The following is a 57,671-nucleotide window of genomic DNA, read 5'->3' as shown; positions in this document are numbered from 1 at the left end:
ACGCCGATGGTGACGAGCACGAAGACCGGCTCGGTAGCCAGCTCGTTGCCGGCGACGCGCTCGGTATCCACAAACGGCGCCCAGCTGGTGGTGCCGCGCAGGATTTCCGCCAGGTTAAACCAGCGCGTGGTCACGCCGGCGGACTCGATGAACCCCGTAAAAGGCGGGGCATAGCGGCCTAGGATCAGGAGCGGGATAATCCACCACGCGGATACCGCAGCGCATCCAGCCAACCACACCAGGCCAGTTTTGCCCGCGCGCCGCCACAGCAGAATCAAGCCCGCCGGCAGGCAGGCAGCCAGCGTGGCCGTGGCGTTGACCGCGCCCATGCAGGCCACTGCGACGACCGAGGGCGCGGCATCCCGCCAGCACAGCCGGCCCGGCCGCAGGAAAGGAAGCAGCACCCAGGGTGCCAGCATGACCGGCCAGGTCTCCGAGGAAATCGCGCCCAGCGTGGTCAGCGTGCGCGGGGAGAGCGCATAGAGGAGGCTGCCCACCAGCGCGGCATAGCCCGGCGCGGCGGGAAGCACTGTGCGGGCCACGCGGAAGAAGCCCAGAAAGCCCACGGCCAGGACCAGGAACCACCAGGCGCGCTGCGCTATCCAATCCGGAAGCGGATCCGCCAGCAAGAAGAATAAGCCCTGCGGGAAGAGGTAGCCATAGGCCTGGTTCTGCAGCTGGCCCAGCGTGAAAGTATCGGTATAGGTATGCAGGGCGCCGGCCAAAAACCGAGCCGGGTTGGCCACCAGATCATGCTTGGTATCGGCCGCAGTCAGCCCCCACGGCTGCACCAGAACCACGAGGGCTAAAAAGAAAAGCCCCCCGATGCGTGCGCGCACGCTACTCGCGGGAGCCGTACTCCGGCCCGCCCATCACGGCGTCGGAGGCCTTGACGGAATTATCGTTTGGAACGGCATCTGCCTGCGAGAACTGGGCGATGCCCAGGATGGTCACGACCCCCAGCGCTACGCCAACGACCGCGCTGCCCAGGGCCGGGCCCAGGGTGCGCTTGTTGAGTGAATCGCTGTCGAATGCCATGGCGCCAGATTCTAGCAGCTAAAAGCTGCCTTTAGGAGTCGCTTTCTGCCGCGTCGTCCTCATCGTCGTTCTCCGGCGGCACGATGAACACCGGCAGACCCGCATTGCGCACGATGTACTCTGCGGTGGAGTTGTTCCACAAAGAGCGGAAGCCAGTGAGCGCGCGGGTACCGGTGACGATGACGTCGATGTCGAGTTCTTGGGCGGCGTCGACAATCGCGCTCTGAATCGTCGTTACGGATTCCACCAGGTGGGCATGGCCCCGCAGACCCAGGGTCTCCGCCTTGGCGATGCCCTGGCGGCAGATGGCGAGGGCTTCCTCGTAGGCCGGATCATCCTCCACGCTGTCCGGCGAGACCGTGGACTGGTGCAGCCCGGTGCGGCTGACGGCGCGGGCGGCCTGGCGCGCGGAGGGCTCCCAGGCGGTGAGGATTTCGACGTCGGTGGGGCGCAGGAGCCGCGCGGCGTACTCGAGGGCGCGGTCGGCGCGGTCGGAGCCGTCATAGGCAATGAGCATGGTCTCTCCGTTATTCATGTGGCTATCCTAACAACCGGTTGTTGCCCGTGCGGGTGCTTCAGGCACACTGGTGTGCATGAAAAAAGCAATGCCCGCCCTCCTGTTGAGTGCTATCTGTGCGCTAAGCGCGTGCAGTACGGAGCCTGAGCTTTCCGACGCCCCGCCTAGCGAAACCAGCGCCGCGGCGTCTAGCGATGCGGCACCACAGGATGCCGCGCCTGAAGACGTTCGTGCCCGCGCCGCCGCCAAGCTCATGCCGCCGGCGCTGAACTACGAGGATGCCCGCGCTAAGCTCGAGGCCGGCGTGGGCGGGCTCTTCATCCCCAGCTGGGCCGACCCGGAGCTGCTGAGCGATGGCCCGCGGGGAGTGAACGCTTTGCGTGAGGAGATGGGCCGCGACTTTGAGGTCTCCATCGACTTCGAGGGCGGGCGTGTGCAGCGCTTCTCCGAAATATTGGGAGACTACCCCTCCCCGCAGGCCATGGCGGAGGGCCATAGCCCGGAAGAGGTCGAGGCCCTGGCCACGGAGATCGGGCACAGCCTGCGCGCCCACGGCGTGACGGTGGACTTCGCCCCCGTGCTCGACGTGGATGGGGGAGACTTGGAGGTCGTCGGCGACCGCGCCTTCTCCACCGACCCGGCGGCCGCCGGTGAGTATGGCGCGGCCTTTGCCCGCGGGCTGCAGGCTGCCGGTGTGAAGGCCGTGTTCAAACACTTCCCGGGCCACGGCCGCGCCTCCGGGGATACGCACCTGGGTGAGGCCGTGACCCCGCCGTTAGAAGAGCTCTCTGGTCACGAGTTCGTGCCTTTCCACACGGCAATCCCGCAAGCCCCGGAAGCAGCGATCATGATGGGCCACCTCGTGGTTCCAGGCCTCGGCGAGGAGCCCGCCTCCCTCAACCCGCGGGCCTACCAGCTCGCCCGCGAGGAGCTGGACTTTGAGGGCACCATTTACACCGATGACCTGGGCGGAATGGCGTCCATCTCGGAGAACTTCAGCGTGCCGGAGGCCGTGGCCGCAGCCCTTGCCGCAGGTGCCGATATGCCGCTGTGGTCCACCGACGAGGACATTAACGCGGTCATTGATGCAGCTGCCGAAGTCGTGGCCCAACAGGAGCGCGACTAGTAAAAACTAGCTGGCAGACGTTAATCTCGTACACGTGAAAAAGGCAATCGGACATAGGCAGCAACGACGCAAGGGGCTCCATGTGACCCTTGGTGTGCTCGTCGGCCTCCTACTCATCGCCGGCATCGCCTACGCGTGGGACGTCATGGCCAACCAGCACAAGGTTCCGCGCGCGACGTCGGTCGGCGGCGTGGACATCTCCCGCATGGAGCGCACCGCTGCGGTGGAGAAGCTGGAGCAGGAACTCGGGGATGTCGCGGCCCAGCCCGTGGATATCCGCGCCGGGGAGAAAAGCTCGCAGCTTATCCCTCAAGATGCCGGCCTGAGCCTGAATTATCAGAAGGCCGTCGACGGCATTCCTGACGCCTCCCTGAACCCCTTCTCGCGCCTGTACAGCTTCATCAAGCCCACCCAGGAAATCCCTGTCGCCGTGGACGTCGATGAGGGCCAGCTCTCCGGGGAGCTCGAGCGCGTCGGCAACGAGCTGAAGGTCGAACCGGAGGATGGAAACCTGGAGCTTATCGACGGCTCCCTCAAAGAGACCAAACCCAAGCTCGGCCAGGCAGTCGAAGAGGGGGAGCTGCACGAGGGTGTGGTCAAGCACTGGCTCGACCCCGAGGGCGTCGAGGTTGAGCCAATGGTGGTGGAGCCGCAGATTAATGATGAAGCGATTGAGGCTATGCGCACCGGGGATGCCGCCCGCGCGCTGGATAACCCGCTGACCCTGAAGGGCGAGAACAACACCGCCGGCACCCTGCGCAAGCCGGAGATTTCCCAGTTTGTCTCCATCGCCGCCAAAGACGGCGAGCTGCGCCTCAAGGTGGATAAAGACCGCGCCCGCGAGCTCTTCCAGGAGCGCATGCAAGGCTCTGAGGTGCCCGGCACCAACGCCAAGATTTCCTTCAGCGGCAACGACAAGCAGATCACGCCCTCGGTGGATGGCTCCATTATCGACTGGGAGAAGACCTTCGAGGGCTTCGAGGATCGTGTAAGCAGCGAGGACGACCGCGAATGGGACGCCGATTACAAGCCGGACCCCGCGGACTTCACCACGGAGATGGCGGAGAAGGCCACCTTCGATGAGACCGTGTCCGAGTTCTCCACCGGCGGTTTCTCCGGGGCCTCCGGCACCAATATCCGGCTGGTGGCCCAGCAGGTCAACAGTGCCGTGGTCAACCCGGGTGAGACCTTCTCCCTCAACGGCTACACCGGCCCGCGCGGTACCGCGCAGGGCTACGTGGAATCCGGCATCATCATCGATGGCCACGCCGGTACCGCCGTGGGCGGCGGCATCTCTCAGTTCGCTACCACCTTGTACAACGCCGCGTACTTCGCCGGCATGGAGGACGTCGCGCACACCCCGCACTCTTATTACATTTCGCGCTACCCGGCCGGCCGTGAGGCCACCGTTTATGAAGGCGCGATTGACCTGCAGTTCAAGAACACCTCGAATCACCCGGTGCGCATTGAGACTGACTTCGGCAGCGATATCACCGTGCGCTTCAAGGGCGTGAAGACGGTGGAGGTCGAGTCCATCAACAACGGCCGCTGGGCCAAGACCGAGCCGCAGCGCAAGTCGGTGAGCGAGGATTGCTCGCCGTCGTCTGGCGCGCCGGGCTTTACGACGTCCGATACTCGCGTGATCAAGGACCTCTCCGGCAAGGAGATCTCCCGGGAGACCACCACCACGGTCTACGACCCGCAGCCTATCGTTACCTGCGGTTAAGCCATGACCCGGCCGATGCACACCGCGGTGAAGGACCCGGCGGACGTCGATCAGCTGGCCCAGCACCCGGTGAAGTTTGGTCGCGTCGCCGGCCTCTTCGCCCCGCACCGCGGCACGCTGCTGCTGGTGGTGACACTCATCATCGCCACCTCTGGGCTGACGGTGGTGCAGCCCTTCCTCGTACGCCGCACCGTGGATGAGGCCATTCCTGAACACGACACCGCGCTGCTGCTGTGGTTGGTCGGCGGCATGCTGGCCATCACCGTGGTCTCCCAGGCCATCGGCGTTATTCAGTCCTTCCTGTCGGCGCGGGTGGGGCACACCATCATGCATGAGCTGCGCACGCAGGTCTTTGCCAACCTGCAGCGCCAATCCCTGCAGTTCTTTACCAATAACCGCGGCGGGGAAATTCAATCGCGCCTGACCAATGACATCGCGGCGATGCGCGGCATGGTCACCACCACGGCGACGTCTGTGGCCAGCAACCTCACCATGACGGTGGCTACGTTGGTGGCGATGGTCGCGCTCTCCCCCACGCTGTCGCTTTTGTCCCTGGTGGTACTGCCGCCTGCAGTGTGGCTGACCCGCCGCGCCGCCGTGCTGCGCCGCAGCCTCATGGAGAAAAACAGCCGCGCGCAGGCAACGTTGCAGCAGACCATTTCGGAGAATCTCTCGGTTTCCGGCATGCGTCTGGCGGCCACGCTGGGCGCGCAGGAGCGCGTCTATGACGGGTTTGAGAAGACCTCGCGCTCCCTCATCCGCCTGGAGTTGGAATCGCAGCTGGCCGGGCGCTGGCGTATGGCGCTCACCCAGATTATTTTTGGTGTGATGCCGGCCCTGATTTACCTGGTGGCTGGCCTGCGCCCGGGGATTACGATTGGCACGCTCATCGCCTTTTCCACCCTGCAGACCCAGATTTTCCGCCCGATTACCGGCCTGCTCAACGTGGGCGCGCAGTGGGTGGCGTCGATGGCGCTGTTCAGCCGCATCTTCGAGTACCTGGACCTGGAGCCCGAACTCACCGAAGCCACTCAGCCCGCCCAGCTTGCCGACGCCTCCCTCACCCTCCACCACGTCTCCTACCGCTACCCCGGCACGGACACCGACGCGCTGAGCGACGTCTCCCTTTCCATCCCCGCCCACACCACCACCGCCTTGGTGGGGCATACCGGTTCCGGCAAGTCCACGGTGGCCGCCCTCCTGGCGCGCTTAGCTGACCCGACAGAAGGTTCCGTGCGCTTAGGTGGGGTTGACCTGCGCGATATTCCACCGGAGCAGCGCGCGGAGGTCATTGGCGTGGTTTCCCAGGAGACCTACCTCATCCACGGCACAGTGCGGGAGAACCTCCTCTTCGCGCAGCCCGATGCCAGCGAGGAACAGATGTGGGCGGCGCTTAACGCCGCTCGCGTGGACGAGGTCATCGCCGCGCTTCCTGATGGGCTGGATACGCTCGTGGGCTCGCGCGGCTACCGCTTCTCCGGCGGTGAGCAGCAGCGCCTCTCGCTTGCCCGCACGCTGCTGCGCCAACCCCAGGTACTCATCCTGGATGAGGCTACCTCGGCCCTCGATAACGAAACGGAGCGCGCCATCCAAGAAGCAGTGCTTGGTGCGGACGCCACCCGCCTGGTCATCGCGCACCGCTTGTCCACCATCCGCGATGCAGATCAGATCGTTGTCCTCGATGCCGGCCGCGTGGTCGAGCGCGGCACCCACGCCGAGCTGCTGGCCCGCGACGGTGCTTATGCGGCGCTTCTGCGTGCTGCCGACGAAGCGAGCTAGTCACCATTCGGCGGGCGCCAATGTGGGGCCATTGTGGTCTATATCTGGGACGTCATAGCCGAGCTCGCAGAGAACTTCGACGGCTAAGTGGGGGTTGGAACGAATGACGGCTCTTTTCTGTGATTCTCGGAACCTCTTCCGGCCCGTAATCACGTGCTGTTCCCAGCCTTCACGTGCTTCGATGCCGAATTCCCTAATCACAAGTTCAACTACATCCTCTAAACACACGCGGAAGCGGTGACCGCCCATAGGGGAATGGATGTCTTGCTGCTGGAACGCCTTGTCCTTTTGTCCCGTCGAAGCCAGCAGAAGTCCGAGGGCCACGGAGTCAGAATGGAAATGAAAGTGGGAAACTGGCTTATTTTGTGCGTCTCGTTCGTATTCAAACCGAACAATTGGAGGCTGCTTTTTTGATTGGCGGTAGCAAATCTTGAAGCTGCTCGCTGCCACAGCTAAATGCTTGCCTGAGCTGTTCTCGCACATTGCATAAGAAGCTTCCAGCAAGGCGGGTGCTGCATTCGATGTCTTAGACTTTAACTCTTTCGATAATTGAAAACTGAACCTTTTACGCTCTGAGTTGAAAGCCTCGCCTGCGACTATCGTTGGTCCAGGAAGGCAATCATCCAAGAGTTGCTTGGCATCATTGGCGAACTTGTTTGCCAAGTTGGCTAGATGATGTGCATCCATGGCGGAGGATTAATCTCCGATGACGTACGCGAGCGCTTCAAAACGGGTGAGAATTTCCTCGTCCGCAATGGAGATTTCATCAATTGCGCGCAATGCGCGAAGCTCATCGATGGTTCGCGGGCTAAGGTCCTGAAGGAGTTGTTCGCGTTCTTTTTGTAGCTCAGCGGTTGTTCGTGGAGTGAATATAGGCGCGGACACTGGGACTCCTTTCCGTATGCTTTGTAGCATAGATGCAACAGTGGACACGTGTATTGGAGTAAAAGTAAAACCCAGCCTGAGCTGGGTAAATGAATGGAGCCGACGACGGGAATCGAACCCGCGCCAGCAGCTTGGGAAGCTGCAGTTCTACCATTAAACTACGTCGGCGCAATGCAGATTGTGCATCGCTGTAAAGCTTAGCACCGCCGCCGTCCGAGGCCATAAAAGGCCCAGTGGGGAGGTAGACTATCAACCGTGCTTCTTTCTGATCGTGATATCCGTGCCGCCATCGCCGCTGATGCTCCCGAGCGTTTGAGCATCGAGCCTTTCGACGCCGAGATGGTCCAGCCATCATCTATCGATGTGCGCTTGGACAAGTTCTTCCGCGTGTTTAATAACTCGCGCTACACGCATATTGACCCCAAACAGGAAATGCCGGACCTCACCAGCGAGGTGGAGGTGGCTGAGGGCGATGCCTTCGTCCTGCACCCCGGCGAGTTCGTGCTGGGCGCCACGCTGGAAAAGTTCACCCTGCCGGCCAACCTGGCAGGCCGCTTGGAAGGCAAGTCCTCCCTAGGACGCCTGGGCTTGCTAACGCACTCCACGGCAGGCTTTATCGATCCGGGCTTCTCCGGACACATCACGCTCGAGCTGTCCAATACCGCTAACCTGCCCATTTCACTGTGGCCGGGGATGAAGGTGGGGCAGTTGGCCATCTTCAAGATGTCTTCGCCTGCCGAGGCGCCGTATGGCTCCGGTGTGTTGGGCTCGAAGTACCAGGGCCAGCGTGGGCCGACGCCGTCGAAGTCCTATCTGAACTTCCGCTAAACTTTTCGTTCTCGCCGCGCGCTTCAGGTCAACCGCGCCTAAAATTCCCGGTTATGCGTATGACTGTGATTGGTACCGGCTACCTGGGCGCGACGCACGCCGCTTGCATGGCGGAGCTCGACCACGAGGTGCTCGGCGTAGATGTGGATGAACACAAGATTGCAGCTCTCAAGAACGGCCGCGTGCCGTTCTACGAGCCCGGCCTCCCGGAAGTGCTCGAGCGCAACATCGAGTCCGGCCGCCTGGGCTTTTCCACCAGCTATGACGACGCCGCGGAATTCGCCAACCTGCACTTCCTCGGCGTAGGAACCCCGCAGGCACACGGCTCCTATGCAGCGGACCTAACCTACGTGAAGTCCGTCATCACGGAGCTCGTGCCGCGTCTCAAGGGCGAGCACATCATCTTCGGCAAGTCCACCGTCCCGGTAGGCACCGCGGCGCGGCTGCAGGAGATGGCCGATGAGCTTGCCCCCGAGGGTGCCAGCGTGGAGATTGCCTGGAACCCGGAGTTCCTGCGTGAGGGCTACGCCGTCAAGGACACCATCACCCCGGACCGCATCGTCCTCGGCGTCGGCGAACTCGCCGAAAGCAACGCCGAAGCGGTCGCCCGCGAAGTCTATGCCCAGCCACTGGCACAGAACACCCCGTTCATCGTGACCGACCTGCAGACCGCCGAGCTGGTCAAGGTCTCCGCCAACGCCTTCCTGGCCACCAAGATTTCCTTCATCAACGCCGTGTCTGAAATCTGCGAGATTGCTGGTGCGGACGTGGTCAAGCTTGCCGACGCCATCGGCTACGACGAGCGCATCGGCCGCAAGTTCCTCGGCGCTGGCCTGGGCTTCGGCGGTGGTTGCCTGCCCAAGGACATCCGTGCGTTCATGGCGCGCGCCGGTGAACTCGGCGCCGACCAAGCCCTGACCTTCCTGCGCGAGGTCGACGCCATCAACATGCGCCGCCGCGACCGCGTCGTGGACCTGGCCAAGCAGGCTTTCGACGGCTCCGTTTTGGGCCACCGCGTTACCGTGCTGGGCTGCGCTTTCAAGCCCAACTCCGATGACGTCCGCGATTCGCCAGCGCTCTCCGTGGCCGGTTCGCTCTCCCTGGCCGGTGCCGCCGTGACGGTCTATGACCCGCAAGGTATGGAGAACGCCAAGAAGGTGTTCCCGACGCTGAACTACGCGGCGTCGGCAAGCGCGGCACTTAAGGATTCCGAGCTAGTCATCCTCGCCACCGAGTGGCAGGAATTCCGCGACCTCGACCCGGCTGAGGCCGGTGCACTGGTGGCCCGCCGCCACATCATCGATGGCCGCAACGTGCTCAGCGTCGATGCTTGGCGCGAGGCCGGCTGGACCGTCGAGGCGCTTGGTCGCGTCCTTCCGGCACAGTAAACGCCGCAATCGCGGTGGTCAGGGGCACCGCGAGTGTCAAGGCCATCGCGCCCAGCAGGGAGCGCAGAACCTCTGTGGCGACGAGGTCACTGGAGAGGATCTGCAGGGCTGGGCGCTGCGCCGCCGTGATGAGCATGAGCAGCGGCAGGGCCGCGCCGGTATAGGTCAGCACGATGGTGTACACCATGGAGGCGATATGGTCGCGGCCCACTTTCATCGCTGAGGTAAAGAGCGTGCCGGGCCCCACCGTCGGATCGGCTGCATGCAGCTCGCGCACGGTGGAGGCCTGCGCCACCGCGATGTCGTTGAGGCTGCCGAGCGCACCGATGATGAACCCGCACAGCAGCACGCCCACCACGGAAACCCCTGGCATGTAGAGCAGTAACTTGAGGTTATCCTCCGAGCTCGATCCTGTCAGTGCCGTGCTGCTTATCGACGCCCACCCCAACGCCCCCGACAACGCCAGCGCCACCAAAGCGCCTCCCAGGGCGGAGGCGGATTTCCAGTTCACGCCGTGCACGAGAGGAACGGCGAGGAAAAGGATGGCCGCGCAGGTAACGAGCGCCAGCGGCAGCGCCGAATGGCCCTCGATGAGGGAGGGGATGAGGTAAAAGAACACAATGGCCAAACTGATACCTAGGCCCAGCAGCGCGCGCAGCCCATGCCAGGCGGCGAAGGCGATGATGATGACGGCGGCGATAATCGCCCATAAGCCAAGGTTGCCGGTGCGCTGGAAATCGGCGAAGGCATAGGTGCCGTCGCTGGATACTGTCAGAATTACCTCGTCACCGGGGTGGAGGGTCGGGTCACTGGCCACGCCATAGAATACGAGCTGCGTCTTGCGGCCTGCGTCTGCGCCGGAGGTCAGGTCAATGAGGGCGCGGGAGCAGGAGGTGTCGTCGCCCTCGGCGGGGATGAGCGGGGCCTCATCGAAGGCGCGGCCCGTGTGGGGGTCGGAGCACAGGTGGTTATCCACGGTCTCCACGGTGCCTTCGACCTGTGGATGGTTGAGGGCGTAGGTGGTGGAAAAGTCCGGGCTGGTGTGCTCAGTGAGCGCGCTGGTGGGGCGGAGGATGAACAGTCCCGCGAGGGTTGCGAGGGCCGTGATGGCAAGAAGTCCAAGGAGCCCCGTGCGCCACGGGCTGAGATTAGTCATGCCTACTATTGTGAATGAGTTTCATAATAAAGAAAAGTATTGCTGACGCGATCAACAAGTTATCCACAGGCTGGCAGCGGTGCCATTGTGTAGTGTGGGTGGGGCGTTTAGCGTGGCTGGTATGAACCTAGTGGAAGCGCATCTTCGCAGCCAGGCGGCGGGCATTGAGCTCGTCGCCGGCATTGCGGGGCTGAGCTTCGAGCAGCTGCGGGCGTGGGGTCCGGAGTCTGTGGCGCGTTCCTTGCTGGCGCTTTTCGACGTCTACTTTGCCCCCACCTCCTTCACCCGCAAACAGGCGCGTGCCGTTTCGGCCGCCCGCGCCAATGGGCACGACCTGCCCACGCTGCTGCTCATTGAACGCTTCGCAGGAAGGTTGAAGAAGCAGCGTGAGGCGTGGGATCTGCGCATTGAGTTGTGCGGCATCGCGGGGGATGAAAAGGCCGTGGCCCGCTATGCGCGCAAGCGCATTCGTGAGCTCAACCCGCCGCCCGCGCCGAAGCCGGGCGTGACAATTCGCCGTGGCAAGGAGCTGTCGAAGCTCACGCTCACAGCCCCGGCCGCGCTCATCGAGGACCTGCGCCCCAATATCGATGAGGAGGATCCGGTGGGTTCCTTTACCGCCGCGTTTCGTGAGGGCCGCCTCGCCCGCCCCGTGGCCCAGACCCTCGCCGTCATGGAGCTTCCCGAGTACGCCACAATCTTGGGCCGCTTGGGCGACCCGTCCACCCCGCGCCCCGACTCCGCCGCGCCCGCTGCTGACGGCACGCCTCCTACCCAGCCCGCCACCACATCTACCCTGCGCCCCGACTCCACGGGTGCCATGCCTCCCACCAAGTCCGCCGCCGCGTCTAGTGCTTCTGACGAGCCTGCCAGCGATGAGACATTCGGGCACGACATCAGCGACCCCGCGGCGCCGGACCTCGGGGATATCGTGATTCAGCTCTCCAACGGCGCGAAAATCACCGGCCAAGAGCTCATCGAGCGGGAGCTCGCCGAAGAAGGCCTCGTCATGCTTGTCGACCGCGTCAAAGGCCCCGTGGAACTCCACCGCACCCAGCGCGTTGCCTCGGAAAAGCAGCGCATCATGGCCAGCGGTGAGCAACCTACCTGTGCCTGGGACCGGTGCCTGTGCGGCGCCGATTACTCTCAGATACACCACATCACAGAATGGCGAAAAGGCGGCGAAACGAACCCCGAAAACCTCACCCCGCTGTGCAAGTACCACAACGCCATCAATGGCTTGCCGGGTCGGGGCCGCATCGTGCGCGAAGACGGCAAAATTAAATGGGTGCCGGCTGGGCCCCGCGATCCGCGGGAACCGGCGCATCCGCACCGCGCGCCGCGCGCCCAGCGCATCCGCGAAAACCGTCAAGAAACAGTAAGCACCGTTGCGAGCCCTAGCACAAGCCGTCGCGCCCAGACCGCAAAGCCGGCCGAATCACGGACATCCACACGTTCCGAGCCGGGAAGCCCCGCCCCGCCGGACTGATAACACCGGCCGGTGAGGGATTCTGCATGCACGTTTGTGTTGTGCTTTCTTTGCGCCGTGGGCCCTATCGCGCGAAGTTCAGGTATCGGCTGTGCTACTGGCGGTAGCTCACCAGGAAGTTGCCGAGTCGCTCAATCGCGTTCTCCAGCTGCGAGGCCCACGGCAGCGTGACCACGCGGAAATGATCCGGCGTGGGCCAGTTAAAGCCGGTGCCTTGCACCATGAGGATTTTCTCGGCGCGCAGGATGTCGAGCATGAGCTTCGAGTCATCGTGAATCTCATAGACCTCTGGGTCCAAGCGCGGGAAGCAGTACAGCGCGCCCATCGGTTTCACCACGGACACGCCGGGAATCTCGTTGAGCTTCTCGTAGGCAATGTTGCGCTGTTTGAGCAAGCGCCCGCCCTCACCGGTGAGTTCATAAATGGACTGTCTTCCGCCCAGCGCGACCTGAATCGCGTGCTGCGCCGGCACATTCGGGCACAGGCGCGTACCCGCCAGCAAGTCCAAGCCCTCGATGAAGCCACGTGCATGGGACTTCGGGCCCGTCAACACCATCCAGCCGGCGCGGTAGCCGGCCACGCGGTAGGCCTTCGACAGGCCATTAAACGTGATCGTCAGCAGATCCGGGGCCAGCGAGGCAATCGAAATGTGCTTCGCACCGTCATAAAGAATGCGGTCATAAATCTCATCCGCCAGAATCAGCAGGTTATATTCGCGCGCCACATCGACGATTTTCTGCAGCGTCTCACGCGAGTACACCGCACCCGTCGGGTTATTCGGATTAATGACCACAATTGCCTTGGTCTTCTCCGTTACTTTTGCGCGAATATCTTCAATGGACGGATTCCAATCATCCTCCTCATCGCACAAATAGTGCACGGGCGTGCCACCCGCCAGCGACGTCGCCGCCGTCCACAGGGGGTAGTCAGGGGCGGGGATGAGAACCTCATCGCCGTCGTCAAGCAGCGCCTGCGTGACCATAGAAATCAGTTCGGAGACGCCGTTGCCCAGGTACACGTCATTGACGTCGAAGCTGGGGAAATCCTCCAGCTCATAGCGGGTCACAATCGCGCGACGCGCTGGGATAATTCCCTTCGACGTGGAGTAGCCCTGGGAGGTCGGCAGCGCCGCAATCATGTCGCGCATGATGACATCCGGCGCATCGAAACCAAACACCGCCGGGTTGCCGGTGTTGAGCTTCAGAATGCTGTGCCCGTCGAGCTCCATGCGCTCGGCTTCCGTGGAAACCTCGCCGCGAATATCGTAGGCAACGCCCTGTAGTTTGGTGGATTGATCAAAAATCCGGTTGTGTGTCATGCCGGATATGTTACTTCTGGTTCCACTGCTCCAGCTTGCGTTTGGCCAGATTCATCGCATCGCCGGTGATTTCACTTGCTTGGCGACGCCTCTCCGCCCACTGCGCCTGCTCCAACGCCCGCATCTGCGCGCGTTCCTCCGCGCCCGCGGCCTTGAGCTCGCGCATGCGCTGGCGCTCGATCTGGCGAGGGGAGGGCTGATGCCAGGACTCCGGGCCCACCTTGGCCACGTAGAGCATGATCCACAACGCGGGGATAAGGAAAAGTAGGCCCGTTCCAGTCAGTGCGGCGGTGACGCCGGACAGGGCGCCGAAGGAGGCGATGGCGCCAAAAAGGAGGCCAAGGGAGCCCACCATGGCCGTGGCCAAGCGAGGCTTCCGTGTCGATTGGTAGGCGCGGGCCACCTCACCTTGGGAGTAGATCTTGAGTTCGCTGCTGGCCTTGGTGGGGATATCCATGAAAACTTCTGCCAGCTCGCGGCGGGTCGTTGCCTGCATCACCGCATCGGTGCGCTCTTCGAACTCATCCATGGTGAGGCGGCCTTCACCCAGTGCTTGGGCGAGGTCGTTGACGGCGTCGGTCCGTTCGGCGTCGGAAAGCCGCATGCTGAAAGGATTAGTCACATTAGCTATTTTAACAGCCTTATTCCTCTGCCTTTTCGCGCACGAGGCCGGAGAGGAACGGGAAGATTGCAACGGTGAGCGCGCCGCCGGCGATGAAGATCGAGGCGATCTCAGAATCGACGATGCCGGAATCCACGGCCAGCGTCATCACCGCCACGATGATGGGCAGGCCGGTCGCCGCGTAAAGAGCCACCTGGATGCGCTCGCGGGTGGTTTCGACGTCGGAGCCGGTTTGGTGGATGTTCTCTCGCAGGAACACCGGCAGGCCGCGGGTGACCAAGATGAGCAGCGGAATGCCGAGGACCTTGAGGGGTTCGTTCACGATGACTTTCCAGTCAATCGCCATGCCGGAGACCACGAAGAAGACGGGGATGAGCATGGAATAAAACACCACGTCGAGGCGGTTCTCCAAGCCCTTATGGAACTCATCGGGCACGATGCGGTTCAGGATGATACCCGCCGCGAAGGCACCCAGCACGATATCGAGCTCAAAGACCGCCGTGACCGCCATGAGGATGGCCAGAATCAAAATGATGAGGCGCATGATGGTTTGGTTAGTGGAGCCCGCCCCGGAGATGAATGCGTCCTTGAACCACGGCATGAGCGTCGTAATGGCAAAGGGCATGATGGCCACGGCGACCGCGATTGCGATGAAGGCTAGAAGAATCAACATCGTGGTCCACGTGGAGCGCGTTCCCAAAAGGAGCGCCATCGCGGTAATCGGCGCAACCTCACCGATGGCGCCGTGGATGACCACGGAATCGCCCACCCGCGTGCCAAGCAGCTTGTCCTGCTTGAGCATCGGCGTGATGGTGCCCAGTGCCGTCGACGTCAAAGCAATTGCCATGACGATGGCACCCGGGATGTCATCCATGAGGAAGTACGCGCCGACGCCACACACCACCATGCAGATGAGCCACGTGGACAGCCCCGTCGCGGCTTCCTTCGACTTCAGGCTGGCGAGGTCAATTTCAAAACCCGCAAGCAGGAACAGCGCGCCAACGCCAAGCTCCTTGAGCATTCCGATGCCGGGGTCTTCATGGGCCAGGCCCAACATCGATGGGCCGATGAGCATGCCGAAGAAAATGAGCAGCGCCACGGCCGGCATCTTCTTGCCTAGGGCATGGGATACCAACGGTGCCAACAGCGCCACCGCCATAATCCATGCGAAGGACACCAGCGAGTTGGTGTAGTTGGTCTCGCCCGAGGCGAGGACGTAGGTTACGTCAGTTTGCATGGGGTAGAGCGTACCTGTGGGGTATCAGGCACGCCTACCCCGTGCGTTGGTGGTGTGGCCGACGTCGCACTAGTCGCCCTTGCTTGCCGACGCCCCCGGAGCCTTCGGCGCCGCCGGGGCACTGGGTGCCGCTGGCGCGTCTGGCACAGATGGTGCCTGAGGTGCGCTGGGTGCGGCTGGAGCCTTTGGTGCCGCGGGTGCGCTGGGTGCGGCTGGAGCCTTTGGTGCCGCGGGTGCGCTGGGTGCGGCTGGAGCCTTTGGTGCCGCGGGTGCGCTGGGTGCAGTTAGAGGTTTCGGTGTCGAAGGAGCAGCCGGGGCACTAGGCGCTGCGGGTGCTTGCGGCGCGCTTGGCGCAGTCGGAGCTGCGGGAGCGGTGGGGGCTGCGGGTACCTGAGGTGTGCTGGGGGCCGCCGGTGCACTAGGGGTGGAAGGAACTGCTGGAGCAGTAGGCACGGTTGGCGCGGACGGAGCTTGGGGCGCAGTGGGTGCTGCAGGAGCGCTGGGGGCAGCCGGAGGCGTCGGCGCTGCAGGTGCCTGCGGCGCAGAGGCAGCGCTTGGTGCGGACGGCGCAGCGGTGGGGGCCTGTGGGGAGCTTGTCGGGGCAGATTGCGCAGCGGTCGCTTCCGGGGAAGGCACGTCGGAATCTTCCACGGGCAGGCGGCGAGGCGTGTCGAGGAAGGCCTTCTCGCGCGGGGCGGGGAGGTCGCCGGAGGGGGCGATGGCGCTGCGCAGCATGAGCGCCACATCGCTGACCTGAGTTTCCGGCGCGATGGACTTCACGCCGCCCGTGAGCATGACGTTGCAGAACGGGCAGCCCGTCGCGATCTGTTCCGCGCCCGTTGCCACGGCCTGCTCCGAGCGGAACTCGTTGATGCGCTTGCCCAGCTTTTCTTCTATGAACATGCGCGCGCCACCGGCGCCGCAGCAGAAGGCCTCGTCGCGGTTGTGGTCCATCTCCGCCAGCGACGCACCGGTCGCCTCCACGAGCTCACGCGGCGGGTCGAAGACCTTGTTGTGGCGGCCCAGGAAGCACGGGTCGTGGTAGGTCACCGGCTTGCGGTCCTCCGGGGAGCGCGGCACCGGGACCAGCAGCTTCTCCCGCACCAAACGGTTAAGCAGCTGCGTGTGGTGCAGCACGTCGAAGTGGCCGTCGAAATCCGGGTACTCGTTGCGAATCGTGTTGAAGCAGTGCGGACACGTCGTGATGATTTTGCGCTGGCCTTTGGGGACGCCGGCGAAGGCGTCGTTAAGCGTGGCGACGTTCTGCTCCGCCATCACCTGGAACAGGAACTCATTTCCGGCACGGCGCGCCGGGTCACCGGTACAGGTTTCGCCCGTAGCCAACACACCGAACTTCACGCCCGCCGTGTGCAGCATGTCCACCACGGCGCGCGTCGTGGCGCGGCCCTTGTCGTCGTAAGTACCCGCGCAACCGACCCAGAACAGATACTCCAGGTCCGAAAAGTCTTCCGCGTCCTCACCAATAATCGGCACCTCGATGCCATCGGCACGCGCCTCATCGATCCACGCGCGGCGCTCCGAGGCGTTGCGACCCCACGGGTTGCCCTTTGTCTCCATGTTCTTAAACAGCCCGGTCAGCTCCGACGGGAAGTCGGACTCCGCCAGCACCTTAAACCGGCGCAGGTCCGCCACGTGGTCGATGTGCTCGATGTCCACCGGGCACTGGTCCACGCACGCACCGCAGTTGGTGCAGGCCCACAGGACGTCATCATCAATCGTGCCCGCCATCGCCAGTACGTTGAGCCCCTCGTGCGGGTTGTAATTATCCAGCGCGCCTTGGCGCAGGTCCATCATGAGCTTCTTCGGGCTCAGCGGCTTCTCGGTGTTCCACGCGGGGCACAGGTCCTGGCAGCGGCCGCATTCGGTGCAGGAGGAGGCGTCGAGAAGCATCTTCCAGCTCCCCGGCTCGAGGTCCTCCAGGTCCGGCGTGGGTACAGCCCCCAGCGCCTTCTCACCGTCCGCGTTGCGCTGGAAGAAGATATTGAAGAAGGCCATGAAACGGTGCCACATCACGCCCCACTGGAAATAGCGCGCGATGCACGCGATGAACACCAGGCCCGTCAGCAGCTTCACCAGGGCAAAGAACTGCACCATGCTTGGCGACGCCTGCATAACCCCCGCCACACGCATGGTCAAGAAATCAGCCCACGGGGAGCCGCCGCCATACGTGGCGATGGCGGAGGCCTTGACGGCGAGCATGCCTAGGCCCTCGAGGAGAACGATGGCCTCCACCAGGCGTGCGGGGAAGACCTGCGAATTGTAGAAGCGGCTGCCGCGCTCGGTGTGGCCGAGTTTCAGGCGCACGCCAATGAGGAAGCAGATGCCCAGCACGGTGCCGATCGCGAGGACCTCTTCGATGAAGTGGTAGACCGGCCAGTCGCTGAGCCACGGCCAGCCTTTATCGGGCGCGAAGGTTTGGATATAGGCCTCGAACCACACGATGGCGCCGAAGAGGAAGCCCACCATGACGAGCCAGTGTGCGGCGTTGACTAGTGGCCGGCCCTTGAAGTGGGTGTGGCCGAAGACTTCGATAAGCACGCGCCCGAGGCGCGCCAGGGGGCGGTCGGTACGGTTTAGCTGCGTGGGGCCGCCGGAGCGGATGAACCGAAACAGCGCCGTGAGGCGGTAGAAAAAATACAGCCACACCGGGACCGATGCGGCGATGGCAACCCAGCCGAACATGCGCGCTCCTTTAATTGCTGCTGTGTGTGCCTCTTACCTTAAATCCTTAGCCCCGAAATCAGTGAGTCAGCATTCAGCTAGAGACTTGAGGAAAGGAGCCAGCAGCGCCTTAGTCTTCGCGGAACTGGGACTGGTGGAGGCCCCAGTAGGCGCCGTGGGCGTCGAGAAGCTCAGCGTGAGTGCCTTGTTCGACGATGCGGCCTTCTTCCATGACGATGATGAGGTCGGCGTCGCGAATCGTGGACAGCCGGTGCGCGATGATGAAGGACGTGCGGTCCGCGCGCAGCGCATTCATGGCCTGCTGAACGAGCACCTCGGTGCGGGTATCCACGGACGAGGTGGCCTCGTCGAGGATGAGCAGCGCCGGTTGCGCCAGGAAAGCGCGCGCGATGGTGATGAGCTGGCGCTCGCCGGCAGAAATCGCGCCGCCATCCTGGTCAATCTTGGTGTCATAGCCATCGGGGAGGGAGTGGACGAAGCGGTCCACGTAGGTGGCCTTCGCGGCGGCGATGACTTCCTCGTCGGTGGCGTCGAGGCGGCCGTAGCGGATGTTGTCCATGATGGTGCCCTCAAAGACCACGGCATCCTGCAACACCATGCCCACCTGGGAGCGCAGCTCGTGGCGCGAGATCTCCGCGGTATCGACGCCGTCGAGGCGGATGGTGCCGGAATCGATGTCGTAGAAGCGCATGATGAGGTTGACCAGCGTAGTCTTGCCAGCGCCCGTGGGGCCGACGATGGCTGCGGTCTGGCCCGGCTCCACGCGTAGGCTGAGGTCCTGGATGAGCGGCTTGTCGGGGTCATAAGAGAAGTCGACGTCCGTGAATTCCACGAGCCCTTTCGCGCGCCCACCCAAACGGGAGGTGGGCTCTTCGGCCGGCTCTTCTTCGGCGTCGAGGAATTCGAAAACGCGCTCGGCTGAGGCCACGCCCGACTGCACCTGCTGCATCATTCCGCCGAGCTGGCCCAGCGGCTGGTTGAATTCGCGCGAGTACTGGATGAAGGCCTGCGCGCCGCCCAGCGTGAGGTTGCCGGACGCCACCTTGAGCGCACCGAGTACCGCGATGACCACGTAGGACAGGTAGGAGATGAACTGCATGATTGGCATCATCATTCCGGCCAGGAACTGCGCCAGCGAGGCGGAGCGGAACAGCTCCTCGTTGCGCTTATCAAAATCCTCCGTCATGGACTCGATGCGCCCAAAGACGGTCGCCAGGTCGTGGCCGGAGAAGGCTTCCTCGACCTGCCCGTTGAGGTCACCGGTGGCCTTCCACTGCGCCTTGAACTGCTTCTGCGCGCGCGAGCCAATCACCGCGATGACCACCGCGGTCAACGGCAGCGCCAACAGCGCGACGAGGGCCAGCTGCCAGGACACGGTGAACATCATGACCGTGATGCCGATGACCATGAGCAGGTTATAAAACAGCTGCGAAATGGCCTGCTGCAGGGCGGACTGGATGTTGTCGGCGTCGTTGGTGGTGCGCGAAAGGAGATCGCCGCGCGACTGCGTATCGAAGTAATTGAGTGGCAAACGGTTGAGCTTGGCCTCGATGCTCTCGCGTAGGTCGAAGACTACCTTCATCACCAGCGAGTTGAGCAAGAATCCCTGCCACCACTGGAAGAGTGAGGACACCACGTACATCGCAATCACGATGCCAATAATCGTGCCCAGCTTGGAAAAATCAATGCCGAAGCCGGGGTTCAAGTCCATGGCTGAGGCCATATCGGCGAACTTATCCTGCCCGCCCGCGCGCAGAGCCGCGATGGCCTGTTCCTTGGTCATGCCGGCGGGCAGCTGGCGGGAGATGACGCCGGAGAAAATAACGTCGGTGGCCATACCCATGACCTTCGGCGCGGCCACGGCGAGGAACACGCAGATGATATTCATCGCCGCAATTGCCCAGAGCTGCGCCTTGAACGGCGCGAGGAGACCAAAGAGGCGCTTGGCGGAGGGCCAGAAGTTCTTGGCTTTGCGCGGGGCGTTCTCGCCGGTCTTCTCCTCGATCTCGGCAGTGGTGTCTTCACTCAACGTAGCGTTGTCCTGCTCAGTCATTTATGCCACCTCCGAGGTCTTCTGGGATTCCACAATTTCGCGGTACGTCTCGGAGGACTCGAGCAGTTCCTCGTGCCTGCCGCGGGCGACGACGCGCCCGGCGTCCATGACCAGAATCTGATCTGCATCCACAATCGAGCTCACGCGTTGGGCCACGATGATGGTTGTGGCTTCGGCGGTGTACTCGCGCATTCCGGAGCGCACCGCAGCATCCGTGAGCACGTCCAGCGCGGAGAAGGAATCATCAAAGAGGTACACCAGAGGCCGCGCCACAAGCATGCGCGCGATGGACAAGCGCTGGCGCTGCCCACCGGAGACGTTGGTGCCGCCCTGGGAGATGTGCATGTCGAGGTCCTCAACAAAGTCCGCTTGGGCCACGCGCAGCGCGTTCCACAGCTTCTCGTCGGTAGCCTCCGGTGCGCCCAGGCGCAGGTTGGAGGCCACGGTGCCGCTGAACAGGTAGGGCTTCTGGGGCACGAGGCCCACACGCTTGACGACGTCCCCTCGTGCCATATCGGCGATATCGGTGCCGTCGAGAAGCACGCGTCCCTTCGTCGGAAGGTAAAGGCGCGGGATGAGGGAGAGCGCGGTGGTTTTACCGGAACCGGTCGCGCCGATAAGCGCGGTGGTGGTGCCGGGGGTGGCGGTGAAGGAGACGTCGTGAAGCACGGGCGCTTCCGCACCGGCGTATTGGAAGGAGACGTTGTCGAACTCGACCACGCCCTCGGAGCGCTCCGGGGTGAGCGGGTTAGCGGGCTCGACGATGGAGGGATCGTGCTCGAGGACGTCAGTGATGCGGCGCGCGCAAATGATGGCGCGGGGCAGCATCATCGCCATGAAGGTGCCCATCATGACGGCCGCGAGGATCTGCAGCAGGTACTGCAGGAAGGCGGTCAGGGAGCCGACTTCCACGAGGCCCTCATCCACACGGTGACCGCCGAACCACAGAACCGCGCCCGTGGCCACATTGAGGATGACGGTGATGATGGGGAACATGAGGATGAACAGCTGGCCTACCTTGAGGGAGAGGTTGGTCAGGTCGCGGTTGGCGGTGCGGAAGCGTTCGGACTCGTGTTCCTCGCGGGTGAAGGCGCGGACGACGCGGATGCCGGCGATTTGCTCGCGCAGGGTGCCGTTCATGACGTCGAGCTTGCCCTGCCAGGCGCGGAAGAGCGGCATGAGGCGGACGATGATGGCGGAGATGGCGGCCAGCAGCACGATGACGGAAACCGCGACGAGCCAGGACATTCCGGCGTCTTCGCGGATGGCCATGATGATGCCGCCGATGGACATAATCGGTGCGGCAACCATGAAGTTGAGCATCATCATGTAGACCATCTGGACCTGCTGGACGTCGTTGGTGCCGCGGGTGATGAGGGTGGCGGTGCCGAAGTTGCTCATGTCTTCGGCGGAGTAGCGGGTGACGCGGCGGAAGACTTCGGAGCGCAGGTCGCGGCCGAGGCCCATGGCGGTGCGGGAGCCGAACCAGATGGCGGCGATGGCGGCGAGAACCTGTACGAAGGCCACGATGAGCATGATGCCGCCGGTGCGCCAGATGCAGTCGATGTCTACTTGGGCAACACCCTTGTCGATGATCTGCGCGTTGAGCGAAGGAAGGTAAAGCGTTGCCGCGGTGGATAGCGCCTGGAGGAGCAGCACCGCGATGACGTAGCCGGTATACGGCTTCGAGCGGGATAAAAGGATGCGAACGAGTTCCATGTGCCAGCGTTTCGTGCGTGTTGGCGGCCGCGCCGTTTCTGCGTCGTGCCGCTGAAGGGAATTGACCGCGCAAGTTTATCCGTTTCCCCGCGCGAGCGTCTAGCTCGCGCGTCTAGCGAGTGCGGTGGTGCGAGGACTGGCAGCAGGCTTCCTTATGGCTGCGCGAGCGTTTAGCTCGCGCGCCCGCGCGCTCGCGCGCGCTAGAAGCAGACCGGCGCGCGCTGCGCCTGTGCCGTCACGGCGGCCCAGTCCTCGACGTCGTCGGTGGGCTGGCACAGGCCCTCCCACGTGGTGATGGCCACGCCGCGGGCCATGAGCTCCAGCAACACGAGGTGGCGGTCGCCGGAGGCGGAGAGCTGGTTGAGGTCCGAGTGGTTGATATCCGCGTCTGGGCCATAGCCCACGCGCACGTTGCCGATGAGCCGCAGGCGCGGCGTTGTCCCCTGCGGGCACGGAGCAGGGGCGGATTCCGCGCCGGAGAGCCCGGCGAAGCGGCGCAGCAAACCGAAGGGCGCGGGGCGCTCGCAGTAGAGGTCCACGCACAGCCCGGCCCTGATGAGCCGTTCGGCGGTGGAGAGCGCGGCGGGGCTGTCCCCGACAATTGCGACACGCTGCATGAGAACCCCTTCAGTTCGGTAGAAATAGACTGTCTAGTCTGTAAATCTAGTCCGCTCGGTTCATTCTGGCTAATTTTTATTCTTCCTAGCACCCAAGCTCACAGCCCCCGCGCCCTACTGTGGGGCTGCACACAAGCTCGGCTCCCTTTAATGTGAGGTGTCATGACCGAACCGATTAACCTGCTGGACCGTGGCGACTACCGCGATCCCAGCATTAGCCCCGAAGGCACCCGCGACACCGCGCCGCTCGAGCCTGCCGTGGCCCAGCGCAACCAGGAACTCGTCGAGGAGTGGGCCGATAAGCTTTATGACGCCTCCGCCGAGACCATCACCGAATGGGCCGCCGAGCACGCGCCCGGCCGCCTCGCCGTCACGATGTCCATGGAAAACACCGTGCTGGCCGAGCTCGCGCACCGCGCCCACTTAGACGCCGACCTGCTCTTTATCGATACCGGCTGGCACTTTCCGGAGACGTTGGAGGTGGCGGGGGACGTCGCCAAGCGCTATGCAGATCTACCGCTGGTGACCGTGCTCCCGCTGCTGAGCCCAGAGGAACAGGACAAGATTTATGGCCCGCGCCTCTATGCGCGCGACGTTGCGGCCTATAACCGCATGCGCAAGGTGGAGCCGCTCAACATGGCCATGGACCCGTACGTCGGGTGGGTCACCGGCCTGCGCCGCGCCGATTCCGAGCACCGCGCGAGTGCCCCGGCGCTGAGCTTGGACCGCACGGGCCGGCTGAAGATTTCCCCGATTATTACTTGGGACCTCGATGACACCGACGCTTATATCAAGGAACACGACCTCATCATCCACCCCCTCACCCTTCAGGGTTACCGCTCCATCGGCTGCGCGCCGTTGACCTTCCCGGTAGGCGAGGGCGAGGATGCGCGCTCCGGGCGCGTTTTCGCTGACGGCAAGACAGAATGCGGGTTGCACGAATAATGACACTTTCACCACACCTTAAAGACTTAGAGAACGAATCCCTCCACATCCTGCGCGAAGTCGCCGGGCAATTCGACAAGGTAGGCCTGCTCTTTTCCGGCGGCAAGGACTCCGTCGTAGTCTTCGAGCTCGCCCGCCGCGCCTTTGCACCGGCCACCGTGCCCTTCGAGCTCATCCACGTCGATACCGGCCACAATTTCCCGGAGGTCATCGACTTCCGCGATCAGCTCGTCGCCGAGACCGGCGCGCGCCTGCACGTCGCCCACGTCCAGGATTGGATCGACCGCGGCGACCTCCAGGAGCGCCCCGATGGCACCCGCAACCCGCTGCAGTCCGTGCCGCTGGTGGAGACAATCGCCGAGCGCGGTTATGACGCCGTCTTGGGTGGCGCGCGCCGCGACGAGGAACGCGCCCGCGCCAAGGAACGTATCTTCTCCATCCGCGATTCCTTCGGAGGCTGGGACCCGCGCCGCCAGCGCCCTGAGCTGTGGGACCTCTACAACGGCGGCAAGATGGCCGGCGAAAACGTCCGCGTCTTCCCCATCTCCAACTGGACGGAGTCCGATATTTGGGAGTACATCGGCGCGCGCAACCTGCAGCTTCCCTCCATCTACTACTCCCACCAGCGCGAGGTGTTCAACCGCAACGGCATGTGGCTGACCCCGGGCGAGTGGGGCGGCCCGCGCGAGGATGAGCCGCTGGAGACCCGTACCGTGCGATACCGCACCGTGGGGGATATGTCCTGCACCGGTGCCGTGGAATCCACCGCTGCCTCGCCCGATGAGGTGCTCGCGGAAATCTCCATTTCCACCCTGTCCGAGCGCGGTGCCACCCGCGCCGATGACAAATTGTCCGAGTCCGCCATGGAGGACCGCAAGAAGGAAGGCTACTTCTGATGACGACTACCCTCGCACCGAATGTTGGCGCGCTGAAACAGCGCGATACCCTGCGCCTGTGCACCGCCGGTTCCGTCGATGACGGCAAGTCCACTTTTGTGGGCCGTCTGCTCTACGACACCAAGTCCGTGCTGGCGGACCAGGTGGAGTCCATGGAGCGTTCTTCTGCCGACCGGGGCTTCGATGGCATGGACCTCTCACTGCTTGTCGACGGACTCCGCGCCGAACGCGAGCAGGGCATCACCATCGATGTGGCCTACCGCTACTTCGCCACCGATAAGCGCACCTTCATCCTCGCCGATACCCCGGGCCACGTGCAGTACACGCGCAACACGGTCACCGGCATGTCCACGTCCCAGGTGGTGGTGCTGCTTGTCGACGCCCGCAATGGCGTCGTCGAGCAAACCCGCCGCCACCTCAACGTCGCCGCGCTCTTGGGCGTGCGCCACGTGATTCTGGGCGTGAACAAGATCGACCTGGTGGACTACGACGAGCAGGTCTTCCGCGATATCGAGTCCGAGTTCAACGAGGTTGCCGCGCGCTTGAGCATTACGGATTCGGTAGCCATCCCGATCTCCGCGCTCAAGGGCGATAACGTGGTGGAACGCTCCACCACCATGGACTGGTACGAGGGGCCGACGGTCCTCGAAACGCTAGAGACCGTCCCCGTGGTCACCGGCCGCGCCGACGACCTGGACTTGCGTTTCCCCATCCAGTACGTCATCCGCGAGCACGCCTCTGACTACCGCGGCTATGCCGGGCGCGTGAAGGCCGGGCACGTGGCGGTGGGTGATGAGGTGACCCTGCCGGGCGGGCACACTTCGGCGGTCACCGCGATTGATACCACCGACGGCCCGCTTGGCTCGGATGAGGCGGCGCGCGCCGGGGATTCCGTGGTACTTAGGCTGGCCGATGACATCGACTTGGCCCGCGGTGATCTCATTGCCGGTTCGCAGCGCCCGGAGGAGGTGCGCGAATTCGCCGCCACCGCCGTGGTCCTCACAGACAAGGAGCTGCGCGCGGGACAGATGGTGAAGCTGCGTTATGGCACAGCATTGGTCAAGGCCCGCGTGGCGTCGGTGGAGCGCATCCTCGACCTCGATGGCGTGGCGGATGTTGAGGCACCGGAATCCGCGGCGCTCAATGACATTGCGTTCATCACCGTCCAAACGCAGGCGGAGCTTCCCGTGGAGGACTACGCCGCTCGCGGCGCGGTGGGCAATTTCTTGCTCATTGATCAGTCCAGCGGCAACACCCTTGCCGCCGGCTTTGTAGGCCAGCGCCTGCGTTAATACCCCCGTTGACCCGCGGCTTTATGGCCGCGGGTTTCGGCGTTTTAAGCGTTCTTCTCGACCTGCTTGCGGCCCAGGGTCTTGCGCAGGGACCAGATGAATTCCGAAATCATCAGGTAGACCGGGGTGCCGCCGGCGACCATGAAGAAGAAGGCGCCGGCGGAGCTGGCCTCGTCGACGTAGTCATCAGCGCCGTAGAGGAGCTCGACTCCGCTGGCGTTCCCAACCTCCGCGAGGGCTCCGAGGCCGCGAATCGTGGAGATAATCCACATGAAGGCCAGCAGGCCCCACACGATGCACCACTGAATCGACTGGGCACGCTGACGGGAGGGCTCCACGGGGAAGGAGAAGTCAATGTTGAAGTTGGAGGAGCCTGAAGCCTGGGCGCTCGAAGGCTGCGGCATGAGCTGCACACCTGAGCCGGAAGTGGCGATCTCACGGATGCGGGCGACGTCCACCTCGGGGCCGAAGGGATCCGCGATAGCGCGGTCATACTGCTCGCGGCGGTCTCGGCGGGAGAAGATGCTGTGGGCGGTGGAGAGCTCGTCGTAAAGCGCGGCGTTGGACTGGTCCGTCGTGGAAAGGCGGCGTTCGATCTCCGAGGCCAATGTCGCGGAATCAGCGGAAGGGTCCAGGTTGAGGGAGCTATAGAGGTTGTAGTGTGCCACGAGGCGAAAAGTCCTTTCCAAAGTGAGAAGTTGCTCTAACAGGGGTCGCTGAAATCTGCATCGTTGTTGAGCGAACGAGCGTTGCCACCGTACCGCGCCTTGAGTTTACAGACCTCATCCACGCTGTGGCCGGCGTCGTAATACGCCGCATAAACTTGCTTTCCTTCGTGTTCCGAACGCAGCGAGCTGCACGCGGTTCCCGGCATGATGTTGACCTCGGCGTAGTGGGACTTAACGCGGTCGATTTCGGATTGCGGTGACTCGCCATAGGGGACGAGGAGGGAGTCCACGATGAGGATGTAGCGGCCATCGCAGGTTTCCTGAGCTTCTATGTTCTCAGTGCTGTCTGCGCAGAGAGGGATGTCGCCGGTGATTTGTGTCGGGGCGTTGTCGGCTTTGAGGCGGTCAGCATCCCAGCACTTAACTGACGTGGTGTCATCGACACCGTCGTTCTTATAGGGAGTCCACTCCGCGCCGCCCCAGGTGAAGAGATAAAAGGAGGAGCTGTTTTCTGTGGCGAGGTAGAGCCATTCGTCGTTGCACAACAGTGTCATCGGGCGGGGAATATCGTTCCTGATTTCTTCGGCTGCCGCGCCGCACCTGTCCTGAGATGTGTTCTTAGACGTCACAGGTTTCGTAGTGCTCGTCTCAACGCTTGTAGTAAGGGTTTTACTGTTTGTTGAGCCGGACTCAGCACTTGTCGGGGCTACCTGTGTAAAGCGGGCCTCGTGCTCCGTGGGTTCGGAAGAAGAGCGTGACATCAGAAACCACGTGACACCAGCAATGACCGCAAGGAGCACGATAAGGGCGATGATAAGGATGCTCCCCGAGCGTGCAGGACGTTCCGGTCCCTCGTTGCTTGGCGGGGCCCAGGGGTTGTTATTAGTCACGCAGGGAACTCCTTCAAGACGGGGCGGCAGATACAGCTTCCACAGGAAGCCGTGTCACACTTTAGCCGTCTTGTCCCCGTGAGAAAGGGTTTTATACGGGCGGGACATCGCCGTTCATGATCACCTTCTGCTGGCCTTCATCCCAGCGGAAGCCGGCATGTGTCTCGCCGGTGCGCCCGGCGGTGGTTTCGCCCTCGCGGGCCCAGTGGTAGGTCACGGCGATCTCGGCGTCATTCACGCGCTCGATGGTGGGGAAGAAGCCATAAGGCTCGGCAGTTGCGGTGCCGAGGTATTCACCCTTGTGGAAGAGCATGATGTGGTGCGGGGAGGAGGCCGTGGCGCCCTCGATGGCAATGATTAGCCAGCTCAAATCCGCGCAGGGGTCGAACTCTGAGGAGGAAGGCCGACCCCAACCGAAGCCATTCCACGGTGCGATGGTGCCAATGCCTGATTGATAGGCCTCTTCAGCGTCAATGTCCTCGCAGGACTCTGGTTCTTCGGTCTTCGAGGCAGGTGACTGGTTGCTCGTTGGCTCCGGGCTTGCGGCCTCTTCCGTGGGGCTTTCGGCAGCAACGCTGGTCGGGCTGTTGCGGACCGCGCTGAACATCGGGGTGTCCGCCTCGCCCTGCTCGACCTGGGAACAGGCGGCGAGCGGGAGGCACATGAGTGCTGCGCCCGCGAGGGCAGAGGCAGACCTGAGCATGGGTGTTCCTTCCATAGAATGTGCGCCTCACCGTGAGGCGCGCTGTTGGCTTTATCTTAGCTAGGCGGAACGTCGCCGCTCATGATGACTTTGTTTTGTGCTTCGTCCCAGCGGAAGTTGGCCTTTGACGTGCCCGTCGGCGCGGCATTGGCGTCGCCTTCTTGCGGCCAGTGATAGGTCACGGAAATCTCGTTGCCGTTGACCTGCTCGACATCGGGGAAGAAACCATAAGGCTCAGCGGTGGCGGTGCCAAGGTACTCGCCATAGTGGAAGAGCATGATGTGGTGCGGCGAGGAGGCCGTGGCTCCCTCGATGGAGATGGTCTGCCAGCTCAAGGCTGCGCACGGATCGAAGTGGGAGGAATCAACCAGCGCCCACTCGTGGCCATGCCATTGGGGAACCTGGGCAACGTTCTTATCGAAAGCTGCTTGGACATTGCCTGCCTCGCAGACTACGGGGCTGGCCTGGGCCTCTTCAGGGGTGGTGCAGGCGATAAGCGGCATGCACAGCAGTGCCGCGCCGGCGAAAACTCGTGGTGTGAACATGGTGTTCTCCTTTCTGAGGTTTCGGTGTGGTTCCGAACCCTACAAAGGCCGCAGAGACCCCGGCCAGAGTTACGGAGAGTATTCCTCGGGCCAGCGGGTAGTCTCGCAGACATGGAGAATCTGTCTGATCGTACACTGTTCGTCGCCGCCGTGGATGCTGAAGCCACGCACGTTCCTGAAGGCGTGCCGCTGCTTATCACCGGTATTGGTACGGTTCCCGCCGCCATTGAACTCACTAATGCGCTTGCGTCGGCAGAGGTGCTGCCGGATCGGGTCATCAACATCGGTACTGCAGGCGCGCTTCGCGACGATCTCTCAGGCGTCTTCGAGATCTCCCACGTACGCAAGCACGACTTTCACCTCGAGGTGCTCAGCGATGTCTCCCGCTATCTTCTTCCCGAGGTCATCGAGCTAGAGACCTCCGGAAAGCTGCCGACCGCCACGCTTGCCACGGGTGACGCCTTTATCTCGGATACCCCGACCCGCACGCGCCTTGCCCAGGATTCTGCGCTGTGCGATATGGAGGGCTACGCCATCGCCGCGGTGTGTCAAAAATTCGGCGTGCCGTGCACGCTGCTCAAGCAAGTTTCGGACACCGCTAATGAGGAGTCCTATGGCTCGTGGGCCTCGGTGCTCGACCGCGCGGCGGAGGAACTGGCCGCCGCATTCGGCACGGTGTCCGCAGACTAGGGCCTGCATACGGAAACTGCCCGATCTGACAAACTTCTCCCCCGCCACCGCAGGCGGGGCCAATGGTTTTGTCAGATCGGGCAGTTGCGCGGCCGAGGAAGGCTAGGGCCATGAAAGCTGGGCTGCGGCCCGTGGCTAGCGGGCGCCGCTGGCCTCCAGCTTCTCGTAGAGTTCCTTGACGTCCTCGTGGCCCTCTGATGTGGCTATCTTGATGTCCTCGGTATCAATCTCGCCGGCGCGCAGGCTGGCCATCTCCTGGTGGTAGCGGAAGACCACGGCAATGGTGGCAGCCACCGGGACGGCCAGGAAGGCGCCGATGATGCCCGCCAGGGCGGAGCCGACCGTGACGGAGAGCAGCACCATGGCGGCGTGCAGGCCCATGGCCTTGGACTGCAACATCGGCTGGAGGACGTTGCCTTCTACCTGCTGCACGATGATGATGAGCGCCAAGGCGAGCAAGGCCTTCGTCAGCCCATCGGAGACCAGCGCGATGATGACGGCCAAAGCACCCGCAGTGACCGCGCCAATGACCGGAATGAAGCTGGCGAAGAAGGTCACCACGCCGATGACCAGCGCCAGCGGAACTTGGAGGGCCCAGAGGCCGAGGCCGATGAGGAGGCCGTCGACAGCCGCGACGGCTGCTTGTGCCTGAATGAAGCCGGACAACGTATTCCATACGCGAGTCAGCAGCTCGGTGGCGTGCCAACCTGCGGAGTAGCCGGTATAGGTGCGCAGCCACGGCAGGAATTTATCGCCGTCCTTCAAGATGAAGAAGGCTACGAAGAGCATGATGGCGAGCTCCATGGCGATGGAGCTGGCCATCGATACGCCGGAAATCACCCCGGTGGCGATGTTGGAAGCTTGGCCCTTGATGAACGTCATGGCATCATCGAGGACTTCCTGGACCTTTGCCGCATCAATTTCGAAGGGCAGGTCCTTGGCCATATCGACGAGCTTGTTCAAGCCGCCCTCAGCTTGGCTGACCAAGGAAGCACCCTGAGAGGACACCACCGGGGCCATCGCCGCGAACACGCCGCCGATGATGGCCAAGAAGCCCAGCAGCGTGGTGATGGAGGCCAGTGCACGGGGGAATTTGTGCGCGCGCAACCAGTTGGTCACGGGGAAGAGCACCGTGCAGACCAGGATGGCCAGGATGACCGGCAGCAGGCCTACCCAGATGAACTTCAGCAGGTAGCCGGCCAAGCCGACGCCCGCCACCACGATGATGAAGACCAGGCACACCTTGGCCAGAGAAATGGCATCGCGCCCGAGGACGCGGGACTTGTCATCGGTCTTCGACACCGGGAGGGCGGCTTCCTCATCCGAGGAGGAGGCCGCCTGCGGCTTATCTTCGTCGTGCGTAGTACTCATGCGCTATATCTTTGCACATGAGCCGCAGAAACGAACTATGCGCGGATGCTGCTTACCTGGCGGATGATGCCGAAGCGGTGCATCGTCACCGAGACTGCCTGCTCGAGGAGGAAGGGCAGCAGCTCGCGGCGGCCATCAGCCAGCACCGGCTGATTCAAGACCACGGAGTTGGATTCCACGGCCGCCTCAAAGATGCCTGGCTCGACAGAACCAACGGCGCGCACGCGGCCAGACTCCAGACCGGCGACCTCGCGGGCGAAGGCATCCGCCGACACGCTGTCGACCTTAAAACCCAGTCCACGCAGCTCCGCGGCCTTCTCCGGGGCGGCGCTGAAGCGCACTGGGGAGCCGGTGCGGGTGGCGGCGAGGGCGAGGCGGGAGACGTCGCGAAGCGCGGCATCCGAGGCAATGCGCACCTGCAGCGGGGTGAGTACCGGGCGGTAGCGGAAGACGTTGGCCTCGCAGACCAGGCCTGCGCGGTCGTGCTGGCGGCCGAACTCCTGCTGCCACGCCAGCTCGTCGAGTTCTGCTGCGCGCCACAGCCACGCGGTATCCTCCTCCGAGAATCCCAGCTCTCCGAAGGCGCGCAGCTGGGCCGCTACCGGCTGGGAGATATCCACGTCGAAGGGGCGCAGCGGTCCCTCAGACCAGGTGCCGAACTGAGCCACGTAGTTCGGGCCGCCGGCCTTCGCGCCCGGGCCCATGACGGACTGCTTCCAGCCGCCGAAGGACTGGCGCTGCACAATCGCGCCGGTAATGCCGCGGTTGACATAGGCATTGCCCACCTCGACGCGCTCGAGCCAGTAATCGATCTCATCGTTATCCAGTGTGTGGATGCCGCCGGTCAGACCATAACCGGTGGAGTTCTGCCACTCGATGGCCTCCTCCAGGGTCTCCGCGTGCATGATGCCAAGCACCGGGCCGAAGCACTCGTTGACGTGGAACCAGGAACCAGGGCGCACGTTATCGCGGATACCCGGCGACCACAGCGTGCCTTCCTCGTTGAGCTTCTCCGGCTTCACCAGCCATTTTTCACCCGGCTCCAGCTGGGTTAGGCCGCGCAGCAGCTTCTCACCCGGGGCTTCGGCCAGGCCATTCATCGTCGTGGTGATTTCGTAGCCGGGGCCGGTGATGAGGGTCTTGACGGCGTCGACAAGCTGGGAGCGCAGGCGCTGCGATTCGCCGGCCGCACCCACGAAGATGACCAGGGAGGACGCCGAGCACTTCTGGCCGGAGTGGCCGAAGGCGGAGAGATAGAGGTCCTGGATGGCCAGATCCGGGTCCGCGGACGGGGTGATGATGAGCGCGTTCTTGCCGGAGGTCTCCGCCATGATGTTGAGCTCCGGCTTCCAGGAACGGAAGAGCTTGCCGGTATCGGAAGCACCGGTGAGGATGACGGCGTCGACATCGGCGTGGGAGATGAGCGCGCGGCCGGCGTCACCCTCGTCGGTGAAGACGAGCTGGACCAGATCCGGGTCGAGGCCCTGAGCCTCCAGGCCGGCGCGGAAGGCTTCCACGACGAGCTTCGCACAGTGCACGACCTGCGGCGCGGGCTTGATGATGATGGCCGAACCCGCGGCGAGTGCTGCCGCGATGCCGCCGGTGGGGATGGCCACCGGGAAGTTCCACGGCGGGGTCACCACGGTCACGCGGTGGGGCGTGAACTCGGCGGCGTAGCTCTCCAGCAGGCGCGCGGACTGTGCGTAGTAGGTGCAGAAGTCGATGGCCTCGGAGATTTCCGGGTCGGTCTGCGTGACAGTCTTGTTGGCCTCGTAGGCGGCCACGGAGATGAACTCGCCGCGGCGGTTGGCCAGCTCATCGGCTACGGCCTCGAGGGCGCGGGCGCGGTCCTCGGCAGGGCGCGCGCCCCACTCAGCGCCGAGCTCGGCGGCGCGGGCCACGTGCTTGTCGACGACCACGGTCTCCGTCACTTCCTCCACCCCGTGCTCACCGGGGTCGGTGGCCAGGGCCTTCAATGCCCACTCGCGGTTGGCTTCCAGAGCTGGGTCGGTGTCCGGCTCGTTGGCGAAGCGCCCAGTGCGCGGTGCCTGGCGGCCGGCTGCCTGCTCGGCCTCCTCCAGGCGGTTTTGGGTGCGGCGCGGGCCGGCGAAGGTATCCCAGCGCTGCTCGACGGCCTCGCGGAAGACCTGCTCCTGGTCCTTCAGTGCCTGCTCCTCCGGTGCGAAGAGGGCGTAGAGGAAGTTCTGCGGCGCAGAGTTCTCCTCCAAACGGCGCACCAGGTAGGAGACGGCGACATCGAAGTCCTCCATGTGCACCACCGGGGTGTAGAGGATCTGGCGGCCCTCGAAGGCCTCGCGGACCGCGGTCTGCTGGGCCGGGGACATGCCCTGGAGCATCTCGGAATCCATCATGCGCATAACGCCACGCTTGGTGCCCAGCTTGTAGGCAAAGGCTGCGGTGTAGAGGTTGTGGGTGGCCACGCCGATGCGCACGCAGTCGGCGAACTCGGGGCGCAGGATGTAATCGAGCAGGCGGTAGTAGTTGGCGTCCACCTCATCCTTGGTGGCATAGGGTGCTGCCGGCCAGCCGTGGATCTCGCCCTGGACGTGCTCCATGGAGAGGTTCGCGCCCTTGACGATGCGAATCTTGATGTGGGATCCGCCCTCGGCCACGCGCTGCTTGGCGAATTCTGCCAGGTGCGCCAAGGCGTCGAAGGTATCCGGCAGGTAAGCCTGCAGCACGATGCCAGCCTCGAGGTTGGTGAACTCCGGCTCGCTGAGTAGCTCGGTGAACAGGCGCACCGTGAGGTGGAGGTCGTGGTATTCCTCCATGTCCAGGTTGATGAAGACCTTATCCGGGCGGCGCGCGGCGGCCTCATAGAGCGGGCGCAGGCGCTCCTTGAGGCGGACCAGGGAACCCTCGATATCCCACGGGTTGAGCTGGGCCACCATGGAGGAGGCCTTGACGGACACGTAGGTCACGCGCGGGTTCTTGATGAGCTTGAGGGTGCGCTCGGCGCGGGAGCGCGCTTCGTCGTCGCCCAGCACGGCCTCGCCGAGGAGGTTGAGGTTGAGCTGCTCGCCGGACTCGGCGGCCTTGTCCAAGGTCTTGTTCAGGGCATCGCTCTCGGCATCGAGGACCAGGTGGCCCACCATCTGGCGCATGCGCATGCGGGCCAGCGGCATGACCAGGTTGGGCAGGATGGGACCGAAGAAACCACCCAGGCCCACCAGCGATCCGTTAATGAGGCCGAGAAAGGAGGCGTCATAGGTGGTGGTGACGGACTTCAGCGCGTGGGCGGCTACCTTGTCATCTTCGGGGCGCATGACGCGATCCACGAAGTCCATGGTGAAGGCCACCCCGTCCGGGTTGCGCAATAAGTCAGCGAGCTGTTCTGTGGCCGGGTCCTGTTCATCGGCGGTGGAGGCGAGCCAGGAGTGAGCCTGGGCCGCGGCGGCGTCGATCAGCGCGGCGTCAATGTCGGTGGATTCGGGCACGGGGGTGTGAGCATCGTTAGTCATGGGTTACAACCTTTATGGGTTTTAAGGCGCACTGGTGCAGCCTGGCGGAAAGAGTACAAACTATCGAGTCCAGCACTCGCTCAAGCTCTGTGCGGTGCTGATTAACCTGTTCAGTCTGTGTGAAAAGAGGACCTATTTAACGTTGGCGTGCACAACTGGCGGCCGGTCGGAAGAACGACGCTGTTTAATGAAGTAAGCATTCATATGCGACCACCCTTCTTGCGTGGGGAACGGCCAGGCGGTGGCCTGGCCGGATCAGCGAAAAATAGGTGTCCTTAACATGGTCCGCCACACAGTCCAGGTAGACGTGTAACCCATCTCGCTTACATGAAAGCTAGCCCCTTAAGTTGGGGTGAGTCAATCCCACAGGTGTTGTTTTGAGGGGAGGTCGCTACCCCCGTGTTAGTGGCTGAGATACTCCGCGAGATCAGCAGCGATCTTCTGTGCGCCCAGAGGTCCTAAGCCGAGAGCCCACGTGTCATCACTGACCTCGATGGCATGGCCATCTTTGACCGCTGGAAGCTGCTGGAAAGCTTCAGTGGCAATGGCAGTGTCTTGGCCGGTAGCGGCAGGATCGCCGTAGCTGCAGTAGAAGATGTAGTCAGCGTCCGCTTGGTCAATGTTCTCCGGTGAGATTTCCGTAGCGAGCTCTTCGATGTCTTGGTTGGCGGGGCGGGCGAGGCCGGCGTCATCAAGCACCGTTCCAATGAGCGAAAGGCGCCCGTAAAGGCGTACCTTGCCTGGCATGAAGCGCAGAATGGTGACGGTGGTGTCTTCGCTAGCCGGCCCGTCCTTAATGGCCTTCTTTACTTCTTCGATTTTCTTGTCATAGTCGGCCATGACTTGTTCGGTGCGCACTTCTTCTCCGAGGGCTTCGCCGATGAGTCGGAAGTTTTCTTTCCAGGTGTATCCAGGGCGAATAGAGAAAACGGTAGGTGAGATGGAATTGAACTGGTCATAATACTTATCCATGCGCAGCTGCGAGCCGATGATGAGGTCGGGGTTGAGTGAAGCAATCTTTTCCATATTGACTTCGTTGATCGTGCCTACCGTTTCGATGTCACTTGCTTTGTCGGCCATGTAATCGGGGACGGGGTTCTGACCCTTGGACGTGGTCATGCCGACTGGCTTCATGCCGAGTGCTAGGACGGAATCGAGTTCGCCGCTTTCTAGAACAACCACCCGTTGTGGCTTTTCTTTGAGTTCGGTCGTTCCGCGTGCATGCGTGACCGTGCGTGGGAATTGACCAGGGGCTGCATCGCTGCCAAAGCTTTGGCTTTTCTCTCCCGCCCCGGCAAAGCCTTCGCCTCCGGTGGCCACGGAGTCATTTCCCGAGGCTGAATTGGAGTTTCCTGATTCTTTCCCGGACGGTGAGGACGCAGGGTTAGAAGCGTCAGCGTTTGAGTTGGTGTTTTCGAGGCTGGCGCAGCCGGTGAGAGCTATCGCTGCGGTAAGACCAACAGCGGTGAGTCGGAGAAGTGGGGTGCGCGGTACGATTTTCTTTCGAATATACATAAAAGGTAGCCTAACCTAAATTGGGTCGAGCTAAGGAAACGTGAGCATATGAAGGTATTTGGGTGGTGTTGGTGATTGAGCAGGGGGTGTACGCCGGCAAAGGAAGTGCCCGGCGTCTTGGTTGGCTAGTGGTTGCTGGCATTGCCATTCTCGGTATCGGTGTTGCGCTGTCGCTCGCGTTGGGGGCGCGTAGCATTCCTTTCAGTGACGTGTTGGCTGCCCTTCGAGGGCAGCCTGGTATCGCTTCCTCGATCGTGTGGGAGAGGCGGCTTCCCCGTACTCTCGTTGCCGTGTGTGCGGGCTGTGCTTTGGCTCTCGCTGGCGCAGTCCTGCAGATTATGACTCGCAATCCGTTGGCAGATACCGGAGTCTTCGGCATCAACGTTGGCGCTAGCTTGGCTGCGGCCATTGCTCTGGGCTGGTGGGGGTGGCAATCACCTTTTGCTTTTTCGCTCGCAGCCATCATCGGTGCGGCAGTGACCATGTTGGTGGTCACCGCGGTAGGGCGTGGCAGAGCGGGCGATGTTGATCCGCTGAGACTGATTCTTGCAGGTGTAGCCATCGGGGCGGTATGTGAGGGCCTGTCCTCCGCGCTGATCCTGATAGATCCTCACTCTTTCGCACGTATCCGCGCTTGGGTGACGGGCTCTGTTGACGTGGCCTCGTGGACACCGGTGGCGATTACGTCCGGTGGGTTAGCAGTTGGTGTGGTGCTGCTGATTGTCTTTGCGCGTCACTTGCCGCCCCTTGCTTTGGGGGATGAAGCCGCGGCGAGTCTTGGGATCAACCTCAAGATGACGCGCTTGGGACTTATCGCAGCGGTAACGGTCTTGGCGGCTACGGCCACAGCGGCAGCGGGGGTGATTGTATTTGTTGGCTTGGTTATTCCGCATGTGGTCAGGCTGTGCGGAATTTATGAAGAGCGGGCGCAACTCGCTGCCTCTGCCGTGGTCGGGCCTCTGTTCTTGTTGGGTGCTGACATTGTTGGTCGCTTTCTTATCGCGGCCGAGTTGCCGGCTGGCGTCGCGGTATCGCTCATTGGTGCCCCAGTATTGATTGCGTTGTCCCATCGCGCTGGAAGGAGGTTGTGATTGTGAGCGTGAGAAGTGTTTTGTCCTTTGCAGGTATTGTGATCGTCGCGCTAGCTATTGCTGCCTATTCGCTCTTCTCGCCTGGTGCCGGGCAGGATAGCGCAGCGTTGTGGTCCGTGGCTACGAATCCCAATAGCACTGACTTTGCGGCCACCGTCGTGTGGCAATGGCGTGCTCCGCGGGTGGTTGCCGCGATTGTCGTAGGAATGTGTTTGGGCATAGCGGGCGCCATCTTTCAGATCCTCACCCACAATCCTCTGGGCTCGCCCGACATCATCGGGTTTAATACCGGTGCCTATACCGGTGTCATCGCGGTATCCTTGGCGGGCTTTAGTTCCGCATTTAATATTGCGCTAGGCGCGTTGGTGGGTGGGACTGTTACTGCGTTACTCATCATGGGGCTTTCATTTGCCGGAAGGCTCACGGGAGCAAGGCTGATTGTGGTGGGGATTGGAGTGACGTTCTTTCTTTCAGCAATAAACAAGTGGCTGATTCTAAGTGGCGAGTTGGAGCAATCCTTAGGTGCGGCGACTTGGGCGGCTGGAACATTGAATGCTGTGTCCTGGGGCTACGTTATCCCCTTGGGGGTGCTGGGAGGCGTGGCGTGCGTCGCTGGGTTGCTGCTGCGTGGCTGGTGCGACGCGCTTGCCCTGGGGGATAGCACGGCGAGTTCGTTGGGGCTGAACGTGAATCGTGCACGTGTGGTGATGGTTCTGGTTGGCACAGTTCTTGTCGCTGTATCGACGGCGATAGCGGGCCCAATCTCATTTATCGCCCTCGCGGCCCCTCATATGGCTCGCCTGCTCTCGCGTCCAGGCAGGACACCGGTGTTGGCTTCAGGAGTGCTCGGCGCTCTTTTCTTGCTCGCTGCTGACTTAGCGGGGCAGCGCCTATTTTTCCCTATTACTTTGCCCGCCGGCCTTGTAACTGTCTGTGCTGGTGGCATCTACCTTGCGGGTCTGCTGTTGTGGCAATCCCGATTTGCGCGCGTGAAAGGCCGGTAAAAATGAACGAACAAAAAGTGTGTGACGGTGCGCCGGGCGTGAGGGCTGAAAGGCTGAGCATGTCCTATGGCAGAACTGCCCCGTTAATTCTCGACTCGGTGGATGTGTCTTTCCCCGCGGGCAAATTCTCAGCCATCATCGGCCCGAATGGTTGTGGAAAGTCCACCCTGGTGAAGGTGCTTGCGCGGTTAGAAACACCGAGCGCAGGTGCGGTGCATATTGGCCAAGAAGACGCAGCTTTACTCTCGCGGCGAAAATATGCCCAGCGCGTTGCTGTGATGTCGCAGCAATCCGTAGCCCCTGAGGGGATTAATGTCCGAGAATTGGTTGCGCGAGGGCGCTTCGCTCACCAAGGATTTATGGGGTGGAGGAGCCAGGAAGACGAGCGTGCTGTTAGTCGTGCGCTAGCGGAGGTAGGCCTTGAGGAATTGGAAGAGGCCGAGGTGCCGGCGTTGTCAGGTGGTCAGCGTCAACGTGCTTGGCTGGCCATGGCTCTCGCACAGGAAACGCCTGTACTTTTCTTGGATGAGCCAACGAGTGCCTTGGATATTGGGTATCAGCATTCCTTCATGAAGTTGATGAAAGAGCTGGCGGGTAGCAAGACCCTCGTTGCGGTAATTCATGACTTGGCGCATGTGTTGCGTTATGCCGATTACGTCGTGGCGATGAAAGATGGAACGGTGTGGGATGCGGGCGCGCCGCGCGATGTCATTAACCCTGCCCTGATCGAGGATCTTTACGGCTTGGCAGTCCGCGTTGTGAATGCGGACGGAGAGCCAGCAATCGTCCCAGTGGGGTGAGCCGCCAATTGAGCAGCTTCATTTCCCCAGCGTGCTGGCAATAAATAAAAAGTTGAGTCGATCGGGAACAACTTTGAGTTTGTCCGCGTTGTGTAGATTGAGTGACCGGCGCTCAGGTTTGGATGACTTTGAGTGTTGCTTCTGTTAGAGTCGCTGACTGGACGCGGCAGAAGTTGAGTCGCGCATTATCAACTTAAGAACAAACCCAACCAAGCAAGGAGAAAAGATCATGGGACGCGCAGTAGGAATTGACCTCGGTACCACCAACTCGGTCGTATCCGTACTGGAAGGTGGCGAAGCCACCGTTATCGCTAACTCCGAGGGCTCTCGCACCACCCCGTCCGTCGTGGCTTTCGCTAAGAACGGCGAAATCCTCGTCGGCCAGTCCGCGAAGAACCAGGCGGTCACCAACGTTGACCGCACCATCCGCTCCGTCAAGCGCCACATCGGCACCGACTGGACCATCGATATCGATGACAAGAAGTACACCCCGCAGGAGATTTCGGCCCGCACGCTCATGAAGCTGAAGCGCGACGCCGAGGCTTACCTGGGTGAGGACGTTACCGACGCCGTTATTACCGTCCCGGCTTACTTCGAGGACTCCCAGCGTCAGGCCACCAAGGAGGCCGGCCAGATTGCAGGCCTCAACGTCCTGCGTATCGTGAACGAGCCGACTGCCGCCGCGCTTGCTTACGGCCTGGAGAAGGGTGAGCAGGAGCAGACCATCCTGGTCTTCGACCTGGGTGGTGGTACCTTCGACGTCTCCCTGCTGGAGATCGGTGACGGCGTGGTCGAGGTTATGGCTACCGCTGGTGATAACGCGTTGGGTGGTGATGACTGGGACCAGCGCATCGTCGACTGGCTCGTAGATAAGTTCAAGGCTTCCCAGGGCGTTGACCTGACCAAGGATAAGCGCGCTGTCCAGCGTCTGCGTGAGGCTGCTGAGAAGGCCAAGATTGAGCTGTCCTCCTCCCAGTCCGCCAACATCAACCTGCCGTACATCACGGTGGACTCTGAGAAGAACCCGCTCTTCCTGGATGAGACCCTGTCTCGCACCGAGTTCCAGAAGATCACCCAGGACCTGCTGGACCGCACCAAGACCCCGTTCAACCAGGTCATCAAGGATGCTGGCCTGTCCCTGTCCGAGGTTGACCACGTGGTGCTCGTCGGCGGTTCCACCCGTATGCCGGCCGTGTCCGACCTGGTCAAGGAAATGACCGGCAAGGACCCGAACAAGGGCGTTAACCCGGATGAGGTCGTGGCAGTCGGCGCTGCTCTGCAGGCAGGTGTGCTGCGCGGTGAGGTCAAGGACGTGCTGCTTCTCGACGTCACCCCGCTCTCCCTCGGCATCGAGACCAAGGGTGGCGTGATGACCAAGCTCATCGAGCGCAACACCACCATCCCGACCAAGAAGTCGGAGACCTTCACCACGGCTGATGACAACCAGCCTTCCGTGCAGATTCAGGTCTACCAGGGCGAGCGCGAGATGGCTTCCGCCAACAAGCTGCTCGGTTCCTTCGAGCTCGGTGGCATTGCTCCGGCACCGCGCGGTGTACCGCAGATTGAGGTCACCTTCGACATCGACGCCAACGGCATCGTCTCCGTCTCCGCTAAGGACAAGGCCACCGGCAAGGAAAACACCATCAAGATTCAGGATGGTTCCGGCCTCTCCCAGGAGGAGATCGACCGCATGGTCAAGGACGCCGAGGCACACGCCGAAGAGGACAAGAAGCGCCGCGAGGAGCAGGAGACCCGCAACCAGGCGGAATCCACCTCCTACCAGACCCGCAAGTTCATGGATGAGAACTCCGACAAGCTGCCGGAGGACCTCAAGACTCGCGTGACCGAGGCTGCCGATGCCGTCGATGAGGCCCTCAAGGGTGACGACATTGAGGCGATTAAGTCGGCCGTCGAGAAGCTCGGCACCGAGTCCCAAGAGCTGGGCAAGGCCCTGTACGAGGCACAGGCTGCTGAGGCAGGCGCCGAGGGTGCCGCTGCTGGCGAGGCCGCTGGTGACCCGAACGTCGTCGACGCCGAGGTTGTCGACGAGGACGATGAGAACAAGGAGAAGTAAACCATGACCTCCCCTCAGGACCCGGGCAACCCGGCCAACACCGACCCTGAGGCAACCTCCGCTGAGGCTGCGGAGGCTGCCGCCGCTGAGGCTGCTTCTGCCGACGGCGTCGTGGATGACGCCACCGCGGGCACCGCTGAGGCAGAAGCTGCGGTTGAGGATGCCGCTCGCGACATCGCTGATGAGGACGCCAGTGCTGAGAACTCCCTGGAGGCTCAGCTGGCTGAGCGCACCGAGGACCTGCAGCGCCTCAACGCGGAGTACACCAACTACCGCCGTCGCACCGAGCGTGACCGTCAGGCCGTGATCGAGACCGCCAAGGCCAAGGTCCTGGCAGATTTCCTGCCTATCCTTGATGACCTAGAGCTCGCGCGCCAGCACGGTGACCTCAACGAGGGGCCGCTCAAGGCCATCGCAGACAAGCTCACAGGCGTGCTGACTAATAACCAGCTGACCCCGTTCGGCGCCGAGGGCGACGCCTTCGACCCCGAGGTGCACGAAGCAGTCCAGGACCTCTCGACTGGTGACGAGCAGGTCGTCGGCACGGTCCTGCGTCGTGGCTACACGGTGGGCGAGCGCGTTGTGCGCACTGCCATGGTGATTATCGCCGACCCCGCCGAGTCAGCCGATACCGCTGAGAGTCCGGATAGCTCGGATAGCGCAGAATAGGTATCGCAGGTGGCGTCAGGGCTCAGTGTTCCTTGGCGCCACTCTTCTTTTCACTACTTAATTAGCATTTTTACTTAGCAAAAATTTTAAAACCTGATCGTTTATCGACTCTCCTGAAAGGAGGAGATGCCCAGTGAACGCCAAGCCAGAATGGGCAGACAAGGATTATTACGCGGATCTGGGGGTCTCCTCGTCCGCGACTGCCGAAGAGATTAAGCAGGCTTATCGCAAGCTGGCCCGCAAGAACCACCCCGACGCCAACCCGGATAACCCCGCGGCTGCGGAGAAATTCAAGCAGGTGGCGGAAGCCTATGATGTGCTCTCTGATAAAGCTACCCGCAAGGACTATGACCAGTTCAAGGCCATGATGCGCGGTGGCGGCTTTGGACGGAGAGGAGGCGCCGGGTTTCCCGGCGGGTTTCGATCCACGCACATGGGTGGACCGGGTGCGCAAGAATTCGACCTCTCCGACATCTTCGGAGGATCCGCTCGAGGAGCGTCTCAAGGCGGCGGTCTTGGGGATATCTTCGGTGGCGTTTTCAACCGCGGCGGTGGTGCTGGCCACGCAGCTCGGCCGTCGCGGGGGGCCGACGTCGAAACGCAAATAACCCTCGACTTCCGCGAGGCAGCGAAGGGAACGACCATTCCTTTGCAGCTCAGTGGCGAAGCTCCTTGCACCACGTGTCACGGCTCCGGTTCGAAGAGCGGGAAGCTGACGACGTGCTCGACGTGCGACGGCACCGGGTTTACCTCTGAGCAGCGCGGTACCTTCGGCTTCTCGGCGCCGTGTGCTGACTGCGATGGCACTGGCCAGCGCGCCGAGGATCCGTGCCCGGATTGTTCTGGGTCCGGAACGGTGCACCGCACTCGCTCTATCACGGTGCGTATCCCCGCTGGAGTGATCGATGGTCAGAAGGTGCGCCTTGCCGGGCAAGGCGAAGCCGGCCCGAATGGCACGCCCTCCGGTGACCTCTTTGTGGCGGTTACGGTAAAGCCTGACAAGGTTTTCACCCGGGAAGGCGATGACCTGCACGTCACTGTCCCGGTGTCCTTTGCGGAGCTGGCCTTGGGCGACACCATTACGGTGCCGACCCTCGATTCGCCCGTGCGTGTGAAGGTGCCGGCGGGCACGCCCGATGGCCGCACTCTACGCGTGAAGGGGCGCGGCGTGGCTAAGCGCGGCGGCAAGGCCGGTGACCTCATGGTGACCGTGCAGGTCACCGTGCCCTCCACGCTGGATGCGGCGGCCTCCTCGGCGCTGCGCAGTTACGCCCAGGCGGAGAAGGACTCCGGCTTTGATCCGCGTGCCGGCTGGGCCGGTAACACGGTAGCGCGCTAAAGGAGGTGTGAGATGAGCAAGGACAGAACAAACCGAAGTGATACGGCGCAGCCCAAGGCGATGTATGTCATCTCCGTGGCCGCGGAACTGTCCGGCATGCATGCTCAAACTCTGCGCACGTATGACCGGATGGGGCTGGTTTCCCCAGCCCGCACCTCCGGGGGTGGGCGCCGTTATTCGGAGAGCGACATCGAGCTCCTGCGCAAGATTCAGACGCTCTCGCAGGACGATGGCGTGAATCTGGCCGGTATTAAATCCATCATCGAGCTAACTGCGGAGCGTGACCGCCTCGCCGCCGAGCGCGACGAATTGCAGGCAGAAGTAGAGCGCCTGCGCAGCCAGGGCCGCCCGTCACGTGGTGAGCTGGTCCACGTACCGCGCTCGACCTCCGTGGTGATGTGGACGCCGCGTCGTAATCGACGCCGTGACAGCTAGAAGTTTCCCTTCCTTCGCGGAGGGGTTCTTCTGTTTTGGGCCCATCTACAGCCTGCTCGGCCGGAGTCTTCATGCTCTTTGTTTAACAAGTGCCCGTGTTGCCAAAGTTCTTGCTCGCCTGCTCTGGACCGCCAAACTTTGGCAACGAGGGCAGTTAGGGCAGTAAGTTCGGGAGCCTTTGGGTAACAAACCCAAAAGCTTTCCTCTTTGAAAACGTGAGATTGGCAAAACTTATCGCTACACTCGCATTCAACGTTGTGTCGCCCATCACTGTTCTGAAGCTTTGTGCGGGCGGCCGCCGTGAGGAAACTGAACCCACTAGAAAGGCAGTAGGCACATGACTCTGTATGCAAACCCCGGAACCCCTGATGCCATCGTCAACTTCCGTGAGCGCTACGACAACTACATCGGCGGCGAGTGGGTTCCGCCGGTCGATGGCGAATACATGGACAACATCACCCCGGTGACCGGTGAGGTCTTCTGCCAAGTGGCCCGCGGCAAGGAAGCAGACATCAACCTGGCCATCGACGCCGCTGAGAAAGCCTTCGAGACCTTCGGCAAGACCACCCCGGCCGAGCGCGCACTTCTGCTGCACCGCATCGCGGACCGCATCGAGGAAAACCTGGAAAAGATCGCCGTCGCGGAAACCTGGGAGAACGGCAAGGCCGTACGCGAGACCCTCGCCGCTGATATCCCGCTAGCCGTTGATCACTTCCGCTACTTCGCCGGCGCCATCCGCGCCCAAGAGGGCCGCCTCTCCCAGATTGACCAGGACACCGTGGCTTACCACTTTCACGAGCCGCTGGGCGTGGTGGGCCAGATCATCCCGTGGAACTTCCCGCTGCTTATGGCGGCGTGGAAGATCGCCCCGGCGTTGGCCGCAGGTAACACCATCGTGATGAAGCCGGCTGAGCAAACCCCGGCCTCGATTCTGCTGCTCATTGAGATTATCGAGGACCTCCTGCCGAAGGGCGTACTCAACATCGTCAACGGTGTCGGTGAGGAAGCGGGCGTGGCGTTGTCCACCTCGGATCGCATTGCCAAAATTGCGTTTACCGGTTCCACCCCGGTGGGCAAGATTATTAACAAGGCCGCCGCGGATAAGGTCATCCCCGTCACCCTGGAGCTTGGCGGCAAGTCCCCGTCCATCTTCTTCGCGGACATCATGGATAAGGACGATACATACCTGGAGAAGTGCGTGGAGGGCTTCGTCATGTTCGCGCTCAACCAGGGTGAGGTGTGCACCTGCCCGTCGCGCGCGCTGATCCACGAGGACATCGCGGATAAATTCCTGGAGATGGCAGTGGAGCGCGTGAAGAAGATCAAGATCGGCCACCCGCTCGATACCGAAACGATGATGGGTGCGCAGGCCTCCCAGGAGCAGATGGACAAGATTACCGAATACCTGGAGGTGGGGCCGAAGGAGGGCGCAGAAACCCTCGTCGGTGGCCATGTGAACAAGGTGGAGGGACTGGAAAACGGCTACTACATTGAGCCGACCGTCTTCCGCGGCACCAATGATATGCGTATCTTCCGCGAGGAGATCTTCGGCCCGGTGTTGTCTGTGGCCACGTTCAAGGACTTCGAGGAAGCCATCCAGATTGCGAATGACACCAACTTCGGCCTGGGTGCTGGCGTGTGGTCGCGTCACCAGAACACCTGCTACCGCGCCGGGCGCGAAATCCAGGCCGGCCGCGTGTGGGTGAATCACTACCACGTCTATCCAGCGCACAGCGCCTTCGGTGGCTACAAGGAGTCTGGCATCGGACGCGAGAACCACCTCATGATGCTGTCCCACTACCAGGAGACGAAGAACATGCTGGTGTCCTACTCCGAGGAGCAGGCTGGTCTCTTCTAAGCCGCAAGCAAAAACCCTGGCGTGATGCCTGCTAGAAACGTTGCGCAATGATGCCCAGACCCCGCAGAAATGCGGGGTCTTTCCAATAGGAGCCATGATCGCCCGGAAGCCCGCTAGCACCTGGCAGAGGGGTCGCGCCGAAGGCAGAGGAGGAGGGATCGGGGCCGTGGATTCCGCCACGCGGACCAGTGGCAACCGCGATGGGATCCTCGGTGTTGCGCGCACTCCAGACCCGGCCGTGCAGTTGCGAGGCGGCGCCCACGGAAGCGCCCGGGCTGCCGACGAGCACGATGTCATCCGCAACATAGTCCTGCTGTGCGGCCTTGCCCACCACCACGGAGCCATAGGAATAACCCAGGAGGATGTGCTGCGCGTGCGGAAAACGCTGCCGCAAAGCGCGCTGAAAGCGGCCCAGCTCAGTAGCACCGCGGCGCGCCGGGTCCTCGTGTGCCGCGCGGGCCAACGAGGACGGGGCGGAGTATCCAATCCACGCCACCGTGGGCCCACTAGTGGCGCGCGCGATGGCGCGGGCGCGCTCCACGGCGGTGGGCCAGCTCGCTGCATCAGAAGAACCTACCCCGCCCACAAACGTGCTCACCTGCGCGGCCTGAGTGCCGATACCTTCGGGGTCCACGAGCGCTACCAGCCGCCCGGGGCTGGCCTCCAGCAGGGTGATATCCGGATTTGCCGCCACCAAAGAGCGGACCTCTTCGCTGGCCATGGTCAGCTGGACCGCGTGCAGCTCAGCCAAGGTTAGGTCGCTGAAATCCTCCAAGCGGCTCGGTGGCTGGGCCATCTCCGGAGTGCACAAGGCGTTCAGTTGGCGGGCGCAGGCCCAATCTAGGACATCGGCCAAGGCATCCAACTGCCCAAGCGCCACGCTGGCGGGCTCAGCAAATGCAGGGATTGCAGCGAGCTGCAGGGCGCGTGCGCGCAGCTGTTCAATTCTCTCCTGCAGCGGCGCATAGAGGCTCAGGATCCGCGCGGCCAAGCTCATCTGCTGCGCGGGTTCTAACAGCGTGTCGGTGGCGCGCTGCAATGCGCTCCGCGCGGCATCGGCCGCAGCGCCGAATAGCGCTAGGTCTGCCCAATGATGGTGCGAGTCAGAGATATAAACCTCAAGTTCAGACGCGGAATTTTCCATCCGCTCAGCCTCCGCGCGCAGTGCCGCTGACGCGCTCATTCACTTCCCTCCAGCCGTGCGGAAAGCTCAGAATCAAAACCTTGGGTCACGCCCACGAAACTCTCTAGCTCTTCTAAACGTGCCTTCCGAGACCTTTCGCTGGCCCTTCGCGCATCCTCCCAACGCGCGCCGAGGAGAGCTAGCGCGCGGGCCGTGCGAGGAGGCTCTAGCAAGGAAGGGGAGACAGTGGGGGAGGCATGGTCGAAGAGGGAGCGGATCTGTGGAAGGGCAGCTTGGTCGATGTCGAGGTGGTTCATAGCATCGAGCCTGCGCCAACTGTCCTAGCGCCGTAAAGAGCGGCAACCGCGAATCCACGAAATCTGTGGATAACTAGTCCGGGCTCGTCTACCGTGGGCCGCATGAAGGTAGCAGCAGTTCAATTGACCAGTACCGGAAACGTCGAGGAGAACCTCGCCGTTGCACTCGACAAGATCCGGGAAGCCGCAGACAACGGCGCGCAGCTCATCGTCCTGCCAGAAGCTACCACCCAGAGCTTCGACTCTGGGCGCCTCGATACGAACGCGGAAGGGCTCGATGGCCCCACCGCCACCGCCGTGCGCGCGCTGGCAGAAGAACTCGGCGTCTACGTGGTGCTGGGCATGTTTGCCCCAGCAGATACCGTTCAGCGTGGAGAGAAGACCATCAACCGCGTGGCCAACGTTGCGCTCATTGCCGGGCCTGGTGTTCTCGGCGGCTACGAAAAAATCCACACTTACGACGCTTTCAAGTACAAGGAATCCGATACCGTCCGGCCGGGTGAGTCACTCGTTGCTTTCGATGCCGGTGACCTCACCGTGGGCGTCGCCACCTGCTATGACATCCGCTTCCCCGAACAGTTCAAGGAGCTTGCCCGCCAGGGTGCTCAGCTCATCGTCGTGCCCACCAGTTGGGCGGATGGCCCGGGCAAGCTGGAGCAGTGGCGCTTGCTCAGCGCGGCACGCGCGCTTGATTCCACGGCCTATATTCTGGCCGCAGGCCAGGCTCGCCCCGGTGGTGAGACGAAGGCAGGGGAGGCCTCCGGTCCCACCGGCATTGGGCACTCCGTCCTCGTCGGACCGGATGGAACACGCCTTGCCGAAGCCGGCTATGAGCCGGAAATCCTCTACGGCGAGGTGGACCCAGACGCCGTGGCGAAGGTCCGCGAATCCCTCCCCGTCCTGGACTCCTAAGCTCTTTTTCCACGTATAAGCGCTTTTGGCGCTTATGCCCATTGGGATTTCTTCCACGCCGCCCAGGCTTCCCAATCATCGCCCCAGCCGTCGAGCTCCGCGGCGGAGGCCGCCCACTCGTGGCCACGCTGCCAGCTATCCGTGGTGATAGCTTCCTCCGCGACGCCGCCCGCGAGCAAGGCTGCGCGCGCTAGCTCCACGCGGTCGGCCGGACCGATGAGCACAAAGCGGCGGTCGGTCCCCTCAGCGAGCACCGGTTCCATCGGCTCGTTGGCCACCACGGGCATAAACCCGTGGGCCGCCGGCTGCGCACCCAGCAGCCAAGGGTCCTGGCCCTCCCGCACGATGTGGCGCAGCTTCAGCTCTGGAAGCAAAGCCTGCAGGTTGGCCTGAAATTCCGTGTCATAGTGCTCGCCCGGCGAAGGGGCTACGGCATAGACCTGGAGACCGGAGGGGAGGGTGTTCTCCAGGGCGTCGAGAAGCAGCGCCCGGGCGCCCGCCCACCCGGTGCCGAAGGAAATCAGTGTGGTGTCGGAGTCGAGTTGCGGCGGCTCACCGGCGGGCATGCCCAGCGTCCACCAATCACCCGGTTGCGCCTTGGCCAGCATGGAGGAGGCCTCACCGGCCAGCGCGAGGTGGAAAATCAGTTGCCCGGAATCATCAGCAGGAGCGGCCGGGGTCAACGGGCGCCAGGTTCCCGGCGTGAGCTGCGAGGTCACCGGCACGTGCTGACCCGCGCGGTAGTCCAGCGCCATACCGGATTCCAGCCGGACCACAGCGGTGTTCCGGTTGGGCTTCTCCACCGCCACCACCTGGGCGCTGTGAGCAGGGGGAAGGCCGGCGACATCCGCCTCTTGGGCGGCGCTGCGCATGATGGAACACACGTGGGAAATGGTGCGCGTGGCGACGTCGTACTGATACGGGGTGAGCCCCAGCACCTGAAGCCCGTGCACCAACGATGTCTCAAATTTCGGATAGATCTCGGGAGGGAAACCGTGGCGGCGATGATCGCGGCCCATGCGTGCCAGGCGCTTGGCCACATCCCCCCGAACCTCACCGTCCTCCATATTTTCCAGCACCCACGCGAGCGCCGGGGCCATGGAGGGGTGCGTGTCCTTCATTGACAGAGCAAAGACTTGGCGGGACTCGGCCACGGTGGCGAAAAAGTGCCCGTGTACTGCGTCGCGATAGTCTTCCGCGTGCTTGCGTAGGTGCTCACCCAGTTCCCTCATGCCCGCCCATCCTAGCCCTTGGGGGTAGAGCCACATCACCCTCGGGGTATATGCCAGGGGTGGAAAAGCGGGAAGGGGGTTGTAGTGTAATCAACGGTTCATTTCCCGAAAGAGGGTGAGTCTCGTCTCAAGGACGCCGCCGAGTGCGGCATGGAAGGAAGTTTTCGCATGGAAGAATTCTCTGCGTTCACAATCATGACCGACGTGGGCTGGATTTCTTTGCTCATGGTTATCGGCAACGTTCTGCGCCACCAGATCAAGTTCGTGTTCCAGGACTTGCTCTTGCCTGCCCCCATCACGGCAGGCCTACTCGGCTTGCTCTTAGGCCCTAATGTCTTGGGTTGGATCGGTTTCTCCGACAACCTCGGCGATTACACCTCACTGCTCATCGCTGTGGTCTTCGCCTCCATGGCCTTCTCCATGGAGATGGGCGGCAATATGGGCAAAGGCGCCCGCAACATGTGGGGCTATTCCACCATGATGTTCACCGGCCAGTGGGGCCTGTTCATCGTTTTGGGTCTTCTCCTGTTCAAGCCAACCTTTGATACCCCGGACTGGTTCGGCATGATGCTGCCCGTTGGCTTCACGGGTGGCTTCGGTACCGCGGCGGCTGTCGGCAGTGCCTTGGAAGGTGTGGGTGCTGAGGCGGCGTCCTCCTTGGGCTTTACCTCCGCCACCGTGGGTACGCTGGCCGCCATCATTGGCGGTATCGTCGCCGGTAACTGGGGCATCCGTAAGGGCAAGGTTTCGCATGTGCCGAAGCAGCTTCCGGAGGAACTGCGCCGCGGCTACATCTCGCGCCTGGAGGATCGTCCTTCCCTGGGCCGTGCCACGACGAACCCCTCTGCCATCGAGCCCATCACCCTGCACGTTGGCTTTATCGCTTTGACCGTGATGACCGCTTATGGCATCAACAAGGGAATCTCCTCTGTGTGGGAGAACGTGTCCATCCCGCTGTTCGCTATGTCTATGGTCGTGGGTCTGCTCTTCCGTGCGGTGATGAACATGGTGGGCGCCAAGGATTACCTGGACAAGGACACTGTGAGCTCGGTGTCCGGTGCGGCCACCGACTACCTCATTGCCTTCGGTGTGGCGGCCATCGTGCCGGCTGCCGTCGCGGCCTACTGGCAGGCTCTTCTCCTGCTCTTTGTCCTGGGTACCATCTACTGCATCTTCTTCCTCATGTGGTTCCCCGCCGAGTTCTTCGGCGAGCGCTGGATCGAGCGCGGCATCTTCGGCTGGGGCTGGGCGACGGCTACCGTGGCCACCGGTATTGCGATCCTCAAGATCGTCGATCCGAAGCTCAAGTCCGGCACCCTGTCGGAGTACGGCATGGCCTACATCGGCTTCGGTCCTTTCGAGATTTCCTGGACCATCATCGCGCCGCTGGCCGTCATGTACGGCTTCACCGCTGGCTTCGGCTGGATCTCCCTGGGCATCGCGGTGGTTATCTACCTCGTCTTCAAGTTCACGGGAATGATGCCGCCGCGCGGCACCATCTTCAAGGAAGGCATCGGACACGTCGGCTCAGAGAAGTAGACGCTGACCTTTCCCGCGTGAAACCCCCAGGCCGTGGCCTGGGGGTTTTTCGTTCACAGGGTGGCCCGCATTACGGGAGTCAGTGCCTAGTAAACACATTGCTCTTTAACCAAGAATGGGGATAAAATTCAGGAAGTTGTTAGCGTGGCGCTCTCCCATTCTTTCTTTTTATTCTTTCGTCGGCAGCGCAATCTTAGGAATCCATATGCATATTCTTTATGAAGGCTCACCTCGTGAGGTCATCCTCGAGTCTGCGCTTCATATCGGAGCAGCCGAGGGCGATGAGGCTATTACCATGGAATCCGTGGCCAAGCTGGCGGAGCTTCCCGTCGCTGAGGTACGCGCGGAATTTCCTGATCGCGAGGCAATCGTGCACGCGCTTCCTGATTACGTAACTGACCGGAAAGTTAAGTTCCTCGAGGAAACGCTCGACGCTGCTCTTGGTTACGCCGATCTTTTTACTAAGCTGACCACTTTTACTGAGGCCTACTACGAGTACGCCGAACGTGAGCCGGAGCTGTTCCGCTACCTCTTTGAGAAGAAGGCCTATGTCTCCGAGGATGAATGGCGTGCTCTTTTGCAGGGAAACTTATCCCACAATCGCACCTTGGACCTGATCTATGAAAACATCTCGCTCATCGCGGCCGAGGAGAAGCTTAAGGTAGGAAGCGATGTGTGCTTTCAAACGGTGGCGCGGCTGAGCGCGGCCACCTTGGCTACCGTCCACGGTATGGCGCACCTGAGTGTTTTGGGTGTGCTGCGGCACCAGCACTCGGTGGTGCGACGCTTTAACCTCCGTGAGGTATGTAAAGCACTCATTGGAACCCTGTTCAAGGCTGCGGAGTTCTTGGAGATTCCGGATGTGCGTAGCCCGATGCAGGAGTACCGCGCGTTGCTCGCCGGGTTTGTTCCGGACCGCGATATTTCGTTGGACATCTCTGCGATTGAGGACGTGCAGGAACTTTCCACAGAGCGGGCACGCATGGCTGTTAAGGAACGTGCCATCCAGCTGGCAGCGCGGGAAGGGCTGCAGTGCGTGACCATTGAGAACGTGGCCGAGTATTTCGGTGTCTCCGATGTTTTCGTTGCTTCGCTGGTGGACAATGACTTCGTGTTGCGTGAATCCGTTGAGTGGGAAACCGACCGCGAGCTTGAAGCCCACAGTCTCTACCTGCTGGAGCGGCTGCCGGAGGGTGCATCGGCCGTCGACAAGCTCCTGTGCGTTGCGGTGGCCTATTTCCACTATGCGGTGACCTTCCCCGAACGCTATAGCGCCTGCATTGCTGCTGCCTCCGGCTCCGTGGTGCCGTTGAGTGAGGACGGTGAGGAGCAAACCCAGATGGGTGAGTCCTTCGCGCTGCTGATGCGGTTTGCCCGTGAGGCGCTGCGAGAGGCCGGCTATGCGCCGGAGGACCGCTTGGTCTACATCAAGAACCTCACCCTGTGGGCTGGCGCTGACGGCATGTGCCACCTGGCGTCGATGGGTGAGTTTCGAGATATCGACCTCGAACAGAAGTGGTCCCTCTATTGCTTTGTCACGGCCGTGGTTCTCGCTTCCTTTTCCTACGACCTTCCAGAGGAGCAACCACAAGCCTCTCAGTCGGCTTAAGCATTTAAGGCACCGGCCCCTCCGCACCGTTGCACCCAGCAGGGCGGTGGGGCTGGTTTTCTTATGCCTATGGCCTGCCAAGCGGGCAGAAGAAAAACTTGAGTGAAGCCCTATCAACCCGGTCGGGGGTGGTTGGTTTAAAAAAACTTCTAGTTGAGTGGAACAGACTCAAGTTCTGTAGCGTTATAGACAGTGAAGCTACCTTCCCTGCTGTAGCCGCAGGGAGGTTTGGATAAATAGTAGAAACGGAGAAACACAACAATGAGTTCTTTTAACCCCACCACTAAAACTCAGGAGGCCCTGCAGCAAGCACTGCAGACGGCTTCCGCCAACGGTAACCCGGACATCCGCCCGGCACACCTCTTAGCAGCCATCCTCGAGCAGCAGGACGGCATTGCCGCCCCGGTGCTCAAGGCCACCGGCGTGGACCCAGATACGGTGCTGAAGGAGGCGCGCCAGCTTATCGACGCCCTCCCCAAGGCCGAGGGTGCCAACATGGCGAACCCGAACTTTAACCGCGACGCCCTCAACGTCCTCACCCGCGCCCAGGAGCTGGCCGGCGAGCTTGGTGATGAGTACGTCTCCACCGAGGTTTTGCTTGCAGCTATTGCGGGCTCGAAGACGGATGCCGCGGAGCTGCTGACCTCCCGGGGTGCCACTTACGACGCGCTCAAGGGCGCTTTCCCCTCCGTGCGTGGTGCAGCCAGGGTGACCTCGGAGAACCCCGAGGAGCAGTTCCAGACTCTGGAGAAGTACGCCACGGACCTCACCGCCCGTGCCCGCGAGGGCAAGATTGACCCGGTAATCGGCCGCGATCAGGAGATCCGCCGCGTGGTCCAGGTTCTTAGCCGCCGCACGAAGAATAACCCGGTGCTCATCGGTGAGCCCGGCGTGGGTAAGACCGCCATCGTGGAGGGCTTGGCCCGCCGCATCGTGGCGGGTGACGTACCGGAATCCCTCAAGGGCAAGACGCTGCTGAGCCTGGATCTCGGTTCCATGGTCGCCGGCGCGAAGTACCGCGGCGAGTTCGAGGAGCGCCTCAAGGCCGTGCTCGATGAGATTAAGGCTTCCGATGGACAGATCATCACCTTCATCGATGAGCTGCACACCATCGTCGGCGCTGGCGCCACCGGTGAAGGTTCCATGGATGCCGGCAACATGATTAAGCCCATGCTGGCCCGCGGCGAGCTCCGCCTGGTCGGTGCTACCACCCTCGATGAATACCGCAAGTACATCGAGAAGGACGCCGCCCTGGAGCGCCGCTTCCAGCAGGTCTACGCCGCTGAGCCCTCCGTGGAGGACACCATCGGTATCCTCCGTGGCCTCAAGGAGCGCTACGAGGTGCACCACGGTGTGCGTATCCAGGACTCGGCCTTGGTCTCTGCCGCTGAGCTCTCGCACCGTTACATCACCAACCGCTTCCTGCCGGATAAGGCCATCGACTTGGTCGATGAGGCAGGCTCTCGCCTGCGCATGGAGATTGACTCCTCCCCGCAGGAGATTGATGAGCTGGAGCGCATCGTGCGCCGCCTCGAGATTGAGGAGTTGGCTCTGAAGAAGGAATCGGACGCCGCCTCGAAGGACCGCTTGACTGCCCTTCAGCAGGAGCTGGCTGATGAGCGCGAGAAGCTCGGTGAACTCAAGGCCCGCTGGGCCAATGAGAAGAAGGCCATCGATGATGTGCAGACCATCAAGGAACAACTGGAGGACCTGCGCCGCCAGGCAGAGATTGCGGAGCGCGATGGTGACCTAGCACTGGCCTCCGAGATCAACTACGGCAAGATGCCGCCGCTGGAGAAGGACCTGGCTGCCGCCGAGGAGAAGGCTCAGCAGCAGCACAACACCATGCTCAGCGAGGAGGTCACTCCGGATACCATCGCGGAGGTTGTCTCCGCCTGGACCGGCATCCCAGCCGGCAAGATGCTGCAGGGAGAGACCGAGAAGCTGCTCAACATGGAGTCCGTGCTGGGGCAGCGCGTGGTGGGCCAGAAGGAGGCCGTCACCGCGGTCTCCGACGCTGTGCGCCGCGCCCGCGCCGGTGTGGCTGACCCGAACCGCCCAACCGGCTCCTTCCTCTTCCTCGGCCCGACGGGCGTGGGTAAGACGGAGCTGGCGAAGGCTTTGGCGGACTTCCTCTTTGACGATGAATCCGCCATGGTTCGCATCGATATGTCCGAGTTCGGTGAGAAACACTCCGTCGCTCGCCTCGTCGGTGCCCCTCCGGGATACGTGGGCTATGACGCCGGTGGCCAGCTCACGGAGGCGGTGCGTCGCCGTCCGTACACGCTGGTGCTTTTCGACGAAGTCGAGAAGGCCCACCCGGATGTCTTCGACGTGCTGCTCCAGGTGCTCGATGAAGGCCGCCTGACCGATGGCCAGGGCCGCACCGTGGACTTCCGCAACACGGTCATCATCCTGACCTCGAACCTGGGTGCCGGCGGCACCAAGGAGGAGGTCATGGAGGCAGTCAAGCGCAGCTTCAAACCGGAGTTCATCAACCGTCTTGATGATGTGGTGATGTTTGAGCCGCTGACCTCGGATCTGCTCTCCGGCATCGTGGACATCCAGCTCAAGGGCTTGGCCGAGCGCCTGTCCGGCCGCCGCCTGACGCTGCAGGTCTCCGACGCGGCCAAGCTGTGGTTGGCCGAGCGCGGTTATGACCCGGCCTATGGTGCCCGCCCGTTGCGCCGCCTGATCCAGCAGGCCATCGGTGACCAGCTGGCCAAGAAGCTCCTGGCCGGTGACATCGTGGACGGCGATACCGTGCACGTTGACGTCGCCGACGGTGGCGAGCGCCTGGAGCTAGCTGCCCGCACCGCCTAAGGCACCGACTAAACCGGTGAGCGCGATTAGCGCTCACCGCGCTCACCGCGTTCATCGGTCGCCACTCTTCGCTCATGCCCCTATGATCTAGGGACATGAGCATTTTGATCTCCCCTCACGAGTTGAGTGAGAAGATTTACCGCGGTGATAAGACGACCATCCTCGCTTCCCTCTGGGCACCAGGGGAAGGCGAGGCCTTCAATCAGTTTTCCTCCCTCCACATTCCGACTGCCCAGTACGCCGACGCCGCTTCAGCCTTCGTGGGCCTGCCCGGCTCCAAGGTAGGGCGCAACCCACTCCCGCAGACCGAGAAGATTCAAGAGTGGATCGACCTCTGGGGTCTAGAGGAGGACAGCGAAGTCGTTGTCTACGACGAAGGCCGCGGACTCTTCGCTGGCCGTGCGTGGTGGACCCTGCGCTGGGCCGGCATCCGCAACGTCCGCATCCTCGACGGCGGCCTGTCCAACTGGCGTGCCCAGTCCCTGCCCACCCTTACCGGCCCGGGTAACTTGGGCATGCCCTCGGACTTTGAAGTGACCACGGGGTCGATGCCCACGGCCACCATCGATGAGGTCAAGGAGCATAAGGGCCTGCTTCTCGACGTTCGCACGCGCAACCGCTTCGCCGGCCGCCGCGAGAACCTCGACCTGAAGGCCGGCCACATTCCCGGCGCGGTCAACCTTCCGGAGCGCCTCTTTCACACACAGGACGTCACCGTGTGGAAGTCCAAGGAAGAAATCCTCGAAATCCTTGAGCAGCACGGCGTGACCAAGGAAAACGTGGACGGCGCCATCATCTACTCCGGCTCCGGTAACCACTCCGCGCTTACCATCGCCGTGCTGGAACACGTGGGCTTTACCGGTTTGCGTCACTTCGTGGGTGGATGGTCGCAGTGGTCAGCCAATCCGAAGAATCCGGTGGAGCGTGGCGACCGCGAGCACGTCTAGAATCCGCGCGTGACCAGCGCGTCAGCGCAGATCGAGCGCGCTGGGCGATTAGAGTCAGGCAGTGATGCCTTTCGTACTCTTATCCCTCGCCGCCGTCGCGCTCGTGGCTGGTCTCATCGTGCTCTGGTTGGATCACCGCCAGCGCGCCGCGCTCTCCGCCGACGAAACCACCACAGCGGCCGATACCGCTGCGCCTGAACTCACCCCTGACTCCCCCTCAGAGCCCGCGCTCGCCGAGGAACCCGCGCTCGCCGAGGAACCCGCGCTCGCCGAGGAACCTGAGCCTGCTCCAGAGCCCGACATCATTACCGAGCCGGAGCCAGAACCCGTGGCTGAGCCGGCAACCGAGCCAACTGCGGATGCCGCTGAAGAACCGGCCGCCGCTGAGCCCAGTGAGGAACCGGCGGCCGAACCGCAGGCTGCCGCACCCAGCTTTGCGGAGCGCGCAGAGCGCGCCAAGTACCTCGTGCCGGGCAGTGCCCGCCGTGAGCGCAAGGCCTTTGGCCAGCAGCGCGGCTGGGAATACCTCAAGCATGATTCCTACCTGGCGGATGAGTGGACCCGCGGCGCTGCCGCCCGCGGCCACGAACCCCGCGACATCGTCGCCGGAACTGTCCGGGGGCACGAGACGCTGCTCTTCGATATGGGTGCTATCCCCGTCATGGCTATGCGCACCGGCGCGGCCTCCGATATCGTGGTGGATTTCCGCCGAGCAGGCGAGGAGATTGAAAACCTCTCCGAGGATCTGTTGTACGTGCGTGAGGAGGAAGGTTTCGAGGTTTTCTCCTCCGATGCTGGCGTGGGCCAGCGCTTCATCGATACCCGAGTGAGTACGGCGTTGAATCATCTACCCGCCGCGGTGACTGCCGTGTGGCTGGAAGGGGAGTGGGTGCTGGCCCAAACTACCCGGCAGGCCCGCAGCGCTGAGTGGGAAGAGCTGCTCGAACCGCTGTCGCTGCTCGCCGATGCTGCTCGCGTTCTTCCACCGCGCTCCGAAGCCGCTCAGGTCCTGCGCGTCGATGAGCTGGACCCCAGCCGCGACATCCCGGAACCTCCGCAGCCGGAACCCACCGGGCCCACGGCGGTTCCGGACCGCGATGATTCCCTCGACGCCCCCACCATCCAGCGCCCCACCGAGCCGGTGGTCATGCCGAGCCGCACCACCAGCGAGGCCCGCGGCACCATCGACCACTCCAGCCTGGGTGCGGATGAAGTCGACGCGATTGCCGATGGCCACGAGCGCCCCACCCACGAAAACAATCAGGCCCGCCTGCCGCGCCGCTTCGATGGCGGCTCCTCCATCTTCGACTAGACCCGCCAGCCCGCCGCCGCGGCGAGGCGCCGCAGCCAGGTGTCACAGCCGAGCACCAGCACTAGTCGCGGGCAACCGTGCGGGAAGAGGGTAAACTACAGAGCGGATTTTTCACGGCCGAACAGCCACAGACTTTAAGGAGCGAGCGATGAGCCTGGATCAGCAGAAGAAGCAACGCCTAGCAGAACTGGTGAAGGAGCTGGCCGTCGTCCACGGCAAGGTCACGCTGTCCTCCGGCAAGGAGGCTGACTACTACGTGGACCTGCGCCGCGCCACCCTGCAGCACGAGGCCTCGCGCCTTATCGGCTCGCTGCTGCGTGAGCTCACCGCTGACTGGGATTATGCTGCCGCCGGTGGCCTGACCATGGGCGCGGATCCAGTCGCGCTGTCCATCATGCATGCCGATGGCCGCGATATCGACGCCTTCGTTGTCCGCAAGGAAGCCAAGAAGCACGGCATGCAGCGTCAGATTGAGGGCTTCAACGTCGAGGGACAGAAGGTGCTCGTTGTCGAGGACACCACCACGACCGGCAACTCGCCGCTGACCGCCGTGAAGGCTCTGCGTAAGGCAGGCGCCGAGGTCGTCGGCGTGGCCACCGTGGTGGACCGCAACACCGATGCCGGCGCAGCCATCGCTGCCGAGGGCCTGGAATACCGCTACCTGCTGGGCCTTGAGGATCTCGACCTTGCCTAAGCCCGAGGAAGAGGCGGCAGCCAAAGGCCCCACCGAGTGGAACGAGGGCCGCCACGGTGTTGGCCCGTGGGAAGGCCCGCTGCCCGAAGGCCCCGAAGCGGAGAAATACGATCCCGAACTGCTCGCGGAGGGGGATCGCCGCAATGTCGTCGATGCCTACCGTTACTGGACGCGCGAGGCGATCCGGGAGGATATCGATAAGCGCCGGCATGCGCTGCACATCGCCATCGAGAACTTCGAAAACGATTCCAACATCGGCACCGTGGTGCGCACTGCCAACGCCTTTGCCGTCGACACCGTCCACATTGTGGGACGCCGACGCTGGAACCGGCGCGGCGCCATGGTCACCGACAGGTACCAGCACCTCATGCACCACACGGATGTTAGTGAGCTAATGGCCTGGGCAGCGGACCAGGACCTGACCGTCGTGGCCATCGATAACACCCCCGGGTGTGTCCCCCTAGAAACCGCGGAGCTGCCCGAGCGCTGCCTGCTCCTCTTCGGACAAGAAGGCCCAGGCGTCAGCCCGGAGGCCCAGGACGCAGCAGTGATGACCTGCTCAATCGCACAATTTGGTTCTACTCGCTCCATCAACGCGGGCGTGGCCGCGGGCATTGCCATGCATGCATGGATTCGGCAGCACGCCGATTTATCAAAAGCTTGGTGAGATCCCGCGCACTGTGTTTACATCTAGG

Annotated in this window: 48 protein-coding genes and 1 tRNA gene (1 of these 49 cut by a window edge); 26 read left to right on the top strand and 23 right to left on the bottom strand. The window is 62.7% G+C overall.

What is annotated here, in order from left to right; all coding sequences use genetic code 11:
• The 3 genes in view from CAURI_RS12305 to CAURI_RS12295 are tightly spaced (at most 31 nt apart) and all read right to left on the bottom strand, a layout consistent with a single transcriptional unit that may run on beyond the window.
• Positions 1-839: the 5' end (the start) of an alpha-(1->3)-arabinofuranosyltransferase domain-containing protein gene (locus CAURI_RS12305; RefSeq protein WP_010188602.1), read on the bottom strand. 2,476 nt of this gene lie to the left of the window's left edge; only the first 839 of its 3,315 coding nucleotides appear in the window; the start codon lies at positions 837-839; its stop codon lies beyond the left edge, outside the window.
• A gap of 1 nt (position 840) precedes the next feature.
• Positions 841-1,038 carry a DUF2613 domain-containing protein gene (locus CAURI_RS12300; RefSeq protein ID WP_010188604.1) on the bottom strand — a complete coding sequence of 66 codons (198 nt, stop codon included), beginning with the start codon at positions 1,036-1,038 and terminating at the stop codon, positions 841-843.
• A 31-nt stretch (positions 1,039-1,069) separates the two neighbouring features.
• The gene (locus CAURI_RS12295) at positions 1,070-1,573 is read right to left on the bottom strand and encodes a universal stress protein (RefSeq protein WP_010188606.1); all 504 of its coding nucleotides are present in this window, start codon (positions 1,571-1,573) and stop codon (positions 1,070-1,072) included.
• A gap of 58 nt (positions 1,574-1,631) precedes the next feature.
• On the opposite strand from CAURI_RS12295, the gene CAURI_RS12290 reads away from it, so the two are divergent.
• Genes CAURI_RS12290 through CAURI_RS12280 form a run of 3 tightly spaced genes read left to right on the top strand, consistent with a single transcriptional unit; the run spans position 1,632 to position 6,186 of the window.
• On the top strand, positions 1,632-2,681 hold the full coding sequence (locus CAURI_RS12290; RefSeq protein ID WP_012715341.1) for a glycoside hydrolase family 3 N-terminal domain-containing protein: 1,050 nt from the start codon (positions 1,632-1,634) through the stop codon (positions 2,679-2,681).
• A 34-nt stretch (positions 2,682-2,715) separates the two neighbouring features.
• Complete coding sequence (locus CAURI_RS12285) at positions 2,716-4,407, top strand: VanW family protein (RefSeq protein WP_029158911.1); 1,692 nt, start codon at positions 2,716-2,718, stop codon at positions 4,405-4,407.
• Positions 4,408-4,410: 3 nt separating this feature from the next.
• Positions 4,411-6,186, top strand: a complete 1,776-nt coding sequence (locus CAURI_RS12280; RefSeq protein ID WP_012715340.1) for an ABC transporter ATP-binding protein — start codon at positions 4,411-4,413, stop codon at positions 6,184-6,186.
• On the opposite strand, the gene CAURI_RS12275 is transcribed toward CAURI_RS12280, so the two are convergent.
• From CAURI_RS12275 to CAURI_RS12265, 3 genes are all read right to left on the bottom strand, one after another.
• Complete coding sequence (locus CAURI_RS12275; protein WP_010188615.1) at positions 6,187-6,873, bottom strand: hypothetical protein; 687 nt, start codon at positions 6,871-6,873, stop codon at positions 6,187-6,189. It lies immediately after the preceding gene.
• Positions 6,874-6,882: 9 nt separating this feature from the next.
• A complete protein-coding gene (locus CAURI_RS12270; RefSeq protein ID WP_010188617.1) occupies positions 6,883-7,071 on the bottom strand; it encodes a hypothetical protein in 189 nt (62 codons plus the stop codon).
• 94 nt (positions 7,072-7,165) lie between these two features.
• Positions 7,166-7,239, bottom strand: a tRNA-Gly gene (locus CAURI_RS12265).
• A gap of 87 nt (positions 7,240-7,326) precedes the next feature.
• Here CAURI_RS12265 and dcd point away from each other — a divergent pair.
• Positions 7,327-7,899, top strand: a complete 573-nt coding sequence (gene dcd, locus CAURI_RS12260; protein WP_010188619.1) for a dCTP deaminase — start codon at positions 7,327-7,329, stop codon at positions 7,897-7,899.
• A gap of 53 nt (positions 7,900-7,952) precedes the next feature.
• Complete coding sequence (locus CAURI_RS12255; protein WP_010188620.1) at positions 7,953-9,287, top strand: UDP-glucose dehydrogenase family protein; 1,335 nt, start codon at positions 7,953-7,955, stop codon at positions 9,285-9,287.
• Here CAURI_RS12255 and CAURI_RS12250 read toward each other — a convergent pair.
• Positions 9,217-10,443, bottom strand: coding sequence for a YibE/F family protein (locus tag CAURI_RS12250; RefSeq protein ID WP_012715338.1), 1,227 nt, complete (start codon positions 10,441-10,443; stop codon positions 9,217-9,219). The two genes, CAURI_RS12255 and CAURI_RS12250, sit on opposite strands and share 71 nt — an antisense overlap.
• A 121-nt stretch (positions 10,444-10,564) precedes the next feature.
• Between CAURI_RS12250 and CAURI_RS12245 the strand changes: the two genes are divergently transcribed.
• On the top strand, positions 10,565-11,932 hold the full coding sequence (locus tag CAURI_RS12245; protein WP_010188624.1) for an HNH endonuclease signature motif containing protein: 1,368 nt from the start codon (positions 10,565-10,567) through the stop codon (positions 11,930-11,932).
• Positions 11,933-12,026: 94 nt separating this feature from the next.
• Here the strand turns inward: CAURI_RS12245 and CAURI_RS12240 are convergent, their stop codons facing one another.
• The 7 genes from CAURI_RS12240 to CAURI_RS12210 form a co-directional block, all read right to left on the bottom strand.
• Positions 12,027-13,250: a pyridoxal phosphate-dependent aminotransferase gene (locus CAURI_RS12240; protein WP_010188626.1), complete on the bottom strand. Its 1,224-nt coding sequence runs from the start codon at positions 13,248-13,250 to the stop codon at positions 12,027-12,029.
• A 10-nt stretch (positions 13,251-13,260) separates the two neighbouring features.
• Complete coding sequence (locus CAURI_RS12235) at positions 13,261-13,872, bottom strand: DUF1707 SHOCT-like domain-containing protein (RefSeq protein ID WP_371326358.1); 612 nt, start codon at positions 13,870-13,872, stop codon at positions 13,261-13,263.
• A 19-nt stretch (positions 13,873-13,891) separates the two neighbouring features.
• Entirely contained in the window at positions 13,892-15,109 is a 1,218-nt protein-coding gene (locus CAURI_RS12230; protein WP_010188630.1) for a cation:proton antiporter, read from the bottom strand.
• A gap of 69 nt (positions 15,110-15,178) precedes the next feature.
• On the bottom strand, positions 15,179-17,812 hold the full coding sequence (locus tag CAURI_RS12225) for a (Fe-S)-binding protein (RefSeq protein ID WP_010188632.1): 2,634 nt from the start codon (positions 17,810-17,812) through the stop codon (positions 15,179-15,181).
• Between the two features lie 109 nt (positions 17,813-17,921).
• The gene (locus CAURI_RS12220) at positions 17,922-19,865 is read right to left on the bottom strand and encodes an ABC transporter ATP-binding protein (protein WP_010188633.1); all 1,944 of its coding nucleotides are present in this window, start codon (positions 19,863-19,865) and stop codon (positions 17,922-17,924) included.
• A complete protein-coding gene (locus CAURI_RS12215; protein WP_010188635.1) occupies positions 19,866-21,584 on the bottom strand; it encodes an ABC transporter ATP-binding protein in 1,719 nt (572 codons plus the stop codon). It lies immediately after the preceding gene.
• Between the two features lie 200 nt (positions 21,585-21,784).
• A complete protein-coding gene (locus tag CAURI_RS12210; protein ID WP_010188637.1) occupies positions 21,785-22,201 on the bottom strand; it encodes a hypothetical protein in 417 nt (138 codons plus the stop codon).
• A gap of 162 nt (positions 22,202-22,363) precedes the next feature.
• Between CAURI_RS12210 and CAURI_RS12205 the strand changes: the two genes are divergently transcribed.
• The 3 genes from CAURI_RS12205 to CAURI_RS12195 are packed head-to-tail and all read left to right on the top strand — an operon-like array spanning position 22,364 to position 25,334.
• The gene (locus tag CAURI_RS12205; protein ID WP_010188639.1) at positions 22,364-23,146 is read left to right on the top strand and encodes a phosphoadenylyl-sulfate reductase; all 783 of its coding nucleotides are present in this window, start codon (positions 22,364-22,366) and stop codon (positions 23,144-23,146) included.
• Positions 23,146-24,042, top strand: coding sequence for a sulfate adenylyltransferase subunit CysD (gene cysD, locus CAURI_RS12200; protein WP_010188641.1), 897 nt, complete (start codon positions 23,146-23,148; stop codon positions 24,040-24,042). The genes CAURI_RS12205 and cysD overlap by 1 nt, the downstream gene beginning before the upstream one ends.
• A complete protein-coding gene (locus CAURI_RS12195) occupies positions 24,042-25,334 on the top strand; it encodes a sulfate adenylyltransferase subunit 1 (RefSeq protein WP_010188643.1) in 1,293 nt (430 codons plus the stop codon). The genes cysD and CAURI_RS12195 overlap by 1 nt, the downstream gene beginning before the upstream one ends.
• 44 nt (positions 25,335-25,378) lie before the next feature.
• Here CAURI_RS12195 and CAURI_RS12190 read toward each other — a convergent pair whose 3' ends face one another.
• The 4 genes from CAURI_RS12190 to CAURI_RS12175 form a co-directional block, all read right to left on the bottom strand.
• Positions 25,379-26,002 carry a hypothetical protein gene (locus tag CAURI_RS12190; RefSeq protein ID WP_010188645.1) on the bottom strand — a complete coding sequence of 208 codons (624 nt, stop codon included), beginning with the start codon at positions 26,000-26,002 and terminating at the stop codon, positions 25,379-25,381.
• A 35-nt stretch (positions 26,003-26,037) separates the two neighbouring features.
• Positions 26,038-26,892, bottom strand: a complete 855-nt coding sequence (locus tag CAURI_RS13870; RefSeq protein ID WP_012715336.1) for a hypothetical protein — start codon at positions 26,890-26,892, stop codon at positions 26,038-26,040.
• A gap of 91 nt (positions 26,893-26,983) precedes the next feature.
• Positions 26,984-27,595: an LppP/LprE family lipoprotein gene (locus CAURI_RS12180; protein WP_010188649.1), complete on the bottom strand. Its 612-nt coding sequence runs from the start codon at positions 27,593-27,595 to the stop codon at positions 26,984-26,986.
• Between the two features lie 56 nt (positions 27,596-27,651).
• Positions 27,652-28,140, bottom strand: coding sequence for an LppP/LprE family lipoprotein (locus CAURI_RS12175; protein ID WP_010188650.1), 489 nt, complete (start codon positions 28,138-28,140; stop codon positions 27,652-27,654).
• A gap of 111 nt (positions 28,141-28,251) precedes the next feature.
• Between CAURI_RS12175 and CAURI_RS12170 the strand changes: the two genes are divergently transcribed.
• The gene (locus CAURI_RS12170; RefSeq protein WP_010188652.1) at positions 28,252-28,830 is read left to right on the top strand and encodes a nucleosidase; all 579 of its coding nucleotides are present in this window, start codon (positions 28,252-28,254) and stop codon (positions 28,828-28,830) included.
• 135 nt (positions 28,831-28,965) lie between these two features.
• Here the strand turns inward: CAURI_RS12170 and CAURI_RS12165 are convergent, their stop codons facing one another.
• The 3 genes from CAURI_RS12165 to CAURI_RS12155 form a co-directional block, all read right to left on the bottom strand.
• Positions 28,966-30,201 carry an AI-2E family transporter gene (locus tag CAURI_RS12165; protein ID WP_010188654.1) on the bottom strand — a complete coding sequence of 412 codons (1,236 nt, stop codon included), beginning with the start codon at positions 30,199-30,201 and terminating at the stop codon, positions 28,966-28,968.
• A gap of 35 nt (positions 30,202-30,236) precedes the next feature.
• Positions 30,237-33,683: a bifunctional proline dehydrogenase/L-glutamate gamma-semialdehyde dehydrogenase gene (locus CAURI_RS12160; protein ID WP_012715335.1), complete on the bottom strand. Its 3,447-nt coding sequence runs from the start codon at positions 33,681-33,683 to the stop codon at positions 30,237-30,239.
• 402 nt (positions 33,684-34,085) lie between these two features.
• Entirely contained in the window at positions 34,086-35,198 is a 1,113-nt protein-coding gene (locus CAURI_RS12155; protein WP_010188669.1) for an ABC transporter substrate-binding protein, read from the bottom strand.
• A gap of 128 nt (positions 35,199-35,326) precedes the next feature.
• On the opposite strand from CAURI_RS12155, the gene CAURI_RS12150 reads away from it, so the two are divergent.
• The 8 genes from CAURI_RS12150 (at position 35,327) to exaC (ending at position 44,468) form a co-directional block, all read left to right on the top strand.
• On the top strand, positions 35,327-36,289 hold the full coding sequence (locus tag CAURI_RS12150; protein WP_241760823.1) for a FecCD family ABC transporter permease: 963 nt from the start codon (positions 35,327-35,329) through the stop codon (positions 36,287-36,289).
• Positions 36,286-37,293, top strand: coding sequence for a FecCD family ABC transporter permease (locus tag CAURI_RS12145; protein ID WP_010188671.1), 1,008 nt, complete (start codon positions 36,286-36,288; stop codon positions 37,291-37,293). Before CAURI_RS12150 ends, CAURI_RS12145 begins: the two co-directional genes overlap by 4 nt.
• A 2-nt stretch (positions 37,294-37,295) precedes the next feature.
• Positions 37,296-38,093, top strand: coding sequence for an ABC transporter ATP-binding protein (locus CAURI_RS12140; protein ID WP_010188672.1), 798 nt, complete (start codon positions 37,296-37,298; stop codon positions 38,091-38,093).
• A 229-nt stretch (positions 38,094-38,322) separates the two neighbouring features.
• The gene (gene dnaK, locus CAURI_RS12135) at positions 38,323-40,167 is read left to right on the top strand and encodes a molecular chaperone DnaK (RefSeq protein ID WP_010188673.1); all 1,845 of its coding nucleotides are present in this window, start codon (positions 38,323-38,325) and stop codon (positions 40,165-40,167) included.
• 3 nt (positions 40,168-40,170) lie between these two features.
• Positions 40,171-40,836: a nucleotide exchange factor GrpE gene (gene grpE, locus CAURI_RS12130; protein ID WP_010188674.1), complete on the top strand. Its 666-nt coding sequence runs from the start codon at positions 40,171-40,173 to the stop codon at positions 40,834-40,836.
• Between the two features lie 133 nt (positions 40,837-40,969).
• Positions 40,970-42,175, top strand: a complete 1,206-nt coding sequence (gene dnaJ, locus CAURI_RS12125) for a molecular chaperone DnaJ (protein WP_010188675.1) — start codon at positions 40,970-40,972, stop codon at positions 42,173-42,175.
• Positions 42,176-42,187: 12 nt separating this feature from the next.
• Complete coding sequence (locus tag CAURI_RS12120; RefSeq protein ID WP_010188676.1) at positions 42,188-42,610, top strand: heat shock protein transcriptional repressor HspR; 423 nt, start codon at positions 42,188-42,190, stop codon at positions 42,608-42,610.
• A 337-nt stretch (positions 42,611-42,947) separates the two neighbouring features.
• Positions 42,948-44,468, top strand: coding sequence for an acetaldehyde dehydrogenase ExaC (gene exaC / locus CAURI_RS12115; protein WP_010188677.1), 1,521 nt, complete (start codon positions 42,948-42,950; stop codon positions 44,466-44,468).
• A gap of 31 nt (positions 44,469-44,499) precedes the next feature.
• Here the strand turns inward: exaC and CAURI_RS12110 are convergent, their stop codons facing one another.
• Complete coding sequence (locus tag CAURI_RS12110; RefSeq protein WP_010188678.1) at positions 44,500-45,651, bottom strand: alpha/beta hydrolase; 1,152 nt, start codon at positions 45,649-45,651, stop codon at positions 44,500-44,502.
• Between the two features lie 359 nt (positions 45,652-46,010).
• Between CAURI_RS12110 and CAURI_RS12105 the strand changes: the two genes are divergently transcribed.
• The gene (locus CAURI_RS12105; RefSeq protein ID WP_012715331.1) at positions 46,011-46,820 is read left to right on the top strand and encodes a carbon-nitrogen hydrolase family protein; all 810 of its coding nucleotides are present in this window, start codon (positions 46,011-46,013) and stop codon (positions 46,818-46,820) included.
• A gap of 32 nt (positions 46,821-46,852) precedes the next feature.
• Here the strand turns inward: CAURI_RS12105 and CAURI_RS12100 are convergent, their stop codons facing one another.
• Positions 46,853-48,052: an FAD-binding oxidoreductase gene (locus CAURI_RS12100; protein ID WP_010188681.1), complete on the bottom strand. Its 1,200-nt coding sequence runs from the start codon at positions 48,050-48,052 to the stop codon at positions 46,853-46,855.
• A gap of 168 nt (positions 48,053-48,220) precedes the next feature.
• Here CAURI_RS12100 and CAURI_RS12095 point away from each other — a divergent pair, with 168 nt between their 5' ends.
• The 7 genes from CAURI_RS12095 (at position 48,221) to CAURI_RS12065 (ending at position 57,643) form a co-directional block, all read left to right on the top strand.
• Positions 48,221-49,591 carry a sodium/glutamate symporter gene (locus CAURI_RS12095; protein WP_010188682.1) on the top strand — a complete coding sequence of 457 codons (1,371 nt, stop codon included), beginning with the start codon at positions 48,221-48,223 and terminating at the stop codon, positions 49,589-49,591.
• A 205-nt stretch (positions 49,592-49,796) separates the two neighbouring features.
• Entirely contained in the window at positions 49,797-51,200 is a 1,404-nt protein-coding gene (locus tag CAURI_RS12090) for a TetR/AcrR family transcriptional regulator (protein ID WP_010188683.1), read from the top strand.
• Positions 51,201-51,461: 261 nt separating this feature from the next.
• Complete coding sequence (clpB, locus tag CAURI_RS12085) at positions 51,462-54,023, top strand: ATP-dependent chaperone ClpB (RefSeq protein ID WP_010188684.1); 2,562 nt, start codon at positions 51,462-51,464, stop codon at positions 54,021-54,023.
• 95 nt (positions 54,024-54,118) lie between these two features.
• Positions 54,119-54,970, top strand: coding sequence for a sulfurtransferase (locus tag CAURI_RS12080; RefSeq protein WP_010188686.1), 852 nt, complete (start codon positions 54,119-54,121; stop codon positions 54,968-54,970).
• Positions 54,971-55,034: 64 nt separating this feature from the next.
• The gene (locus CAURI_RS12075) at positions 55,035-56,282 is read left to right on the top strand and encodes a type III secretion system chaperone family protein (protein WP_010188688.1); all 1,248 of its coding nucleotides are present in this window, start codon (positions 55,035-55,037) and stop codon (positions 56,280-56,282) included.
• Positions 56,283-56,430: 148 nt separating this feature from the next.
• The gene (gene pyrE / locus CAURI_RS12070) at positions 56,431-56,976 is read left to right on the top strand and encodes an orotate phosphoribosyltransferase (RefSeq protein WP_010188690.1); all 546 of its coding nucleotides are present in this window, start codon (positions 56,431-56,433) and stop codon (positions 56,974-56,976) included.
• The gene (locus CAURI_RS12065) at positions 56,969-57,643 is read left to right on the top strand and encodes a TrmH family RNA methyltransferase (protein ID WP_010188692.1); all 675 of its coding nucleotides are present in this window, start codon (positions 56,969-56,971) and stop codon (positions 57,641-57,643) included. Before pyrE ends, CAURI_RS12065 begins: the two co-directional genes overlap by 8 nt.
• Positions 57,644-57,671 lie beyond the last annotated feature (28 nt).

It is taken from the genome of Corynebacterium aurimucosum ATCC 700975, assembly GCF_000022905.1.
GTDB lineage: Bacteria > Actinomycetota > Actinomycetes > Mycobacteriales > Mycobacteriaceae > Corynebacterium > Corynebacterium aurimucosum_F.
Note: the sequence above shows the minus strand (reverse complement) of the source record. Positions and strands in the feature narration are given on the sequence as shown.

Bases quoted from the DNA above. Each gene is read 5' to 3' on its own strand.
- CAURI_RS12300 (WP_010188604.1), bottom strand. From the start codon at position 1,038: ATGGCATTCGACAGCGATTCACTCAACAAGCGCACCCTGGGCCCGGCC.
- CAURI_RS12295 (WP_010188606.1), bottom strand. From the start codon at position 1,573: ATGAATAACGGAGAGACCATGCTCATTGCCTATGACGGCTCCGACCGC.
- CAURI_RS12290 (WP_012715341.1), top strand. From the start codon at position 1,632: ATGAAAAAAGCAATGCCCGCCCTCCTGTTGAGTGCTATCTGTGCGCTA.
- CAURI_RS12280 (WP_012715340.1), top strand. From the start codon at position 4,411: ATGACCCGGCCGATGCACACCGCGGTGAAGGACCCGGCGGACGTCGAT.
- CAURI_RS12275 (WP_010188615.1), bottom strand. From the start codon at position 6,873: ATGGATGCACATCATCTAGCCAACTTGGCAAACAAGTTCGCCAATGAT.
- CAURI_RS12255 (WP_010188620.1), top strand. From the start codon at position 7,953: ATGCGTATGACTGTGATTGGTACCGGCTACCTGGGCGCGACGCACGCC.
- CAURI_RS12250 (WP_012715338.1), bottom strand. From the start codon at position 10,443: ATGACTAATCTCAGCCCGTGGCGCACGGGGCTCCTTGGACTTCTTGCC.
- CAURI_RS12245 (WP_010188624.1), top strand. From the start codon at position 10,565: ATGAACCTAGTGGAAGCGCATCTTCGCAGCCAGGCGGCGGGCATTGAG.
- CAURI_RS12240 (WP_010188626.1), bottom strand. From the start codon at position 13,250: ATGACACACAACCGGATTTTTGATCAATCCACCAAACTACAGGGCGTT.
- CAURI_RS12230 (WP_010188630.1), bottom strand. From the start codon at position 15,109: ATGCAAACTGACGTAACCTACGTCCTCGCCTCGGGCGAGACCAACTAC.
- CAURI_RS12225 (WP_010188632.1), bottom strand. From the start codon at position 17,812: ATGTTCGGCTGGGTTGCCATCGCCGCATCGGTCCCGGTGTGGCTGTAT.
- CAURI_RS12220 (WP_010188633.1), bottom strand. From the start codon at position 19,865: ATGACTGAGCAGGACAACGCTACGTTGAGTGAAGACACCACTGCCGAG.
- CAURI_RS12215 (WP_010188635.1), bottom strand. From the start codon at position 21,584: ATGGAACTCGTTCGCATCCTTTTATCCCGCTCGAAGCCGTATACCGGC.
- CAURI_RS12210 (WP_010188637.1), bottom strand. From the start codon at position 22,201: ATGCAGCGTGTCGCAATTGTCGGGGACAGCCCCGCCGCGCTCTCCACC.
- CAURI_RS12205 (WP_010188639.1), top strand. From the start codon at position 22,364: ATGACCGAACCGATTAACCTGCTGGACCGTGGCGACTACCGCGATCCC.
- cysD (WP_010188641.1), top strand. From the start codon at position 23,146: ATGACACTTTCACCACACCTTAAAGACTTAGAGAACGAATCCCTCCAC.
- CAURI_RS12195 (WP_010188643.1), top strand. From the start codon at position 24,042: ATGACGACTACCCTCGCACCGAATGTTGGCGCGCTGAAACAGCGCGAT.
- CAURI_RS12180 (WP_010188649.1), bottom strand. From the start codon at position 27,595: ATGCTCAGGTCTGCCTCTGCCCTCGCGGGCGCAGCACTCATGTGCCTC.
- CAURI_RS12175 (WP_010188650.1), bottom strand. From the start codon at position 28,140: ATGTTCACACCACGAGTTTTCGCCGGCGCGGCACTGCTGTGCATGCCG.
- CAURI_RS12170 (WP_010188652.1), top strand. From the start codon at position 28,252: ATGGAGAATCTGTCTGATCGTACACTGTTCGTCGCCGCCGTGGATGCT.
- CAURI_RS12165 (WP_010188654.1), bottom strand. From the start codon at position 30,201: ATGAGTACTACGCACGACGAAGATAAGCCGCAGGCGGCCTCCTCCTCG.
- CAURI_RS12160 (WP_012715335.1), bottom strand. From the start codon at position 33,683: ATGACTAACGATGCTCACACCCCCGTGCCCGAATCCACCGACATTGAC.
- CAURI_RS12155 (WP_010188669.1), bottom strand. From the start codon at position 35,198: ATGTATATTCGAAAGAAAATCGTACCGCGCACCCCACTTCTCCGACTC.
- CAURI_RS12140 (WP_010188672.1), top strand. From the start codon at position 37,296: ATGAACGAACAAAAAGTGTGTGACGGTGCGCCGGGCGTGAGGGCTGAA.
- dnaK (WP_010188673.1), top strand. From the start codon at position 38,323: ATGGGACGCGCAGTAGGAATTGACCTCGGTACCACCAACTCGGTCGTA.
- grpE (WP_010188674.1), top strand. From the start codon at position 40,171: ATGACCTCCCCTCAGGACCCGGGCAACCCGGCCAACACCGACCCTGAG.
- CAURI_RS12120 (WP_010188676.1), top strand. From the start codon at position 42,188: ATGAGCAAGGACAGAACAAACCGAAGTGATACGGCGCAGCCCAAGGCG.
- exaC (WP_010188677.1), top strand. From the start codon at position 42,948: ATGACTCTGTATGCAAACCCCGGAACCCCTGATGCCATCGTCAACTTC.
- CAURI_RS12110 (WP_010188678.1), bottom strand. From the start codon at position 45,651: ATGAGCGCGTCAGCGGCACTGCGCGCGGAGGCTGAGCGGATGGAAAAT.
- CAURI_RS12105 (WP_012715331.1), top strand. From the start codon at position 46,011: ATGAAGGTAGCAGCAGTTCAATTGACCAGTACCGGAAACGTCGAGGAG.
- CAURI_RS12100 (WP_010188681.1), bottom strand. From the start codon at position 48,052: ATGAGGGAACTGGGTGAGCACCTACGCAAGCACGCGGAAGACTATCGC.
- CAURI_RS12095 (WP_010188682.1), top strand. From the start codon at position 48,221: ATGGAAGAATTCTCTGCGTTCACAATCATGACCGACGTGGGCTGGATT.
- CAURI_RS12090 (WP_010188683.1), top strand. From the start codon at position 49,797: ATGCATATTCTTTATGAAGGCTCACCTCGTGAGGTCATCCTCGAGTCT.
- clpB (WP_010188684.1), top strand. From the start codon at position 51,462: ATGAGTTCTTTTAACCCCACCACTAAAACTCAGGAGGCCCTGCAGCAA.
- CAURI_RS12080 (WP_010188686.1), top strand. From the start codon at position 54,119: ATGAGCATTTTGATCTCCCCTCACGAGTTGAGTGAGAAGATTTACCGC.
- CAURI_RS12075 (WP_010188688.1), top strand. From the start codon at position 55,035: ATGCCTTTCGTACTCTTATCCCTCGCCGCCGTCGCGCTCGTGGCTGGT.
- pyrE (WP_010188690.1), top strand. From the start codon at position 56,431: ATGAGCCTGGATCAGCAGAAGAAGCAACGCCTAGCAGAACTGGTGAAG.